The 57671-nt window shown below is 34.2% G+C and carries 52 protein-coding genes and 1 pseudogene (1 of these 53 running past the window's edge); 30 read left to right on the top strand and 23 right to left on the bottom strand.

All coding sequences use genetic code 11. The annotated features are described in order from the left end of the window. The 3 genes in view from GOQ16_RS09885 to GOQ16_RS09875 are tightly spaced (at most 50 nt apart) and all read right to left on the bottom strand, a layout consistent with a single transcriptional unit that may run on beyond the window. Window positions 1–716 carry the 5' portion of a RagB/SusD family nutrient uptake outer membrane protein gene (locus tag GOQ16_RS09885; RefSeq protein ID WP_160069120.1) on the bottom strand. 655 nt of this gene lie to the left of the window's left edge, so 716 of the gene's 1371 nt are visible here — the first part of the coding sequence; it begins with the start codon at window positions 714–716; the stop codon falls past the left edge of the window. Window positions 717–726: 10 nt separating this feature from the next. Next, window positions 727–3879, bottom strand: a complete 3153-nt coding sequence (locus GOQ16_RS09880) for a SusC/RagA family TonB-linked outer membrane protein (protein WP_160069119.1) — start codon at window positions 3877–3879, stop codon at window positions 727–729. Window positions 3880–3929: 50 nt separating this feature from the next. Next, a complete protein-coding gene (locus tag GOQ16_RS09875; protein WP_160069118.1) occupies window positions 3930–4802 on the bottom strand; it encodes a TlpA family protein disulfide reductase in 873 nt (290 codons plus the stop codon). A gap of 604 nt (window positions 4803–5406) precedes the next feature. On the opposite strand from GOQ16_RS09875, the gene GOQ16_RS09870 reads away from it, so the two are divergent. Beyond that, the gene (locus GOQ16_RS09870; protein WP_160069117.1) at window positions 5407–5934 is read left to right on the top strand and encodes a helix-turn-helix domain-containing protein; all 528 of its coding nucleotides are present in this window, start codon (window positions 5407–5409) and stop codon (window positions 5932–5934) included. Between the two features lie 284 nt (window positions 5935–6218). On the opposite strand, the gene GOQ16_RS09865 is transcribed toward GOQ16_RS09870, so the two are convergent. The 3 genes from GOQ16_RS09865 to GOQ16_RS09855 are packed head-to-tail and all read right to left on the bottom strand — an operon-like array spanning window position 6219 to window position 7981. Beyond that, window positions 6219–7022, bottom strand: a complete 804-nt coding sequence (locus GOQ16_RS09865; RefSeq protein ID WP_160069116.1) for an ImmA/IrrE family metallo-endopeptidase — start codon at window positions 7020–7022, stop codon at window positions 6219–6221. Continuing rightward, on the bottom strand, window positions 6985–7335 hold the full coding sequence (locus GOQ16_RS09860; protein WP_160069115.1) for a hypothetical protein: 351 nt from the start codon (window positions 7333–7335) through the stop codon (window positions 6985–6987). Before GOQ16_RS09860 ends, GOQ16_RS09865 begins: the two co-directional genes overlap by 38 nt. After that, on the bottom strand, window positions 7319–7981 hold the full coding sequence (locus tag GOQ16_RS09855; protein WP_160069114.1) for an RNA polymerase sigma factor: 663 nt from the start codon (window positions 7979–7981) through the stop codon (window positions 7319–7321). Before GOQ16_RS09855 ends, GOQ16_RS09860 begins: the two co-directional genes overlap by 17 nt. Window positions 7982–8103: 122 nt before the next feature. On the opposite strand from GOQ16_RS09855, the gene GOQ16_RS09850 reads away from it, so the two are divergent. The 10 genes and pseudogenes from GOQ16_RS09850 (at window position 8104) to GOQ16_RS09815 (ending at window position 18058) form a co-directional block, all read left to right on the top strand. Next, window positions 8104–9132 carry a CBASS cGAMP-activated phospholipase gene (locus tag GOQ16_RS09850; protein WP_160069113.1) on the top strand — a complete coding sequence of 343 codons (1029 nt, stop codon included), beginning with the start codon at window positions 8104–8106 and terminating at the stop codon, window positions 9130–9132. 1 nt (window position 9133) lies between these two features. Next, complete coding sequence (locus GOQ16_RS09845) at window positions 9134–10075, top strand: CBASS cGAMP synthase (protein ID WP_160069112.1); 942 nt, start codon at window positions 9134–9136, stop codon at window positions 10073–10075. Further along, on the top strand, window positions 10068–10706 hold the full coding sequence (locus GOQ16_RS09840; RefSeq protein ID WP_160069111.1) for an SEC-C metal-binding domain-containing protein: 639 nt from the start codon (window positions 10068–10070) through the stop codon (window positions 10704–10706). Before GOQ16_RS09845 ends, GOQ16_RS09840 begins: the two co-directional genes overlap by 8 nt. A 548-nt stretch (window positions 10707–11254) precedes the next feature. After that, window positions 11255–11518, top strand: a complete 264-nt coding sequence (locus tag GOQ16_RS18415) for a hypothetical protein (RefSeq protein WP_240141001.1) — start codon at window positions 11255–11257, stop codon at window positions 11516–11518. After that, window positions 11478–12701, top strand: a complete 1224-nt coding sequence (locus GOQ16_RS09835; RefSeq protein WP_240141000.1) for a DUF3945 domain-containing protein — start codon at window positions 11478–11480, stop codon at window positions 12699–12701. The genes GOQ16_RS18415 and GOQ16_RS09835 overlap by 41 nt, the downstream gene beginning before the upstream one ends. Before the next feature lie 2 nt (window positions 12702–12703). Beyond that, complete coding sequence (locus GOQ16_RS09830; RefSeq protein WP_160069110.1) at window positions 12704–14797, top strand: type IA DNA topoisomerase; 2094 nt, start codon at window positions 12704–12706, stop codon at window positions 14795–14797. Next, window positions 14787–15047: pseudogene (locus tag GOQ16_RS17900) on the top strand (ORF6N domain-containing protein). Before GOQ16_RS09830 ends, GOQ16_RS17900 begins: the two are co-directional and overlap by 11 nt. Window positions 15048–15080: 33 nt before the next feature. Further along, the gene (locus tag GOQ16_RS18015; protein WP_262886250.1) at window positions 15081–15209 is read left to right on the top strand and encodes a hypothetical protein; all 129 of its coding nucleotides are present in this window, start codon (window positions 15081–15083) and stop codon (window positions 15207–15209) included. A gap of 428 nt (window positions 15210–15637) precedes the next feature. Next, window positions 15638–16903: a DNA cytosine methyltransferase gene (locus tag GOQ16_RS09820; protein WP_160069109.1), complete on the top strand. Its 1266-nt coding sequence runs from the start codon at window positions 15638–15640 to the stop codon at window positions 16901–16903. A 3-nt stretch (window positions 16904–16906) separates the two neighbouring features. After that, on the top strand, window positions 16907–18058 hold the full coding sequence (locus GOQ16_RS09815) for an HpaII family restriction endonuclease (protein ID WP_204987459.1): 1152 nt from the start codon (window positions 16907–16909) through the stop codon (window positions 18056–18058). A gap of 616 nt (window positions 18059–18674) precedes the next feature. On the opposite strand, the gene mobC is transcribed toward GOQ16_RS09815, so the two are convergent. Further along, on the bottom strand, window positions 18675–20678 hold the full coding sequence (gene mobC / locus GOQ16_RS09810) for a conjugal transfer protein MobC (protein ID WP_160069108.1): 2004 nt from the start codon (window positions 20676–20678) through the stop codon (window positions 18675–18677). A gap of 175 nt (window positions 20679–20853) precedes the next feature. On the opposite strand from mobC, the gene GOQ16_RS09805 reads away from it, so the two are divergent. Next, complete coding sequence (locus GOQ16_RS09805; RefSeq protein WP_160069107.1) at window positions 20854–21138, top strand: hypothetical protein; 285 nt, start codon at window positions 20854–20856, stop codon at window positions 21136–21138. Between the two features lie 43 nt (window positions 21139–21181). Here GOQ16_RS09805 and mobB read toward each other — a convergent pair whose 3' ends face one another. Genes mobB through GOQ16_RS09790 form a run of 3 tightly spaced genes read right to left on the bottom strand, consistent with a single transcriptional unit; the run spans window position 21182 to window position 23155 of the window. Then, on the bottom strand, window positions 21182–22465 hold the full coding sequence (gene mobB, locus GOQ16_RS09800; RefSeq protein WP_160069106.1) for a conjugal transfer protein MobB: 1284 nt from the start codon (window positions 22463–22465) through the stop codon (window positions 21182–21184). Then, on the bottom strand, window positions 22462–22905 hold the full coding sequence (mobA, locus tag GOQ16_RS09795) for a conjugal transfer protein MobA (protein ID WP_160069105.1): 444 nt from the start codon (window positions 22903–22905) through the stop codon (window positions 22462–22464). Before mobA ends, mobB begins: the two co-directional genes overlap by 4 nt. Beyond that, window positions 22898–23155: a hypothetical protein gene (locus GOQ16_RS09790; RefSeq protein WP_160069104.1), complete on the bottom strand. Its 258-nt coding sequence runs from the start codon at window positions 23153–23155 to the stop codon at window positions 22898–22900. The genes mobA and GOQ16_RS09790 overlap by 8 nt, the downstream gene beginning before the upstream one ends. Window positions 23156–23602: 447 nt before the next feature. On the opposite strand from GOQ16_RS09790, the gene GOQ16_RS09785 reads away from it, so the two are divergent. The 4 genes from GOQ16_RS09785 to GOQ16_RS09770 are packed head-to-tail and all read left to right on the top strand — an operon-like array spanning window position 23603 to window position 25724. Next, window positions 23603–24370: a ParA family protein gene (locus tag GOQ16_RS09785; protein WP_160069103.1), complete on the top strand. Its 768-nt coding sequence runs from the start codon at window positions 23603–23605 to the stop codon at window positions 24368–24370. A gap of 12 nt (window positions 24371–24382) precedes the next feature. Next, window positions 24383–24793 (top strand): DUF3408 domain-containing protein, encoded by a 411-nt coding sequence (locus GOQ16_RS09780; RefSeq protein ID WP_160069102.1) that lies wholly within the window; start codon window positions 24383–24385, stop codon window positions 24791–24793. Further along, window positions 24793–25077, top strand: a complete 285-nt coding sequence (locus GOQ16_RS09775) for a DUF3408 domain-containing protein (RefSeq protein WP_240140999.1) — start codon at window positions 24793–24795, stop codon at window positions 25075–25077. Before GOQ16_RS09780 ends, GOQ16_RS09775 begins: the two co-directional genes overlap by 1 nt. A gap of 11 nt (window positions 25078–25088) precedes the next feature. After that, complete coding sequence (locus GOQ16_RS09770; protein ID WP_160069101.1) at window positions 25089–25724, top strand: conjugal transfer protein TraD; 636 nt, start codon at window positions 25089–25091, stop codon at window positions 25722–25724. An 18-nt stretch (window positions 25725–25742) separates the two neighbouring features. On the opposite strand, the gene GOQ16_RS09765 is transcribed toward GOQ16_RS09770, so the two are convergent. Further along, window positions 25743–28901 (bottom strand): SIR2 family protein, encoded by a 3159-nt coding sequence (locus tag GOQ16_RS09765; protein ID WP_160069100.1) that lies wholly within the window; start codon window positions 28899–28901, stop codon window positions 25743–25745. Window positions 28902–29177: 276 nt separating this feature from the next. On the opposite strand from GOQ16_RS09765, the gene GOQ16_RS09760 reads away from it, so the two are divergent. From GOQ16_RS09760 to GOQ16_RS09695, 14 genes are all read left to right on the top strand, one after another. Continuing rightward, on the top strand, window positions 29178–29483 hold the full coding sequence (locus GOQ16_RS09760) for a DUF4134 domain-containing protein (RefSeq protein WP_160069099.1): 306 nt from the start codon (window positions 29178–29180) through the stop codon (window positions 29481–29483). A gap of 11 nt (window positions 29484–29494) precedes the next feature. Next, window positions 29495–29827 (top strand): DUF4133 domain-containing protein, encoded by a 333-nt coding sequence (locus tag GOQ16_RS09755; RefSeq protein WP_160069098.1) that lies wholly within the window; start codon window positions 29495–29497, stop codon window positions 29825–29827. Continuing rightward, window positions 29824–32328 (top strand): TraG family conjugative transposon ATPase, encoded by a 2505-nt coding sequence (locus GOQ16_RS09750; protein WP_160069097.1) that lies wholly within the window; start codon window positions 29824–29826, stop codon window positions 32326–32328. Before GOQ16_RS09755 ends, GOQ16_RS09750 begins: the two co-directional genes overlap by 4 nt. A 47-nt stretch (window positions 32329–32375) precedes the next feature. Beyond that, the gene (locus GOQ16_RS09745) at window positions 32376–33008 is read left to right on the top strand and encodes a DUF4141 domain-containing protein (protein ID WP_160069096.1); all 633 of its coding nucleotides are present in this window, start codon (window positions 32376–32378) and stop codon (window positions 33006–33008) included. Window positions 33009–33010: 2 nt separating this feature from the next. Further along, a complete protein-coding gene (gene traJ / locus GOQ16_RS09740) occupies window positions 33011–34006 on the top strand; it encodes a conjugative transposon protein TraJ (protein WP_160069095.1) in 996 nt (331 codons plus the stop codon). A gap of 21 nt (window positions 34007–34027) precedes the next feature. After that, window positions 34028–34651: a conjugative transposon protein TraK gene (gene traK / locus GOQ16_RS09735; RefSeq protein WP_160069094.1), complete on the top strand. Its 624-nt coding sequence runs from the start codon at window positions 34028–34030 to the stop codon at window positions 34649–34651. 131 nt (window positions 34652–34782) lie between these two features. Then, window positions 34783–35097 carry a hypothetical protein gene (locus GOQ16_RS09730; RefSeq protein ID WP_240140998.1) on the top strand — a complete coding sequence of 105 codons (315 nt, stop codon included), beginning with the start codon at window positions 34783–34785 and terminating at the stop codon, window positions 35095–35097. A 17-nt stretch (window positions 35098–35114) separates the two neighbouring features. Next, window positions 35115–35378 carry a nitrogen regulatory IIA protein gene (locus GOQ16_RS09725; RefSeq protein WP_240140997.1) on the top strand — a complete coding sequence of 88 codons (264 nt, stop codon included), beginning with the start codon at window positions 35115–35117 and terminating at the stop codon, window positions 35376–35378. Further along, window positions 35378–36718 (top strand): conjugative transposon protein TraM, encoded by a 1341-nt coding sequence (gene traM, locus GOQ16_RS09720; protein WP_240140996.1) that lies wholly within the window; start codon window positions 35378–35380, stop codon window positions 36716–36718. Before GOQ16_RS09725 ends, traM begins: the two co-directional genes overlap by 1 nt. 26 nt (window positions 36719–36744) lie before the next feature. After that, the gene (gene traN, locus GOQ16_RS09715) at window positions 36745–37638 is read left to right on the top strand and encodes a conjugative transposon protein TraN (protein ID WP_160069093.1); all 894 of its coding nucleotides are present in this window, start codon (window positions 36745–36747) and stop codon (window positions 37636–37638) included. Window positions 37639–37659: 21 nt separating this feature from the next. After that, complete coding sequence (locus tag GOQ16_RS09710) at window positions 37660–38220, top strand: conjugal transfer protein TraO (protein ID WP_160069092.1); 561 nt, start codon at window positions 37660–37662, stop codon at window positions 38218–38220. A gap of 12 nt (window positions 38221–38232) precedes the next feature. Further along, on the top strand, window positions 38233–38667 hold the full coding sequence (locus GOQ16_RS09705; RefSeq protein ID WP_160069091.1) for a DUF3872 domain-containing protein: 435 nt from the start codon (window positions 38233–38235) through the stop codon (window positions 38665–38667). Window positions 38668–38715: 48 nt separating this feature from the next. After that, entirely contained in the window at window positions 38716–39045 is a 330-nt protein-coding gene (locus GOQ16_RS09700) for a molybdenum ABC transporter permease (protein WP_438865729.1), read from the top strand. Between the two features lie 377 nt (window positions 39046–39422). Continuing rightward, window positions 39423–39827, top strand: a complete 405-nt coding sequence (locus GOQ16_RS09695) for a response regulator (RefSeq protein ID WP_160069090.1) — start codon at window positions 39423–39425, stop codon at window positions 39825–39827. A gap of 4 nt (window positions 39828–39831) precedes the next feature. On the opposite strand, the gene GOQ16_RS09690 is transcribed toward GOQ16_RS09695, so the two are convergent. The 12 genes from GOQ16_RS09690 to GOQ16_RS18410 all read right to left on the bottom strand — a co-directional run. Beyond that, window positions 39832–42093 (bottom strand): NOC3 family protein, encoded by a 2262-nt coding sequence (locus tag GOQ16_RS09690; protein WP_160069089.1) that lies wholly within the window; start codon window positions 42091–42093, stop codon window positions 39832–39834. Next, window positions 42093–43271: a hypothetical protein gene (locus GOQ16_RS09685; protein ID WP_160069088.1), complete on the bottom strand. Its 1179-nt coding sequence runs from the start codon at window positions 43269–43271 to the stop codon at window positions 42093–42095. Before GOQ16_RS09685 ends, GOQ16_RS09690 begins: the two co-directional genes overlap by 1 nt. Window positions 43272–43305: 34 nt before the next feature. After that, window positions 43306–46302 carry a type I restriction endonuclease subunit R gene (locus tag GOQ16_RS09680; protein WP_160069087.1) on the bottom strand — a complete coding sequence of 999 codons (2997 nt, stop codon included), beginning with the start codon at window positions 46300–46302 and terminating at the stop codon, window positions 43306–43308. After that, window positions 46302–46655 carry a hypothetical protein gene (locus tag GOQ16_RS09675; RefSeq protein ID WP_160069086.1) on the bottom strand — a complete coding sequence of 118 codons (354 nt, stop codon included), beginning with the start codon at window positions 46653–46655 and terminating at the stop codon, window positions 46302–46304. Before GOQ16_RS09675 ends, GOQ16_RS09680 begins: the two co-directional genes overlap by 1 nt. A gap of 2 nt (window positions 46656–46657) precedes the next feature. Next, window positions 46658–48067 carry a restriction endonuclease subunit S gene (locus GOQ16_RS09670; protein WP_160069085.1) on the bottom strand — a complete coding sequence of 470 codons (1410 nt, stop codon included), beginning with the start codon at window positions 48065–48067 and terminating at the stop codon, window positions 46658–46660. Further along, a complete protein-coding gene (locus GOQ16_RS09665; protein WP_160069084.1) occupies window positions 48064–49872 on the bottom strand; it encodes a type I restriction-modification system subunit M in 1809 nt (602 codons plus the stop codon). The genes GOQ16_RS09670 and GOQ16_RS09665 overlap by 4 nt, the downstream gene beginning before the upstream one ends. Before the next feature lie 409 nt (window positions 49873–50281). Further along, a complete protein-coding gene (locus tag GOQ16_RS09660; RefSeq protein WP_160069083.1) occupies window positions 50282–52102 on the bottom strand; it encodes a UvrD-helicase domain-containing protein in 1821 nt (606 codons plus the stop codon). Beyond that, window positions 52102–54030, bottom strand: a complete 1929-nt coding sequence (locus GOQ16_RS09655; protein ID WP_160069082.1) for an ATP-dependent nuclease — start codon at window positions 54028–54030, stop codon at window positions 52102–52104. Before GOQ16_RS09655 ends, GOQ16_RS09660 begins: the two co-directional genes overlap by 1 nt. A 542-nt stretch (window positions 54031–54572) precedes the next feature. After that, window positions 54573–55049, bottom strand: a complete 477-nt coding sequence (locus GOQ16_RS09650) for a DUF1281 family ferredoxin-like fold protein (protein ID WP_160069081.1) — start codon at window positions 55047–55049, stop codon at window positions 54573–54575. Window positions 55050–55102: 53 nt separating this feature from the next. Next, window positions 55103–56176: a DUF932 domain-containing protein gene (locus GOQ16_RS09645; RefSeq protein ID WP_160069080.1), complete on the bottom strand. Its 1074-nt coding sequence runs from the start codon at window positions 56174–56176 to the stop codon at window positions 55103–55105. Window positions 56177–56220: 44 nt separating this feature from the next. Beyond that, window positions 56221–56613 (bottom strand): single-stranded DNA-binding protein, encoded by a 393-nt coding sequence (locus tag GOQ16_RS09640; protein WP_160069079.1) that lies wholly within the window; start codon window positions 56611–56613, stop codon window positions 56221–56223. Between the two features lie 725 nt (window positions 56614–57338). Next, on the bottom strand, window positions 57339–57671 hold a 333-nt coding region (locus tag GOQ16_RS18410; RefSeq protein WP_160069078.1), incomplete at its 5' end, for a transposase.

The raw sequence follows: 57671 nt of genomic DNA, 5'->3' as shown, positions 1-57671 counted from the left end.
GCGTTTTTAGCTGCTTCATTTGCCTCATAATAATTCTGCATTAATAAATACAATCTTGACAATGCTCCATAGGCCGCTGCTTTCGATGGCCTTGTCGTCACTTCCACCTGATCAGGTAATAAATCAACTGATTTTGTTAAATCATCTACTATTTGATTATATGTTTCCTCTAAAGTTGATCTTCTTATATACACATTGAAATCAGAGGTCAGACGAAGGGGTAAACCTAAATCATTTTTACTCCCTATGGCATCATAAGGTTTACAATAAATTTGTGCTAAAGAAAGAAACGCATAAGATCGAACAAATAAAGCTTCGCCTTGTAATATTTTCTTTAACTTCTCATCGCCAGTAATTCCACGTTGCAATGATTCTAGGACCACATTACAAAGCATTATAGTTTTGTAGGGACTACTCCAACTTGCAATTTCACTTCTATTTTCATTTTGCTGCCAAGTGTAAATAAGTTGTTCACCTTCAGGCCGAGATCTCAAAACGTCTGGTTTGACAAAGATATCGTCATTCCCCATCTCCAATAATGCTGGGGCATATCGGTTAATCTGATCTTCATTGTCAAGTAAGGCTCTTAAGTCTTTGACTGTTTCCGGTACAGCAAAGCTACTATTGGATTTTTTATCTAGAAAATCTTCGCATCCCACTAAAATGCTCGTTAGGCTACAAAAGAATATTCCAAAATAATATTTAAAATTTTTCATTGTAAAATTTTTAGAATTTAACATCAATACCAATACTATATCTACGTGATGGAGGTATGTTTAGATAATCGGGATCAAACTTATCATCTGTAGACTTCCATAATAAAGCGACATTATTTGATGTTGCTAATATTGAAACTGGATACTTTTTACCCTTATAATCCCACTTGTAGGTATAGCTTAGCGATACATCTTGAAGGCGAATTAAATCTCCTTTTCTAATATTCGCTTCTGAAAATGCATAAAATTGATCTCTTATATTATTGGCAGGATATAACATGGATGGCACTGTAGTAGTTAATTCATCACCAGGATTTTGCCAGCGCAATGCATAATCTCCATGGGTATACCAACCATTAAATAGATTCGTATAATTGATGGTTTGTTTTTGATAATAGTGTCCAAACTTATAATTTATAAGGAATGATAAATTAATGTTTTTCCATGCTATTTGTTGCCTAAGAGATCCATGATAAGGAGGTATTCCTGTTCCGTAATAAACAGCATTATGCAATGAATCATTGATCATCTTTTGATATTCTTGCGATATCTGCCCCTGAAAAGTTCCTTGAGGACTTCCTGTTAATGGATCTAGACCTGCGAAATTTAAGGCTAAAACTGGGTATAATTGTTTATCTGGTAAAGGCCTTAACAATTTACCTGCGCTAGTCATATAACTTCCAGCGTTGGAAATATTTCCATAATACTTTTTAACTACATCTTTAACTGCTGAAAGAAATAGAGTTGATGATAGATTTACCGCTCCTAAACGATGTCTTGTCCCCAATTTGATATCAAATCCATTACCCGCTAAAACACCTATGTTTTGTCTAATACTACTTAGGCCTACTGTTGGGTCTATATTTTCAGTTGATAATAAATCTGTGGATTTTTTATTAAAATATTCTATTGACCCGTTAATTGTTCGATTTAGAATTTCGAAAGATAGCCCCAAGTTAATCATGCGCACATCTTCCCATTTCAGCGAAGGATTAGGTAAAGCAGTTACCATTGCTCTAGGAAAAGTGGTAAGACTAGTGCTTGAACCAGAAGAATAACTGATAAGCGGTAGACTTGTTGCTACTCCACCGGAATTACCGCTATGCCCATACGTACTACGAATATTTATAGCATTTATCCAATTAACCTTTTCCATAAAAGATTCTTTATGCATTGCCCATAATAAACCTGCAGACCAGAGTGGATTCCATTTATCATTGGTATTCACACCAAACAGATTAGAAGCGTCTCTTCGAGCTGAAAACGTGGTGGTGTATCGATTTTTATACGTATAGGACCAATTTGTAAAAAAAGAAACCAGACGTCGTGTAGTTTCATTTATTCCATCAACATTAGGTATACGCGAGTTACCACTTAAACCATCATAAATAGGGTAAAAATTTAGGAAATCCACTTGTTGATTCGTCATTAATAAAGGATCATATCCATAAGCTGTATAACCAGATTGATTCGTAATTACTGAAGATACTTCACCTCCAGCAATAGCAAAAAATATGTGCTGTTTATCTTGTGAACTTTTATCAAATTGGATATTACTACGAAACTTATGACTTTGCATTTTAGAATTACTCAATTGATTTATCCCCCCTAAAGGAATAATATACTTTGGAATACCATTGTTAAACTGTGTATATCTATTGATTAAATTTCTAGTATAAAATGATTCTTCTGTGCGTAGAAATTGACTGTCACCCGTATAAGTTTGATAATTATACAAGCTATTAATCTGCAAGAAATTAGCTATTTTGTAGTTTAACCCCGTTTGAAATTCAACTTGCCTTCTATTAGAATTATTTATATTCTCACCCAATTCATTCAATGGTATAAACCGCCAATCTAATAAATCAGTATTTTCAAGAAGCCCTTCTATATACCTACTATTTAATTGATAAGGTAGGACTTGATTAATACCATTTTCATCTTTCAATCTTGCGTAAGGATATATAATACTCTTTCCACCACCAGGTGAGAAATTATGATCTAAAGGTAGTAGATCTTGTTGTCCATTGACATGTTGCAATGTTAACCTGGTTGATAAGGAAATATGGGATGATAACTTTAATTCATTTTGTGCATTAATTGAAATGGTATGGTCCTTATCCCCTATTTTTTCTCCATGCGTACCATTATAAGAAAGTGATAATCTAAATGCAGAACCTTCATTTCCTTTACTCATAGATAGGTTATATTGTTGGAGATACCCTTGTTTATAGATATATTTTTGAACATCATCCAAAAAGTTTATCTCGCGGAAATGGCTAATATTTGATTCTAATTGATCACTGGAAATATGACCATTTCGATGATCAAAGAGCATATCTACCACGGGAGAGAATAGAGTTAATCTAGTATTGATGTTATTATAGCTTGCATTGTAGAACCCTTTATCAAATAACATCCGTTCCACATCAATAAATTCACCTGAAGACATTCGAGAGATATGATTAATTCGAGGCTTATCAGCTATGGATAAATTAGATGTTAATCCAATATTAAGTGAACTAAGCTGTGGCTTTTTAAGATTAATAACTATAACGCCATTACCAGCACGGGCTCCCCAGATAGAAGCCGCCGCTGCATCTTTTAAAAAAGTAACGGAAGCTACATCATTGGGATTAATATCTTCTATATTTCCTTCATAAGGAAAATTATCTACTACTATAAGAGGCCCCATCAGAATTTCTGACATTGTATTTATACCCCGTATATTAATTTTTGTATCTCCTGATCTTTTATCAAACTGTAGACCCGATACTTGACCTTCTAGCTTATCTAAAATACTAGAAGACACTCTTTTATTTAAATCCTCAACGTTTAAATGCTCAAAACTTCCTGTAGCTCTTTCCTTTGGTAATACTGTATATCCGGTATGTAATACTTCTACTTCTTCAATGGTATTACTTAATGAATCCAGCTGAATAAATAAAAAGTCATCATTAAGAAATACATCCACTATTTTTCTCTCATAGGATAGATGACTTAAATATATTTTTCTTACTTCATTGTTTATTGATAAAGAAAATTCTCCTTTATCATTAGAATAGGAAGTATTTTCACCGTTAGTTCCAGAAGAAATTTTCACCTGCGCTATCGGAGTTTTCGTACTATTTGATATTATGCCTTTAATTAAAATTTGCCCCATAACATTTGTTACAGATAGGAGTATAATGCAGGTAATTACTAATGTTGTTTTCATGGTCGATCAATAAAAGGTGCTTTATAATTATGATCTAATAAATTTCTATAGGTACTTAATTGATAATACCCTATGTTATTAATCCATACATAATGTGGGTAAATATGGGATTGGAAAAGAGTGTGTAGATAAGTATCCTCTATTATAGTTGAGAGAATTTCGATGCCATGCCTTTTGAATATTCCTTTACTCTCCAATAACTTTAACTTTTCATAAGTATCTTTCGTTTTTTTACTATTTACCATGATCACTATAAGATCATTTTTGAATTCCTCTGCAAAGGATTTTATGTCCTTTTGGTGTAGTAAACATCTTGAGCACCCTGAAAACCAAAAGTCCAAAACAACCATTTTCCCTTTATGCTCTTCTAAGGTTTTTCGAATTGTATCTCCATTTACATAAAAAAGATGTTCTTTGGTCCAAAATTCATTGGGTACTTTTGAACCAACACGTAACGATGTAACTGATTTTGGATTATCCTTTTCTTGAGGGTTTGTTTGTCCCATACAAACTGAACTCAAAAGAATAAGAATTAAAATATGGAAAGAATAGGTGACTGTATTTAATTTAAACCTTGTAATTATATAATTAATATTTTTTAATACATAATTTAGAGAAATATCAATATAACTTACTATATTCACATCATACTTCTCTGTTTCAGCATATTTCAGCTTGACCTGATACTCAAAAATCTGCGAAGCTAAATAAGCAGCATATGATTCAACATCATCTAGTCTATATTTTTCATCTTCCTTATCAAAATCATCCTTTTCAGAATAATTTAAATTACTTGTAAGATTAAACACAGTCGGATTAAAATTCTTGGGAATAGACAGTACTCTCCCCTCCTTGTAAAAATTCTTCATTTTTTAGGTGGTAATAAATAGTTAAGAGAGCTTAATTAAAATAATACGCACATATATTGCGATATACATCAAGCTTTCAAAAATTCATAAATTAAATGCGAAAAACGAACTAAACGTGTCTATCCTTTGGAAATCCCATTGGTATTACTATGATATCAACAACACGAATTCGCAATTGCAACCATGAAATGGTAGCAATCAGCTTCCCCAAATCTACTCGGGAGCAGAAATAATGTTTTTGTAAAGTTGCTTTTTCATAACTCGTTTATATTGGTTAACGAGTCTTGGGAAAGTAATCTTGGTAAATGTGGGACTACACGCCGTGGTTGCGAAAAAGTTTCTGAAGCCTAACGTAACACGGACTAACAGTAGGCCCACATCTACCCTATTCAGCAAATATAATAAAAGCTTCCTAAGTATAGATATGGGTATTTAAACTACTGTCTTGCGTTACGGCTTCAGAAATGCAACCGCAAGACTCTTTATTTTAAACACCTGAGGTCAAATTTATATCTGACTATCAATAACCAAATATAAAAATATTAATTAATAAAAAGAAATTAATTGCGGAAAATTAATTGATTTTAGACATTCTTTTGTAGTTATGAAAGCTTATAATGCTAAAATAACTACCGCAAACATTAAGAATTACTTTAAAAATAGTGGATTAACAATAGAAGTATTTGCTAATGTGTTAGATGTATCCAAAAGATGGTTAGAATACATTTTCTCAGAGAATGATAAGTATGAATTTACCCCAAAAACCATTCAAAAGGCTTGCGAATTTTTTTCTACCGATTTTAGAAAGTTTACTACTGAAATACAGCCAGTACCAGACGATTTAAGAGTAATCCTTAAAAAAAAACACTTAAGAAATATTGAATACACTAAAATATTATCAGATGCTCCTTCTATTCCTTTCATTATAGATAAAATTTTGATAATAGATGAAGAGTTTACTAGTAGTCAAGGTATAGAATTAAAATATATAAAAGAAATAATATGGAAATATTATCCTGAATTAAAGCTTACTAATCTATCAAGTGATCTACAGAAGTCTGATTTTATTGAACATTGGCCACACCCTACTAAAAAAAATACAAAATTGTATATGAAGAGATTAAAGACCTAGCTTCCACCAGGTCTAACAAATTATTTAGTACCACGTTTTGGTGGTTTCAGCCAAATGGTATTCTCTGGCGTGGATTTATTATCACAACGACGCTGATCCGACTTTATTATAAGAGCTTAAAGTAAAACTATACATTTTACCATTAGCCATCAAACCTCGTTTGGAGAGTATTATCTAATTTAGTATATAATCAAAATCATCCAATTAAGGTAAATGCTAATATTGTAGCTGATCTAAAACTGAAGTCCAGCTTTATCATTATTAAGCCTGTTTACCTTAGGGAACTATTTAAACCATACCAATGTAATCAAATACCCGTTAATCTCTGAATAATAATATTGCTCAAATAGAGTATCGTTGTAAAATTCATTAATGAACCATATATCGGAATCAACTTCTTCAATTTCAGAAATATAATGCCCATAACTATGATTTGCAAATGAAATTGATCTAGATTCTTGAGGGAGAGTGGAATTAACTTTAAATTTGAAACCTACCTTTTGAAAATCGCTACTTTTTGAAAACCATCTTATAACACGATCTTTTGAAATGATAACCATAAACTCTCTAGAACCAATCTCAATAAATCTAAGAATAGATGCCATAATACTCACTTGAAATAAATTGGAAAGAGTTTCAATTAGAGTAAAAGAAAATTGCTTTCGAGCGCAGGCTTGCTTAAATAATGCTTCAGGCATTAACAGGCAACTAGCAAAATAATCTGCCTCCAATTCTATTAAGTCTTTATTTAATAGCCCATTTTTAGATTGATGGGAAGTAATCATGCCATACTTCATGGCAATTCGATGCTCATCAATAAGGTAATGTCCCAATTCATGGGCAAGTGTAAAGCGCCCTCTTTTGGAGCTAATAGTATTTCCTTTATCTATATTTATATGAATATGAAATATCGAGTCAATATAAACTAACATACCATCAAAAGTATTTTCATAATGATCATAGTATAAAGAAAGCTCTTCATATTTGGCAATTTTTATTAAATTAACTCTATGACCTTCAGTAAAATCTTCTGACACATAATTTGCTAAGTTATTTATCCGTTTCTTCCGGTGAAGACTGATTTCCATTATCTTGGTTTTTTTTCATTTTATTAAAGATATGATCAGGTAAATCTTCAAGACCTTTTCTTGCTACCATTTTAAATGCATCCATCACATCTTGCTCATTTTCTTGTTTGAAAATATTCGACAGTGGAAACTTTCGGACCTCATTATTTATGATTCGATCTAAAGAAACTGTTGAATCTTTAATCTCAATATTGAAAAAAAGTTTATCAAAGCGATTCAACTCAATCTCATTACGAGGAAAAAGATAGCCGGTAGAGCATAACCATTCGGTAATATGCTCTGGATTTTCAAAGAGATTATTTTTTTGTTCCATAAATTTCAATTATTTTACCGACGGTTTCTAATGCTTCCTTTTTATAAACTCTGATTGATGTTTGTGATAAGTCAAGCTCTTCTCTAAGTTTTTTAAGCAACTGACGTGGTAATTTTTTACCATCTCTTTCGTAACTACGATAGGTTAAGTAAATAATTTTGTGTTTTGTACTCAATCGTTGCAACGCTTTGTCTATCAATTCTGTTGTAGCTTTTAAATCTTTTAGCTTTTCTTTTGGTATTTCCATTTTTTCTAAATCTGGAAATTCTAAAACCAGCTCTTCTTCTCCAAGATAAGGATCCTTCTCACCTTCCAATCTTTGACGATCCACTAATAACCGTTGTGCAATCCTATAAATATAAAACAATACGCACTGATTAAGATTTACGCTTTTACATTGTTGAGCATTAAATAGATGTGCTTTTTTCCAAAATTTATCTAATGCCTGTTCTGATAAAATATCACCATCTTCCTTGCTGTATCCCCATTTAATCGCAATAACTCTGCATTTTTTGGTTAAATCTGCTTCAAATCTTATAAAAAATACCTTGAATGCACATTCAGCTGCTTCATAAAAATGTTTACGACCTTGAATATATTCTATTAAATCTGCTGTACTTGAATCTTCTAATTCCTTCCAATCCATAAGGATATCTATTTAGGTATACGCAAAACCGTTAGTAACGCTTTTCGTAGTTAATAATGACCAGCAGTTAAGACAAAATAGTTTGTTAATGCTAGTTAAAAATAACAAAATATTTTTATAATATGGAGAAATCAACACAAAAACAAAAATTTAAAATCCTATCAATTGATGGTGGAGGGATAAGAGGTCTTATCCCTGCCAAACTCCTTGCGGAGTTAGAGGCTGAACTTCAAAAAGAAGAGCCTGAAAAGAAACTTTACGAGCACTTCGACTTAATCTGTGGTACTTCTACTGGAGCTATATTGGCAATTGGTATTTCACTGGGTATACCTGCAAAATTTTTGGCCAAATTTTATGAAGAAAATGCTGAGCTCATTTTTCCTCGCTTTGTGTTCAAATTCATTCCTCAAAAAAGTCGGGCATTATTAAATGCCATTTATAGCAATAAAAAATTGCTTAAGAAACTTCGTGAAGTGTTTGCTGAGGCCAACGGTGGTGAAGATCCTTTAATAAATGATTTAAAAACCAAAGTCTGCGTCCCAGCCTTCAATGGCAATGATGGTGTAATAAATGTTTTTAAAACAAAACATCATCTTGAATACAGACGAGATTATAAAGTTCCTGCATACCATGTGGCCATGTCTAGTGCTTCTGCCCCTGTTTATTTTCCACCCCACTCCTTTTCGTTCAAAAATGAGCATGGTGAAGGTACAAACATCAATATGATCGACGGGGGTATTTTTGCTAATAACCCGGCATTAATTGGTGTTTTTGAGGCAACTGATAAACTTGATATACCTATTGGTGATATATCAGTTTTATCATTGGGAACGGGGCAAGGAAAACAAATTATTAAACGCTCATGGCGACCTAAAAATGTATTTGACTGGTTGTTTCCAAATCCTAAGTTAGTTGATCTGGTACTCGATACACAGGCACAGATTACAGAACAATATCTCTTATTTCTCCAAAGGGCCTTAGGGAAAATGGGTAATACTTTTGCGCATTTACGCATCCAGCATGACATGAAGGGAGATAACATTGAACTTAATTCTTCAAAAAAGAAACATATCGATCGAATGAAGTCTATTGGCGAGGAACTAGCGAAAAATCGAATAACAGAAATTTTAAACTTTATAAAACAACAATAATATGGCAAACTGTAATAGTTTATTTTTGGATTATCATAGTGATATATCCATAGGATCAGTAAAGAACAATAAAATGAAGAATTCAAAAGAAGGTCTTCGCAAACAAATCAGAAAATGGTTTAAAGATAACCATCCTGATTATGTACCACAATTTTACATTCAGGGTTCATATAAAATGAAAAATGGAATAAGAACTGAACAAGACATCTGTGATTTGGATGATGGCATTTATTTCTTCCGAGTACCAGATGTAACGGCATCAACAATCAAAGATTGGGTTAGACAAGCTGTTGATGGATATACGGACACAGCAGCAGAGAATAGAAAAAAATGTGTACGCACTATTTTTGTAAATGATTATGAAGTCGACCATCCTGTGTATTACAAAATTGAGGGTCAAGAATATAGAATAGCTGTAAAGGGAAATGGATGGGAAGATAGTGACCCAAAAGCTTTGGTAGATTGGTTTGTATCAAAAAAAGATAAAGATGGCCGTTTGATTAGAGATATTAAGTATTTAAAAGGATGGGCCGATGATCGTCCGTTCAAAATGCCTAGTGGATTAGCTTTAACAATTTTAGCAACGAATGCAAAGGAAAAAATTGTATTAAATGAATGTGATGATATTACGCTCAGAGACATTCTTAAAGAAATTAAAAAGGCATTAACCAGTAAATTTACTTGTATTGTGCCTGCAACACCAAATGATAACTTGCTCGAAGGTTATGTAAATAAGGATAAATTTTTAGAAGCCTTAAATAATTTCATTACTGATGCAGATGAAGCAATTCGTTCGAATAACCAAAGAACAGCAAGTAAACTTTGGCGCAAACATCTAGGAAATCGATTTCCTTTGGGGGAAGATAAAGAAGAGAACTTAGTAAGAAATGTAGCAGCTGCAGCAATAGGTGCTAGTACATCTATCCCATATGGCCATGAATAATTCATATCTCAAATTTGCAGAAGAAGCAACCCATACTATAAGTAATTTTCCCGACCTTAAATTATTAAGTCGGGAAGATTCTCTTCCATATTTAGAAGGAAAGATCGACCTCCTGGATGAAAACGGTATACCATATGACTCGTATTCTGTAAAAATCTTATGTACCATAGATTATCCAAATAGTTTTCCTGTAGTCAATGAAACAAATGGAAGACTTCCACACAATATAGATTGGCATGTGTATCCGGATGGTCACTTTTGTATATGCACTCCTGCGGAGGAATACATCCAATGCAGTAAAGGCATTACCTTATTGGGTTTTATTCAAAATCACTTGGTTCCCTATTTACATAATCAAGTTTTTAGGGAATTAGAAGGTTATTACTTAAATGAGCGATCTCATGGGAAAAAAGGTGTCTTAGAATCTTTATATACTATGCTTGGTACAACTAACGCTGATAAAGTATTAAAAATTTTGGTATTCATCTATAAAAATGAAATTCCACACCGTACTTCCAAATGTTTTTGCGCAAGTGGAAAAAAATACAGACACTGTCATCGTGAGTCCTTTATCTATTTTAAAGCAATTGGACAATCTCGTTTAAAATCTATTATTAAATCTATTATTTAAGATGGGAAATTAATCCAACTTTTAGCAATAATTACCCCGCCACTCAACTGGCTATCGAAACGATTAAATCAAAACCTTTCAAAAAGAATATCTGATTAAAAAAATGAAATATAATTTACCAAGATTTCTACCCTGAACTAAATAGTACATTGACTGATATATGATGTATCTACAGTTATATCAATTAACTTTCTAGGGATAATAAAATTCTTGTAATCCTCAATATCTAAGTTCTTAGGATTAAATATTCCCAAAATGGATGTTTAGACAAGATTTCTAATATATCTTTTACAGCATTCATCATTAAAAAAAATACATTATATTTTATGACAAAAAAGAATAGTTTATAATATATTATTGTCCCAGAGAACTATATAAATCAAAAACAGAACGGATTTCATCTCCTAAAACTCAGAACCACCTTCCGTTTATCTCTTTCCTAAATCAAGTAGCCAACCAAAGCCATCTTCTGCCAAGTAATACAGCTACAATATAACTCTTAAAGATATCTCTTATTTTCCATAATTCTAATTTAAACATTAATAGTTATGGAAGAATTAAACAAAGCAAAAACAGAATCCCCAGAACAGCTTTTGGATATTTTATTGGTGTTGGATAAAGAGAAAATGAAAATACAAGCTGTTAAGAGCATGGATCAAAAAGGAAGTATGAAAATCGTAGATCCTACGAAAAAGAACCAAAATCAATTTTTACGTGTGGACAGACACGGTGATTTCTTTTTTCAATTTTTTCTCCAATTTCTTCAGCCAATTGAAGAACCCAACGAATTTTTCCTTTTTCAAAGTTCCTGAACCTATTGCCCTTGACAAAGCAAAGGAATTGCAGAAACAGGTTGATAACCCAACTCCTGAAGGCGAAAAAACGATGAAAGAACACGAAGTAAAAACCAACACATCAGAGAATAATAAACAAGAAAATAAAAATGATATGGCAACAACACAAACAACCGAAACGGCAAACGAATACCGTTACAAACCAGAGCAGATTGATTGGGACACCATGAAAAATCTTGGATTAAGTAAGGAATTCCTTGAAAAAAGAAACTTGCTAGATCCTTTACTAAGAGGTTATAAAACCAACGAATTGATACCCATAGGCGTTAATCTTGGGAGCTCTATCATTCGCACAGATGCCCGCTTGTCTTTACAGCAAAACGAAGAAGGAAATGTAGTCGTGGCAATTCACGGTATTAAAAAAGAACCAAATCTGCACTTTGAATTTTTCGGACATAAATTTACAGATGAGGACAAGAAAAACTTACTCGAAACTGGCAATATGGGACGAGTAGTTAATCTGACCAATTCTAAAACAGGAGAACAAATGCCCTCGATTATCAGTATTGACAGGTTGACCAATGATGTAATTGCTTTGCGGACAGATTTTATTAAGATACCAGATGAGATTAAAGGTGTTAAACTGAACGAAGAGCAAAAACGGACCTTAATGGAAGGCAAACTACTCCAATTAGATGGTATGATTTCAGCAAAAGGAACGGAGTTTTCAGCAACTGTACAGTACAATGCTGATAAGCGCTATACCGAATTCTTGTTTGATCGCAGTAACAACAACAAACAAAATGTTCAACAAAACAATACTCAAAGTCAATCACAGGAAGTACCAAAAACATTTCGTGGTAAGGAACTGACAGACGAGCAATACAAAGATTTCAAAGCAGGACAAACCATTTATATGGCAGGACTTGTCGACAAAAAAGGACAGACGTATAACGGCTACATCACGTTCAACAAAGACACCGGAAAAACAGGTTTTGAGTTTCCAAATCATTACAAGGAAAGAATAAAACCTACCGAAGCCCACAAAACCCAAACTGCTGTTAATTCTCAGGGAAAAACCAACGAGGCCACCAAGAAGATCAAAGAACCTTTAAAATCGGGACAACAAAGACCTAAGAATGAAAAGCAACAGCAAGAACAAAAAGCACCTGCTAAATCAAAAGGTAGAAAAGTAAGTTAATTATGAAGACAATAATCGCAGAGAAACCAAGCGTAGCAAGGGAAATAGCAAGCCTGTTAGGTGCATCCGACAAGAAGGATGGCTACCTGACGGGCAACGGCTATTTTGTTACCTGGGCATTCGGTCATTTAATAGGATTGGGAATGCCCGAAGATTACGGAATTTCAGGTTTTGATAAAGCATCGTTACCTATATTACCAAATCCTTTCGTACTTACTGTTCGTAAGGTCAAAAAAGATAAAAGTTATTCCACGGATACTGGAGCATTAAAGCAACTCAAAATTATCAAGGAATTATTTGATAAAAGCGATAGTATTATAGTCGCTACCGACGCTGGTCGTGAAGGCGAATTGATATTTAGGTACATCTATGAATACCTGAAGTGTAGCAAACCCTTTGAACGTCTTTGGATCAGTTCGCTAACTGAAAAAGCCATTAAACAGGGTTTTGATAACCTTAAAAATGGAAAAGAGTTTGACGGATTGTATCATTCGGCACAAGGAAGAAGCCGTGCCGATTGGCTTGTAGGTATTAACGCCACACAAGCTTTGAGCATCGCCGCTGGTCATAGTGTTTATTCTTTAGGCAGAGTTCAAACGCCAACACTGGCTTTAATTTGTAAACGATATATCGAAAACAAGAATTTTTCCATCAAAAAGTATTGGCAAATTCAGTTAGTATACCAAAAGGAAGACATTGAATTCAAAAGCATATCAAAAAACAAATGGGAAGAACAGAAACTCGCTAATGATATCCTCAAATCTGTTCAGCGTATTGGTGCAGCTACAATTACATCGATAACAACTAAAAGTATAGCAGAGCAACCACCGCTACTGTTCGACCTTACTGGATTGCAAAAGGAAGCCAATAAAAGGCTTAATCTTTCTGCTGAAGAAACCCTAAACATTGCTCAAAGTTTATACGAAAAGAAGTTTATTACGTACCCACGTACGGGAAGTAAGTATATTCCGGAAGACGTGTGGGTGGATATTCCAAATCTTGTTAGAGCGTTGCAAGACAGAGAAACGTGTAAACAAGCTGTATCAAAAATGAAATGGAGACACTTCAGTAAGCGTATAGTAAATGATCTACGTGTTACTGACCATCATGGATTATTGATTACAGATAAAATCCCTTCGGCACTGAACGCAAAGGAAAATGCGGTTTATGATTTAATTGCCTTTCGAATGCTCGAAGCGATTGCACAAGCTTGTATCAAAGAAATAACGGACGTATCATTGGAAGTGTCGCATTATGATTTTATGTTGAAAGGTTGTAAAGTAATTGAAGCAGGTTGGCGTGGTATTAAAGGTAATTTCTCGGATGATGAGACGGAACCTATACAGGATCTACCCGAACTGAAAGAAGGCAATGAACTGAAAATAAAGGAAGCTGTCGTGTTGGAAAAGAAAACAAAACCTCCCGTACTTTATACCGAAGCAGGATTACTATCTGCAATGGAGTCCGCAGGTAAGGAAATCGAAAATGTAGAAGAACAGAAAGCTTTGCAACATATTGGCATAGGTACACCTGCAACAAGAGCTTCTATTATTGAAACACTGTTTACTCGAAATTATATCCAACGAGATAAGAAATCACTCATCCCTACTGAAAAGGGGTTGCAAGTGTATGAGTTGGTTAAAGACCAGAAAATTGCAGATGTGGCAATGACTGCCGAATGGGAATTGGCTTTGCAGAAAATCGAAAATAACGAAGCTGATGTCGATTCGTTTCAAAAGGAAATGGAAACGTATGCTTCAGTGATTACAAATGAACTGCTACAAAGTTCCATTACTCAAAAAAATCTACCTAAACTTATTTGTCCGAAATGCAAAAGCCAACAACTGATTATCCGTGATAAAATAGTCAAATGTCCTGAAGAGGTTTGTGGTTGGTTACAATTCCGTAATGTTTGCGGAGTTCAAATCGGTATTTCCGACATTGAAACCCTTATCAATAAAGGTAAAACATCATTGATTAAAGGAATGAAAAGCAAATCCAGAAAGAAATTTGATGCTTACATCGTGTTAGATACCGATTTCAAAACATCCTTTGAATTTGATAAAAACAAAAGCTACAAACGCAATGGAAAATAAGCCGACAATTGTTCCGAAAGAAATTAAAAGCTTGATTTATACCATACGTGAGAAACAAGTGATGCTGGATAGTGATCTTGCAAAAATTTACCAAGTGGAAACCAAAGTTTTCAATTAAGCCGTAAAACGAAATGTAGATCGTTTTCCTGATATTTTTCGCTTTCAATTGACACAGGACGAATTTGACATAATCAACTTGAGGTCACAAATTGTGACCTCAAGTTTGAATTACGGTGGTAGACGTTATTAACCATTTGTATTTACTGAACAAGGAATTGCCATATTGAGTACGGTACTTCGTTCTGATGTGGCAATAAAAGTCAGTATCGAAATCATGAATGCTTTTGTAGAAATGCGTAGAATAGTTACCAGTCATGCTTCGTTATTTCAGCGTTTTGATTACGTAGAATAAAAACAATTACAAACCGACCAAAAATTTGAGGAACTTTTCAAAGTCCTTGAAAGTGGTAAACTATATAGAGAAAAAGGTATTTTCTACAATGTACAAATTTTCGAGGCTTATACCTTCGTTGTCGAGATTATCCGTAGTGCCAAAAGCTCTATTATCTTGCTGACAATTACGTAGATGATACGGTACTAACTTTGTTGAGGAAACTCTATAAAAAATACTTGAGACAATTGAAAATGTACAATCCAATAACACTATTGTGGTGGCTTGGGTGACTAATAAAATTATTTAGATACGCCAATACAAAAGATAATATAAAACCAAGTATCATAATAGAAATCCTCTCAACCAATGATTTTACAAATTCCGAATTTAAAATATATCTAATAGATTTAGTAAATTAGCACCTAAATATTGAATGAAAAATTATAATGAAACTAAAAGATAAAATATCGCTTGAAAAAGTATTTGAAAAAGAATACAAAATCAAACCTGTTGAATTGGAAAACAACAAAGAAGCGATAATTACACACTTCTTACATAACAGTAAAAATGGTGTTTCACAATTTTTCAAAAAAGATGCAGTAAAGTATACACGAGAAATACTAGAGTTTAAATATCCTGAAGAGGAAATTACAAATATTTTAGCAGAAGAAGCATTACAAAACGGTATTTTTGATATTAATGAGGTTCCATTCCCTCCTATCAAAAATCCTAAATTCAAGTTTATTGATTTATTTGCAGGAATTGGCGGCTTCCGTTTAGCAATGCAAAATTTGGGAGGAAAATGTGTTTTCACTAGTGAATGGGACAAAGAAGCAAAAAGAACTTATAAAGCAAATTTTGGTGAAAGACCTTTTGGTGATATCACAAAAGAAGCGACGAAATCATTTATTCCAAATGGTTTTGATTTGCTTTGTGCGGGGTTTCCTTGTCAAGCTTTTTCAATAGCGGGAAAACGTGGGGGCTTTGAAGACACAAGAGGAACTTTGTTCTTTGAAGTAGCTGAAATCATAAAACGAAAACAACCGAGAGCAGTTTTTCTTGAAAATGTAAAAGGTTTACGCAACCATAACGGAGGAAAAACATTAGCTACCATTTTAAATGTGCTGCGAAACGACTTAGGCTACTTCGTACCCGAGCCTCAAATCATCAATGCAAAAGATTTTGGTGTACCACAAAATAGAGAAAGAATTTATATTGTAGGATTTCATCCAAGCACAGGAGTTAATGAGTTTTCGTATCCAAAACCTTTAGACAAGAAAGTAGCATTTGCAGACATCAAGGAAAAAGAAGTTCCAGCAACAAAATATTTTTTGTCTACTCAATACCTTAAAACTTTAGTCAATCACAAAGCTCGACACGAAGAAAAAGGAAATGGATTTGGATATGCAATAATTCCTGACGATGGAATAAGTAATGCAATTGTTGTTGGTGGAATGGGTAGAGAAAGGAATTTAGTTTTAGACCACAGAATTACTGATTTCACGCCTACAACGCACATAAAAGGAACTGTAAATCGTGAGGGTATAAGAAAAATGACACCACGAGAATGGGCTAGATTACAAGGATTTCCCGATCATTATTTAATTCCTGTTGCAGATGCTTCCGCTTACAAACAATTTGGCAACTCTGTAGCAGTTCCTGCTATTCAAGCTACCGCAATGGAAATATTGAAAACTATAAACCTAATATAGGATATGTTGAAAGGTAATAAAGGAGAATGGAGTGAGATATATGTTTTTTTAAAGTTGCTTGCCGAAGGTAAACTTTATGCCGCAGATGAGAATCTCGATCCCATTGCTACAATCTACTATCCACTTATTAAAATTTTCAGAAAAGAGGGAACTCAAGAAAGAGAGTATATTTATAATGGAGAAATTAAAATTGTAGAAGGTACAAGGGGAGATCTTTTATTTGCAGTCCCAACCATTCAGTTTGTCCACTATTCCCAGATTTTATTGGATCTTTTAAAATCGACTGACGGTAGATCAATGGTATTCCCTATTATTGAGGAATTTTTATCACTTATAGATGTAAAGCAAGTCAAGATAAATAACACTGACAAGTCCGACATCCAGTTAATGGTGCACGATCTGAACACGGGTATGTCACCCAAACTTGGTTTTAGTATCAAATCGATGATCGGAAAAGATTCAACCCTCTTCAACCCTGGGGCTGGTACAAACTTTATTTATAAAATAAAAGGTGCTACATCTGAAAATTTTGATCTTGTTGATTTTAATTCAAGTACATTATTTGTACCTAAAGGCTCAAAAGTAAAATCGAAAATAGCGCAAAGGATAATATCTTTAGAAAATCAAGGTTACGAAGTAGAGTTTGACCATATACAGTCAGACAACCTCACTTTGAATCTGCAATTGATTGATGGACAGCTTCCAGAATTACTAGGTCAGATGGTATATCTTAAGTATAAAAATGGAATCTCTAATACAAGACATTTGATAGAAATGTTGAAGGAAATAAATCCTTTACAATATGACCAAAGTAAAGGACATCCGTTTTACGAAGTAAAAATCAAAAATTTCCTTACAGAATCAGCACTTGGCATGACGCCAGAAACTATCTGGACGGGAGTATATGATGCTACTGGAGGAATCATCATAGTTAAAAGAACTGGTGAAATTGTATGTTATCATATTTATAATCGCAAAGAATTTCAAGAATATTTAGTGCACAATACGCGACTTGAACAAGCTTCTACTAGCGAAGATGATACTAATCCTGGGAATGTCAAAGCTGGAAAAACAAAACCTTACAAATTCGGATGGGTATATAAAGAGAATGAGGATTATTTTATCAAATTAAATCTACAAGTTCGATTCAAATAATTATCCCCTTAAAATTGACACTATTGCATTTTTATTCTTTTTGGCTTATTAAGAAGATCGTATAAACAACAGGATTCTTCATACAACCACCACTCGCAAACTTATTATGGCAGACATGAACAATTTTATGACCAACAATTCAGAGATTATATTGAAAATTCACGAATCAAAGGTTTGCAATAAGTAATTCTTAAAAGTGTATAATTTACCCCTCATAATCTCAAAAAACAACAAAAAAAATCGACTATAGTAAAAAATACGGCATACCCGAAGCGAGGCTTGAATCTATATTGGCAATGTCCAAAAAGTCCGATCAAAGTCTTTCAAATGAACATGAGGATATATATCCGAAGATGTTCACCAGTTGTAGAAAAGTTCATAAATAAAGCTTTCTGGAAAACCAAATCCTTGGAATAAGGAAGACTTAAAAATATCACCTTGAATATATAAAAGTAAGTAAAATCTCAAAAAACGATAGTCTTACAATAGTATACTTAGATCATGATCCTATAATTATAATGACGATAGAAATTAACTATAATAAACAAAAACAAATTCACAGATGTAAAGTAAAAATTCTAAAAACTCTAAAGTAAACAATCGTTAAACATCAAACTTAACTCTCTCTTTGCACCAAATAGTGTAAATCAGGATCATTCTTAATACGTTCTGTTTCGGCTTCGACTATCTGAATAACATCTAATTTTATCTGTTTGTAATTCGCATCGATATCTTGTTTCATATTATCAGCTCCGTTTTCATCAGCAAAAGATAATATCTGCGGTATATTTTGGTAGGCTTTGGTTTCGGCGGCTACCTTTTCATTGTCTACCACAATTTCAGCGTGAAAGATCTTTTGTTCGATGCGTTCATCAAAATTATCGGAGATCGCTCCAACAAACATACCCTGTGTAAGTGTAGAGATTTTGGAAGCTGGTATCAAGCTGTCTAATTGGGTAGAAATTGACGTAGATTTATCATTTCGGTTGATCGTCATACTCTGTCTTTTTTGTAACACTTTTCCAAAACGTTCAGATAGGTTTTTGGCAGTTTCACCCACAACTTGACCCGAGAAAATATTACCAACAGTATTCTGAATTACTTTAGCTTCTTTATCTCCGTAATCACGTATTAATTGAGAGTAATCCTGAAAACCCAAACAAACCGCAACCTTATTACTTCGAGCTGTGGCAATCAAATTGTCTAATCCTCTGAAATAAATGGTAGGTAACTCATCAATAATAACCGAACTTTTTAATTGTCCTTTCTTATTGATGAGTTTTACAATTCGGGAATTGTACAAGCCTAACGCTGCCGAATAAATATTTTGACGGTCGGGATTGTTACCTACACAAAGTATCTTTGGTTCTTGTGGATTATTGATATCTAATGTGAAATCGTCACCTGTCATTACCCAGTACAGTTGTGGGCTAATCATCCTTGATAGTGGAATTTTTGCCGATGCAATTTGTCCTTGTAATTGATCTTGGGCACCACCTTGCAATGCATCCATAAATGGCGATAAATAGTTTTCTAAATCGGGATATGTCGTCAAAATGGTAAATATGTCTGCATATTTCTTGTTTAGCAATTCAATAGCATGTGGGAATGTGCAATACTTGCCGTTCTCATAAATTTTAAGGTACCAAATAATGGCAGCTAAAAGGATAATTGGAGATTCCACAAAGAAATCTCCCTGCTTCTGTATCCAACTACGATTCAGGTTTAACATGATAGTATAAGCCGCTTCGTAAGCATCAGATATATCTGTCATAAAATCAGGATTGAGTGGATTGCAACGATGGCTTCTGCGTGGATCATCGAAATTTATCACGTAAAATTTAGGCGGAATTTTATATTTATCCGAATGCTTCAGTAAATGATTGTAAGCTATAGTCGAAAGGTCATCGAATTTAAAGTCATAAATGTACATACTAAATCCCTTCTCGATATGCTGCTTGATATAATTGTTTACAACCGCATAAGATTTTCCGGAACCAGGAGTTCCTAATACGATGGTTGCCCGAAATGGATTAACAACATTGATCCATCCTTCATTCCATTTGTCTTTATAATAAAACTTCGTGGGTAGATTGACAGAATACTCGTTTTGCATCAGTTTAGTTTCCTGTTGAAAACTCTCGTTTTCATTATTGAAAACATCGTTCATTAGATTAGTACGAAGTAATCGGCTCATCCATACACCTGCCATTAGTAAAGCGATATAACCTAACGAGATTGTAAGGATATATAGAAAAGTGCCCACCGTAGAAGATAGTTTTAATAATGCTGTATTCAGAAAGAACAATACAAAGCCAATTCCTAAAGCTACATAAATCTTAGCCCATGTTATCTTTTCATTCTTTACGCCCTTTGTACCTAAACAGCTTAATGCCAACAATATTAAAGCAAATACTTTGGTATAAAGTGTATGAGCAAACAGACCAACTGTCCTATCAAAATTCCCTAATATTTTATTGATGATTTCTAATGTCCAACCTCTTTCTAAAAAGAAACCGTAACAAAACCAATAAAGATGCATTAGTACCAAAAGGATACTCACTGTACGCATAAAATCCATTATCTTGGCTAATCCTCTTAAATCTTCTTCTCCCTGCATTGTTTTAATTTTAATGTTCGGACGTGAATTTAAAGGCTCTGAATAGAGGGTAAAATAATATGGTAGCGTTTGGCATTCAGGGGCTATATTTGGCAAAAAAAATCTTTTTTACGGAAAACCGTACAATACGCATTGGTATAATTCTTATTTTTAAAGAAACTTAAATAAATATTTTATGGAAGAATTCGACGAAAGTGATTTAGTCAATAATGACTATGAAAACACAACAACAAAAGGTGATGATCCTAATTATACAGCAATTCGTGATCGTGAGAGAGTAAATAAAAAAGAGCTTTACGAAGTTGTTTACTTTTGTAATGCGTTTATGGAAAAACATAACTTAAAAAACAAAGCTAGTTTTCAAAAAGTTGAAAAAATAATTCGACTTCCTGAAGCAAGTGGAGTTGTGATGCGAGATAAACTAAACCAATTTGTTGTTGATATGTGGAACAAAATTTAAAAATTCAAACCATTAAAATGTAAATAGCAGTTACTCGTGGCTGCTATTTATTATAACCTTTTTTCTTTCTTTTCTTCATTCTATTTGCAAAATCTTGTTCCTCGTAATCTTCACTTTGTGATTGTAGAATTAAACCTCCCAATGCTTCAATCAGACCATTTTGGTGTTTTTCAATATTTAGAAAATCGAAAAAATGATGTGGCTTTTCATCAGGTAAATGAAGGGCACTATCAGTGTTTTTTTCTGATTGTAAAACATCAGTTGTTTCAATATTTGGTTTAATATCATTGTTCCAATAATCATTAAAAACATTGGCGGAAAGTTCCTTGCCCAAACGTGAACCGTTCCAAACCGCTTTTGAATTATGGTCGATAAAAGTGATGCCATAGATACGATTTTCATCATTTCTTCGGATTACAACATTTATACCTTGCTCGCCTAACTGTTTCTTAAAACTCAATTCGTTACTAGTGCTTTCAAGAGCTTTGCTAACAGCAACTTTTAGTGTTTGCCTACTTGGATCCTCTTTCAAATTTTTTTTATTTTTTTCAAAATGCATTTCCAAAGCAGATAATCCTCCTGTCTTTCCGAAAAGTGAAGCCTTGAATGGATGGCCGGCTCTTTCGCCTTTTTCATTCAAGGGAATGTATAATATTCCTTTTTGTATCTTCCCTTGCAATTCGACTTCTACTTTTTCGGTGGTAATGTGAAACAACGAAAGCAAAGCATTGTATTCGCCTAAAGTTTGGTATTTATAATAATTTGGTAAATGACAAATAACGGATGCAATTTGACTTTTAATATCACCTGCTCTATAATCCACTGGACGGAAAATCTTATCTTTCTGCTTACGTTCCTTGTCTGTTGCTGGTATCAAATTATGTTTTCTTTCCAACTCTCTGCATAAGTTCATTGATCGCATTTTCTCAAATTTGTCCGAAATTTTTTTACCATTCTCATCCACACAAACCGATACGATATGAATGTGACTACGGTCTATATCGGTATGTTTAAAGACTATAAAAGGCTGTTCACTATAACCCATTTCCTGCATATATTCCTGTGCCATTTCCCGAAATTTATCATCACTCACTTGATCTTTCGGATCTGGATTAAGCGAAATATGCAACGTATGTTTTTCTGTATTTCGGTTTGCAATCAAATAAGGTTCAAAAGCTTGAGTTAATTGAGCAACAGAATATACTCCGTTTGGTGTTTCGATTATCTTATTTGTGAACAGAATTTGTCCGTTTTCCTTCTCTACTTTCAGATTATTATAAGCCAATGCACCGTACAGATTTTCACCTCTTCTGATTTTTGATATCATTTTAAATGACTGGTTTTCAAGTATTTTACTTCAAATTCTTCCGTTAATTGAACGACTTTCTTACACAGCATTGCCATTTCAGCTGTCTGTTTTTCCAATTTATTAAGGAATGCCGCTGCTTTTTTCTCTGAAAAATGACGGTATAACAGCTTTACAATTTGATTGTAATTCACTCCTATGGCTCGAAATTGACTATGAAAGGAAGTCAATCGCATATAATAATCGACCGTTCCTTTATCAATTCTAACCGATTTCATCTCCTTTCCGAACACTTGAGATATGATAAACTTGGCTTTATTGGGCATTCCTGATGCTTCAAAAAGCGTCAAAAGTTTAGCATTTTCCTCATCTGTCAAACGGAAAACATGGCGGTTGGTACAGGGGTTAAGTTTTGGCTTGCGACCGCCCTTATTCTGTTTATTGTTATTACTCTCATTCATCACTAATCCATTTATAATTTACACGAAAAGCCGACTTCGGAGGATTTTTCTTGCTCCCTGCAAGGGCAAGTTGTTTTGAGGCACTAAACTCGATTTCGAGTGCCTCAAAACACAACTTGCCGTGTTCTGGTGAACACAATAATCCCGATAAATCGGGATTTAAAGTAACAGGGAAAAACGGCTCGATAGCCGTTACTGTTACCTCCGTTTTGTCAAAAACATTAAGCATATATCTGTTAATAAAATTCATTACACAAAGTAAAGCTCTCTTTTTTAAACGATTGCACTATACCATAGTGCCAAACACTGCTTTTGAACACCAAACACTTCCACGTATCAATTGGCAGGTCATTCATTCGCTTTATTTGCCTTATAGTTTTAAGACAGGTAGTAAAAAATGTATTGTAAAAAGAAAGAAGGTCGGTTTTGTATATAGGTAGTTTGGAGTAAAAGCATAAGGTTTTAAAAGCATAAAACTATAAAAGTGTAAAAGCATAAAAGCGGTAAAGCATTTTGCCTTTTGTGAAGTTTAGCATTTGCCCAAAAATACATCTGACAAGGCTGTAAGAAAAGCAAAAAAACATATGGGTTTATTCCTGACAAACAATGCTAGAATAAGGAAACACAGAAATATTCAATTGCAGGAATATCAGGACCTGCAAAAAAAGTAAAGTGTATAACAATAAATTTTTAAATAATGGAAACAAAGAAAAAAACTTTAAAAATCAGCTTTTCCACGCAAAAGGGCGGTGTAGGAAAATCGACAATGACTACGTTACTGGCAAGTATACTTCATTACCGATTAGGTTTTAATGTGTTGGTATTGGATTGCGACTTTCCACAGCATAGCTTGACCAATATGCGTGAGCGGGATAAGAAGACCTTGATGCAAAATGACTATCATAAAAAGGCGGCAATGAAGCAATTTCAAGCCATTAACAAAAAAGCGTATCCGATTATGAAAAGCAAAGCCGAATATGCTTTGGAAAAAGCATCGGAATATGTAACCCAATCGGCTATTGTACCAGATGTTATTTTCTTTGATCTGCCGGGAACCGCCAATACCAAAGGAGTATTAACCACTTTGAAAACGATGGATTTTATTTTTTCCCCCATAACCGCCGACCGCTTGGTGGTGGAAAGTACATTGGGCTTTACCAAAGCGTTTCTTGGACTCCCGAAAACCATTGAGGGTAATGATGAGCAAGAATTGTGGCTATTCTGGAACCAAGTAGACGGTAGGGAAAAGACAGGCTTATATGAAGCATATCAAAGTGTCATCCGACAACTTAACCTGCCCATAATGCAAACAAGGATAATGGATAGTAAGCGTTTCCGAAAAGAAACAGACGATACCGAAAATTATGTATTCAGATCAAGTTTACTACCAGCAGAAAAACAACTGTTGAGAGCCACGAAAATGGATCTGTTTATTGAGGAATTTTTAAAAATTACTCATCTATAAAAGCGATAAACTATGAGTACAGATAAAAATAACAACAATTTTAAAAAGCCTAATGTTGATGAGGATTATTTAATGAATATCATCAGTGGCGATAAGCCTGTTGTCCATCCCCAAAATAATCGACAGATGGATCAACCAAAAGAAATCAAGACCAAGCCCAAAGAAAAAAACCGAAGCAACTCATCAAAAAAAGCGGACTACGAGGAAACGTTTTTGGTCAATCGGTTTCCGTCCGGTCGTAGCGGCAAAGTCGTTTACATTCGTCCAGAATACCACGAAAGGTTGCTCCGCATTGTGCAATTGACTAGGGAGGAAAAAACAACCCTCTATTCCTACATTGACAATATCCTTGAACACCACTTCAGAGAGTTTGGCGATGATATTACAGATTATTTTAACGAACGTTTTAAACCTATTATATAATGAAAAAAGCAAGTAAAAAAAGGAAAAAGGTTGTAACCGAGAATAACACGACAACAACCTACGAACAGGAGTTCCCTCAAGCAACTAAAATGAAGAAAAGGGGCGATAAAAGTATTTATGTCCGTCAGGAATATCACGAACGCTTATCCCGTATTGTACAGGTTATTGGTAAAGATGAGATACCCTTGTATACCTATCTTGACAATATTCTGGAACATCATTTTGAACTGTTTGAGAAAGCAATTACCGATGATTTCAACGAAAAGTTTAAACCCATTTTTTAAAGCACTTGATTATGGAAATAATAATTGTGATATGCCTGCTTATAATTATTTATCTGCTTTTACAGGATAAAATAATCAGTAAGAAACAACCTCAACAGCATAGCGTACCGAAAAAAGTAAATCCGAGTCTGCCTGATATTATGGGGCAGCCAAAACCTGTAAGAAGCCTTTCATTGCCAAAGACGTCCAACGAAAGCCAATTAGAAGATCAAGAGATAAATCCAGCTAATTTAGACATAGAATACGACGAAAATGAAATCGTCAATATTCAAATTCCGCAGGAAGAGCTGGACAAAGCCTTCAGTAATATGCCTGATTTTGAGGAAGAGGAAGAAGAATGGAACAGGTATGGAATCTCTGGTAGCGATGACAGTCTTGCTCAAGGAATTACCTTTGATGAACTTAGCACTGTAGGGGCATTACTCCAAAAAAATAATTTGGAACAATCCCAAAAGGAAAAAGCAGTTGCCCTGGTTCAAAAATTGCATGGGACGGAGTTGTTCAGCTTATTGGAAAATTCCATTGAAGGTGCCTCTCAAAAAATTGCCGAGCTTTTGGATAGCACACTTTCATCTGAGGCTGAAGCTGGTTCTTCCACCTTGCGGAAAAATAATTTAGAGGATTTTGATATTGGGAAGTTTGTGTGAGCAAACTCCCCAATAGTTTTATATAAAAAGTCTGTAATCATAAGACTTTCCTTCAAACCGAGAAAGTAACTTTCCTATTCGAGCAATCTGATTAGAAGAGTCGATAGTTGATGGAAGCTTGGAGTATAAATCCAAAGAATTCCAATTCATCTTAGTTAATCCTAATATTTCTGTAGCAATTGTTTGTATATTAGATTCTCCATAATGTTTAGTAATCCTAATTGGAGCAGGTATGCTTCTTCCTCCGAGATAAAATTTATAATTAGGTTGTCTAACAGATGGAACTATACCATGCGTCCATAAAAGGGCACTGTATTTATTTGTAACAATACAAGTTCCTCTAGATATAGGGAATTTATCAACTTGTAAATTATTTTGATATACACTCATTGCAATAAAACGTGCATCTATTTCATAATTAATTTCTATAAGGTCTATTTTCTTTATACCTGCTTTATTGAGGCTTGCTTTAATCCCGTTTATTTCTTCTTCTGTAAATCGTGTTCTTTTATGAATAACAACTCTTTCTGGCAATTTGTCCAAGGATTGGTAGAATAACTCTCTAATTGATACACCGAATTGAAAAGCATCTTTAAAAGATAAATATGGATTGTTCCGATTGTCTAAAAAATAATTATCAATTTTTGAAAGTCTATATTTTAGACCTTGACCCTTTGAATCATATATATGACTACAGCCAATTACAATTTCAGATTTTCCTTTACTATGTGATGTACTATAACCAATTCCAGCATAAGCAGTATTATTTTCTTGACTATTTAGTATCCAAGGTGTTCTTAAAGATTTTACATAAAAAGATAATGATAACCACCAATAAATCTGACATTTTAATTTATCCTCTAAAGTATCTTCTCTAATAAGTTGTGTAGCAACTCCTCTTGAGGCGGAAAATGCTTTAATATAATCATGAAGATCAAAACTCTCTCCTTCATTAACAAAACTTTCAAAAAGTTGCCATTCGTAAGGAATAAAGATTACTATTGTACTTTGGACTTGTGTATTAGCAATTTGTTCAATTTTGGAAGTAATTAGCCTAGCTAATCGTATAGCATTTCCATGACTTTCTAATTCGTTATTTGCCTTGAAATCAATATCTAACCACCTCTCATTATTTTCAAAACTAGGGATATTAATAGGTAGATTAAAAGCGTTTACAAACCCAGGGTAATCAATCAAATAGTCTGGATTAATATTTTCAGTGGAATGTTTTATTTGAATTTTTGAAAGAAAATCATAAAACTTTTGAGAGTATTTAATCCCACAAATAACCGATAAATTTACTTCGTTAGAGTAAACAACTCCATTTAGGTTAACATCAAAAGGTCTATTATTAACTAAACCTCTCATGGGGTGATAATCTTTAAACTCAATATCTGTTGCTACATTTTTAAATATGAGTTGAGGTTCTAAGAATTGAACCCCATGAAATTGGGTTTGTTTTTTGTTAAAATTACTTGGATGATATCCTCTGAAATTAGGATCTAAAACATTAATTTCTCCATAAGCAGTATTTGCAGATATTTGAAATTCAAACCCTGTTCCCGAATTTTCTGGCACTTCAAATCTTAATTTTTGAGTCGGAAATAAAATATCATTCCAAAAATTTAATATTGCATCATATTTATTATTAAAAAGTTTCTCAAGTTTCGATTTACTTAGTTGTTGCTTTTGCTGTTTTGAAATTTCATTTTCAGAAGTCAAATATATTGTTGGAACAAACGATAAATACCCAAAATATTTGTTCTTATCAAAATATAAAGATAATAATAAGGCTTTGTGAATATTGATGTCTCCATATCTATCATCAATGTTTTTTAGCCAAATTTTATCTTTGAAATTTGTACCTATTTCATATTTTGATGCAAAATGTTTAAGAATTGCACTCAACATTAAGGATTTAAAAGCAGATACATTTTCTATATCAAACTTTGAAATTGGCTCTCGTTTAATTTCCGATTTTAGATTAGCTCTGAAAACCCTATCTATATCAGTCAATGTTCCAATTGCGTATACTTTTCCTTTAAAAGGGACTGCGCAAATAGGTGTATTGTTCGTCAAATCTTTCAAAAATTTCCAAGGTCTTTCTTCATTATAGTCTACTTCAAATTGAAAAATTTCTTTAGGAAAGGAAACTGGATGCAGATTGCTTTTTATGTATTTATCAGCTCTTGTAAAATTTAAACTAAATTCAGTTTTAAAATAATCTTCATCATTAGAAGCTTCTAAAGCTTCCTGAATTTGCTTTTCTAATATAGTATTCCCTTCAAATGCTGATTTCGACAAGTGTATTAACGTTTTATCAAAACCATCAGTGGAAATGTAGTAACCTTCTCGCCCAGATTCTCTAATTTTAGCAATTAGTTCGGAGACTTCTTCATTAATTTGATCACCAAACCCACACCAATATAATCTACCGGAACCTTTTGTAGTAAAAGCAGATAGAATAGCATCCATTAATGATTTATCTCTCCCACTATAGCCAATAACAACTAAGTTTTTGTCTGTATGATAAGTAGAGAATTTCTCCGTGAAAGTCTCATTCTGATTATCCAATTCCTTCTCTGTATTTTTTAACGTCGAAAATTTGTAATCTCCATGTAAAGCTATCGTTAATAACTCTTTACTACTTTGATTCCTATAAATTCTGTCAGAATTGTCTAGTGTTATTTCTATTGGGGTTAATCTATTTTGATGAGCTGAACGAACAATTAATCCATCAAAATTTGTCGTCCATACAGATTTTACAATATTATGTTCTGCAAGTAAACAAAGTAATTTATATCCTATATACGGTTCTTTACTCTCGATTAAACTAAAGAAATATTTCCTTCTATCATGAGGAATTGGATATGCTTTTTCAGCATAAAAAGAGTATTCTTCAGGAGAATCTAACATTGGATATTCTCCTTGATCATCTAACCAGTTTTGAATACTTTTTCTAACAGATTCATTTTTGTAGTTCTTATAAAATTCAGCAGAGTTTATGTTCTTTGAAAGATAAATATCTTTTTTCCATTCCCATATGCAGTCATATGCAGATTGAATACCAGAACTAATTGAACTTCCAGCCCCCAATAAGAATGAATGGGGGACATCTATATTTCTTTTAAAAGATCTTAAAAAAGCATCGTATTCAAGTTGTATATTTTCTATCATAATTCTATTAATCCAAGACTTTTTTAGAGTTGGTAAGATTGTTAAAAATTAGTAAAATTAAATTTCAGTTAATACTAAGACAGTTATTATATATATAGGTATTTGGACCGATTAGCTAAAAGCATAAATATACTACATTTCTTCTTTTAACAAGCCACTATCCGCCAAACAATTCCACTCACTACCACTTTGTTATATCACTTTCGTTTCTGTTACACCTTTGTTCCGAAGCCCGTAATAAACGGGAATACAATAACAATTTAATGTGTTTCAATTATGAAAAAACAAAGAAAAAAAGTTTTGCTAGCATCCGTAGCAATGCTACCAGCAATGGGAACTTTTGCACAGGGAAATGGTACAGCGGGAATCACCGAGGCAACCCAAATGGTAACCTCCTATTTCGATCCTGCAACTCAGTTAATTTACGCCATTGGTGCAGTGGTAGGATTAATCGGTGGTGTTAAGGTGTACAATAAGTTTAGTAGTGGTGATCCCGACACATCCAAAACGGCAGCAAGCTGGTTCGGTGCGTGTATCTTTTTGATTGTGGCGGCTACAATTCTGCGCTCATTCTTCCTTTAATCCTTTGCCTTATGAACAGTTACAACATTAACAAAGGTATTGGAAGAACCGTAGAATTTAAAGGATTGAAAGCACAATACCTGTTCATTTTTGCTGGCGGATTGCTCGGTACACTCATTTTCGTGATGATCTTGTATATGGCAGGTGTAAACTCTTACATCTGTTTGCTGCTTGGAGCAGGTGGTGCCTCGCTGATTATTTGGCAAACCTTTTCGCTGAATAAGAAATACGGTGAGCACGGATTAATGAAAGTGGGTGCAAGAAAAAGGCATCCTCGTTTCATCATTTGTCGCAAACCAATACAACGCTATTTGAAATTCACTCCTAAACAGAATGCCTTATGAGAAATGTAGCAAAGACCACCACTTTGGAAAACAAGTTTCCACTCTTGGCAGTGGAGAACAACTGTATTCTTTCCAAAGATGCAGATATTACCGCCTGTTTTAAAGTCCGTTTACCAGAATTATTTACGGTAGCTTTAGCTGAATATGAAGCCATTCATTCCGCTTGGCATAAGGCGATCAAGACGTTGCCTGATTTTACAGTCGTTCATAAGCAAGATTGGTACATCAAAGAAAACTACGCACCCGATTTGGCACAAGAAGATCAAAGTTTTCTATCCAAAAGTTATCAAAGACATTTCAACGAACGACCGTTTTTAAATCACTATTGCTATTTGTTTTTGACCAAAACAACCAAAGAAAGAATGCGTATGCAAAGCAACTTTAGTTCACTTTGCAAAGGCACGCTGATTCCAAAAGAAATTAGAAACAGAGAAACCATTCAGCATTTTCTGGAAGCAGTCGCTCAATTTGAGCGTATCGTTAATGATAGTGGATTTATCACTTTAGGGCGTTTGAACGAAGAGGACATTATTGGAACGGACGAAAAACAAGGATTGCTAGAACAATATCTAACGCTTTCAAAAGAAGCAGGAACTGCGATGCAGGATATTGCACTCGGAACCGAAGAAGTGCGTATTGGCAATAAACGATTGTCCTTACACACCTTGTCAGATACCGATAATTTGCCTGGAACAGTATCAGCAGATACTCGTTTTGAAAAGCTATCGACCGATCGCAGTGATTGCCGTCTATCTTTTGCTGCTCCTGTAGGATTGTTGTTGAGTTGTAACCATATCTACAATCAATATTTGTTTTTGGATAACAGCGAAGACAATCTTCAAAAATTTGAAAAATCTGCAAGGAATATGCACTCGCTAGCAAGGTATAGCCGTGCCAACCAGATCAACAAAGAATGGATCGAAAAGTACCTAAACGAAGCACACTCTTTTGGTCTTTCTTCTATCAGAGCCCATTTTAACATCATGGCTTGGTCGGAAGATCCTATGGAATTAAAACAATTGAAAAACGATTGCGGTAGTGCTTTGGCATTAATGGAATGCAAACCTCGTCACAATACGACAGATGTAGCCACTTTGTACTGGGCAGGAATACCAGGCAATGCAGGGGATTTTCCGAGTGAGGAAAGTTTCTATACATTCATTGAACCAGCCTTGTGTTTCTTTACCGAAGAAACAAATTACCACAATTCTCCCTCTCCGTTCGGCATCAAGATGGCTGATCGTTTAACTGGAAAACCCATCCATTTGGATATATCGGATTTACCAATGAAGCGTGGTATTATCACAAACCGTAACAAGTTTATTTTGGGTCCATCTGGTTCGGGAAAATCGTTTTTTACTAATCACATGGTAAGACAATATTACGAACAAGGTGCGCACGTACTACTTGTTGATACGGGTAATTCCTATCAGGGATTATGTGAACTCATCAAAGGAAAAACTAAAGGAGAAGACGGTGTTTATTTCACATATACCGAAGACAACCCCATTGCATTTAATCCTTTTTACACCGATGATGGTGTGTTCGATATTGAGAAACGTGAAAGTATCAAAACCTTGATACTAACCTTATGGAAGCGCGATGATGATCCACCAACTCGATCCGAAGAAGTAGCCCTTTCCAATGCAGTAAGCGGTTATATAGAACAGATTAAAACGAGCGATGTGTATCCATCTTTCAACGGATTTTATGAGTATGTGAAAGGTGCTTATCGCAAGATACTGGAAGAAAAGCAGGTCAGAGAAAAAGACTTTGATATTGCCAATTTTCTCAATGTCCTTGAACCTTATTACAAAGGAGGCGAATATGATTACTTGCTGAACTCCGACAAGCAATTAGACCTACTTTCCAAACGATTTATCGTGTTTGAAATTGATGCCATAAAAGATCACAAGATTTTATTCCCCATTGTGACTATCATCATTATGGAAGTCTTCATCAACAAAATGCGTCGACTGAAAGGTATCCGAAAACTCATTTTAATTGAAGAAGCTTGGAAAGCCATCGCCAAAGAAGGAATGGCAGAATATATAAAGTACCTCTTCAAAACCGTAAGGAAGTTTTTCGGAGAAGCCATAGTCGTAACTCAAGAGGTTGATGACATCATTCAATCGCCCATCGTCAAGGAAAGTATCATCAATAACTCCGATTGTAAAATCCTATTAGACCAGCGCAAGTACATGAACAAGTTCGATGATATACAGGCGATGCTAGGGCTAACCGACAAAGAAAAAGGACAAGTACTTTCCATCAATATGAACAATGACACAAGCCGACTTTACAAAGAAGTTTGGATTGGATTAGGTGGAACAGACTCAGCAGTATACGCTACCGAAGTGAGTATGGAGGAGTATTTAGCTTATACCACCGAAGAAACCGAAAAGATGGAAGTCATGCAGCTCGCATCTGAACTAGACGGCAATGTCGAACTCGCTATTAAGCATCTCGCGATGCAAAGACGAGACAAATCAAAACAGTAATCATTAACAATGAGCTTGTAAAAGCTCAACTTAAAAAATCAGAAATAATGAAAAAAGTAATTTATCTGCTGTGCACAGCATTGATGCTAATCGCAGCACCTTCAGCAAAAGCCCAATTTGTAGTTACCGATCCTGCAAATCTGGCATCGGGTATTCTCAACTCCGCAAACGAAATCATACAAACTTCTGCGACGGTGAGCAACGTGGTAAAAAACTTCAACGAAGTAAAGAAAATGTATGACCAAGGAAAGGAATATTACGATAAACTAAAAGCGATCAACAATCTTGTAAAAGATGCCCGAAAAGTTCAACAAACGGTATTGTTAGTAGGCGATGTTTCGGAAATGTATGTGCAGAATTTTGGCAAAATGATGAATGATCAAAATTTCTCGCCACAGGAATTGGTCGCTATTGGTAACGGTTATTCTGCATTACTCAATGAAAGTAGTGAACTGTTGAAAGAATTGAAACAGATTGTAACCTCTTCAAGCTTGTCACTGAACGACAAAGAACGCATGGATATTATTGACCGCGTGTACAACGAGATTAAAGAATACCACAGTTTGGTACGCTACTACACCAATAAGAACATTTCCGTAAGCTACCTAAGAGCTAAAAAGAAAAATGATGCCAAAAGAGTACTTGATCTGTACGGGACTGCTAACCAAAAATACTGGTAAAGATGGAATGGGATAATCTTCACGAACTCCTACGATCGCTTTATGACGACATGATGCCACTTGCTGGTGACATGGCGGCGGTAGCTAAAGGTTTGGCTGGATTAGGTGCATTGTTCTATGTGGCATTAAAAGTTTGGCAAGCTTTAGCTCGTGCCGAACCAATTGATGTCTTTCCACTGCTACGTCCGTTTGCTTTAGGATTGTGTATCATGTTTTTTCCGACCATCGTTTTGGGAACTATAAATGCCGTGCTAAGTCCGATTGTTACTGGAACTCACGGCATACTCGAACATCAAGTACTTGACCTGAACAAATTACAAGAGCAAAAAGACCGATTGGAGTATGAGGCAATGGTCAGAAATCCAGAAACTGCTTATATGGTATCAGATGAAGAGTTTGATAAAAAACTGGACGAACTAGGCTGGTCTCCGTCTGACATCGGAACAATGGCAGGAATGTATATGGATAGAACGGCTTATCAAGTCGAGAAAGCACTAAAAGATTGGTTTCGCAATTTATTGGAAATACTTTTTCAAGCTGCTGCTTTGGTGATTGACACCATACGAACCTTCTTTTTGATCGTTCTTTCCATACTCGGGCCAATCGCTTTTGCTATATCGGTATGGGATGGTTTTCAGTCAACGCTCACACAGTGGATTACAAGATATGTCAGTGTTTATCTCTGGTTACCAGTATCCGATTTATTTAGTTCGATGCTTGCCAGGATACAATCGCTGATACTCGAACGAGATATAGCCATGCTAGCCGATCCAACTTATATACCTGATACCAGCAATACCGTGTATATCATCTTTATGATTATCGGTATTGTAGGTTATTTCACAATACCAACGGTAACAGGCTGGATTATTCAAGCTGGTGGAGCTGGAAACTTTACTCGAAATGTAAATCAATCTGCAATGAAAGCCGGAAATATTGCTGGAGCCGGAGCTGGTTCAGCCGTGGGAAACATCGGTGGCAAATTGATGGGAAAATAAAAACAATCAAACATTAAGAAAATGGAATTTAAAACATTAAGAAATATTGAAAATAGTTTTCGCCAAATCAGGCTGTACGCCCTAGTATTTGCCGTACTCTGTATAAGTATTGTAGGATATGCCGTTTGGCAGTCCTACAGCTTTGCGGAGCAGCAACGCCAAAAAGTTTATGTCTTGGATAATGGCAAATCGTTGATGTTGGCTTTATCACAAGACGCAAGTATCAACAGACCTGTGGAAGCGAGAGAACACGTACGAAGATTTCACGAACTCTTTTTTACCCTCGCTCCTGACAAAAATGCTATTGAAAGTAACATGAAAAGAGCCTTCAATCTTGCCGATAAAAGCGCTTTTGATTATTACAAAGACTTATCAGAAAAAGGCTATTACAGTCGCATTATTTCGGGTAACGTACAACAGCGCATAGAGGTTGACAGTGTCGTTTGCAATTTCGACACCTATCCTTATTCGGTACGAACCTATGCCAAACAATTCATTATCCGTTCGAGCAATGTGACCAAACGTAATCTGATTACCTCGTGCAACCTCTTAAACTCTGTTCGCTCGGATAACAATCCCCAAGGATTTAATATCGAAAAATTTGCAGTCGTAGAAAACAGGGATATCGAAGTCATTGAACGTTAAAAACGAATACTATGAAACAGTTACTTGATTTAGACAAATTTGCATAAACGCTGACCGACAAAGGGTATGACGGTTATTTTCTCACACAAGCTGCTTATCCCGACAAAATCAAGGACAGCATCAGTAAGTTTTTGGAGGCTTGCAAGAATGGTACGAACAAACTATTGTATCCTGATTTATTACCTATACAAACTTTTCTAGAATGGAATGGAGAGGACAAGCCTAAAGTAAGTTGCAATATGTGGTTATCACACGAAAACGGAAAATTTGATGTGCGCAAACTGGAAATTGAACGGAAAGACCAATATGGACATTCAATGAAAAAATTGGAATTAAAAGTTCTTTCCACAGAGACTTTACCAACCAGAAAAGAAGCCATCGCCTTAGTATCCGATAAACCTACACAGGAATTACCCTCTCGAAACAGGCAATTTAAAATGCGATAATCAAAAATTTGAAAAGCATGAAAAAATTAAGAGCACATATAGAGCAGTATTTTGACAGGCTGGATAATCGATTTCGAGTTCTACCGCTAAAGAAACAAAGGCAATTCACCTTATACTTTTTTATAGGGTACCTCTTGCTAACCGCAGCTGTCATTTGGAACGTATGGTATGATGTAGCTACTTCCAATGAGATCGTTAACATCAAGCATATCGAAAATCCGGTGCATAAAAAGAAGGAAACTTCTACACGATTGCAGGACACCTTATCAACATTTAAATAATGAGATTTATGAAAGAAAATGAAAACAAAAAATCGGTCGTTCGGGTAACCGAGGGAATCCCGAAAAAGACCGTTGATGTGTTACAAAACAGCACACAAGATACGCAAGAAAAGCTGAAAAAGCCGCTGATATTCGGTTTAATGGCAGTCGTTTTCGCAGGTTGTATGTACCTCATCTTTAAACCATCCGAAGACAAAAAAGCACTAGAAAATATCGGATTAAATGATGTCGTTCCACAAGCTACCGATGCAGCAATGCCCGATGACAAGGGTAAAGCTTATGAGCAAGAAATGTTTCAGAATAAAGAACAAGAAAAACGCAATGCACTTACCTCTTTGTCTGACTATTGGAATACTGAAGATAAGGATGAATTTACCGATGAATCCTACGCTGACGAAGAAAGGTACGGTTACGGTTACAGAAGCTCAGGAAGAAACAACAATGCTGGATTGAACAGTTACCGAAATATGCAAAACACATTGGGTTCATTCTATGAGGAAGATAATTCGGAAGCTATCGAACTCCGCAAGCAAGTGGATGATTTAAAAGAACAATTGGCAGAAAAAGATGTACCCAAAGTTGCAACCGTAGACGATCAATTGGCTTTAATGGAAAAGTCCTATCAAATGGCAGCAAAGTATCTTCCTTCAGGTACAAATACAGAAAACACAAAGGTTGTTCCTATTGAAAATTTCACTGTAAAAGCTTCGAACCAAAAAGAGCATTTTGTGTCTTTTGCGTCCGTAAGAAAGAATACCGTATCAGCCTTATATCGTGAACCTACCGATAGTGCTTTTTTGGAAAATTGGAGTGAAAGCAGAAACCGTGGTTTTTATACTGCAGGCTCTGTGGAACAAGTTGTACAACCTAAAAACAGTATAAAAGCTTGTGTACATGATGCGCAAACGGTTATCGGTGAAACTGGTGTGAGATTGCGTTTATTGGAAGCTGCTCAAACACCTGAGCGTACGATTCCGAAAGGAACTATTGTTACTGCGAATGCTAAATTTCAAAGCAGACGTTTACAGCTAAAAATTACGTCTGTAGAATTAGATGGAAATATCATCCCCGTAGATATTACGATTTACGATCTGGACGGGCAACAAGGTTTGTATGTTCCGTATTCGCCCGAAATGAATGCTCTAACTGAAATGGCAGGAAACATGAGCCAAACAGGCGGAACCAGTCTGATGCTTACACAAAATGCCGGACAGCAGATTGCCGCAGATTTAAGTCGTGGCGTCGTACAAGGTATTTCGGGTTATTTATCTAAAAAAGTAAGAACACCCAAAGTAAGCCTAAAGGCAGGGCATCAAGTATTCTTGGTCTCTAAAAAATAATGTGGAATTATAAAAAAATTAAAAAGATGAAAAATCATTTAAAAACCTTTTGGTTAATCGCCCTGATATTCGGCTTTTCCGTACAATCTTATGCTCAAGAAAGCACCAAAGAACCTCTTACACTAGGTAAGATAGAACCTTACCGCATGGAAGTTACCTACGACAAAACTTCTCATCTAATTTTTCCAACGGCTATACGTTATGTGGATTTGGGAAGTGACTACCTCATAGCAGGAAAAGCAGAAGATGCGGAAAATGTGCTGCGAATAAAAGCATCAATAAGAGATTTTGAAACTGAAACCAACTTTTCGGTGATTACCAATGACGGACGTTTTTACAGCTTCAACGTGTTTTACAGCCCTTATCCTGACGTATTGAGTTATGATCTTTTGACGATGCAAAAATCGGTAGACAAAGCCAATGGAAACGATGTTCTTTTTGAAGAATTAGGCAACAATTCGCCATCACTAGCCGGTCTGCTTTTAGAAACCATCTACAACAAGGACAAACGTATAGTTAAGCATATTGGAGCTAAAAGTTTCGGTATTCAGTTTATCCTAAAAGGAATTTATATCCACAATGGCAAATACTATTTCCACACCGGATTGAAAAACAAAACGAATGTGCCTTTTCAGATTGATTTTATCAATTTCAAAGTTGTCGATAAGAAAGTAGCTAGCCGAACAGTGGTACAGGAACGCACGATGATACCGCTTCGAACGTATAAGCCTCTTACAGAAATTTCAGGACAATCTACCCAGCAGAATGTGTTTTTATTAGATCAATTCACGATTGCCGATGACAAGGTACTGCTGATTGAAATATTTGAGAGAAATGGCGGAAGACACCAAACCCTTCAGGTGGAAAATTCAGATTTAATCAAAGCTCACTTGATTAACGATATGCACCTGAAATTTTAATAATCCTAAAAGTAAAGTACAATGAAAAAATATATCTATACCGTGATGCTCCTCTTTTTGGCCATCACGGTAACACAGGCACAACGAATGGTACCAAAGCAGAAAGGACTGGAAGTTAGTACAGGAATATTGTCCAATGATAAAATCGGAAATGATTACTACATCAATATTGGAATGACTATCAATGGAAAAAACGGCAATTATCAGCTGTGGGCATTGGAATACACCCATCAATTCCAAAATTATAAAAACCTAAAAATACCACAGGAAACGTATACCGCTGAAGGTGGTTACAGCTTTTTTATATTAGGCGATACCCGAAAAAATATCACGCTGAATTTCGCATTAACAGGAGTGATTGGTTATGAAACCATCAATCGTGGAGAAACATTATTGTATGATGGTTCAAAGATACTGACAGAGGATAATTTCATATACGGAGCTGGTGGACGACTGAGCTTTGAAACCTATCTATCAGACAGATTTGTGGTGATTCTACAAGGACGCACAAAAGTTTTGTGGGGTACAGATCTCGAACAGTTCCGACCATCGGGAGGCGTTGGATTACGATTTAACTTTTAAAAATAGAAAAACATGACAGCAATATTCAACAAATTAAAAACAGGATTGCTACTGCTAATCCTTTCAGCATCCTTTACACTGGTATCTTGTAGCAAAGATGACGGGCTCGAAATACAAAACGATTTTCCTTTCGAAATTAATGTAATGCCGATACCTAAAGAGGTTGCCAATGGACAAACCATAGAAATACGCATTACCGTTCAGCGTACAGGCAATTACCATAATACGCAATACTATTTACGCTACTTCCAATTTGATGGAAAGGGAATATTGCAGTATTACAATGATGACCCTTATCTACCAAATGACCTCTACTCTTTGCCCACCGAACAATTTCGCTTGTATTACACTTCAAATTCAACAATATCGCAAGCCTTTGATATTTGGATTTCGGATAGCTTTGGGAATGAAAAACAATTGAATTTCCAGTTTAACAGCGTTAATTAAGAGGGATAGAAATCCTGCCCAAAAAGCAGGATTTCTTCTTTTTGTGAAATGGTCAAAGCAAAATTTTTCGTATTTTTAAAAGGTAGTTTTAAAGCTTTTATTATGATTGCGTCATTGGTTATCGGAATTCTATTTTTGATTGGAGGATTGGCACTTCGTTACTGGATTAATAGAAGAAAGTTTTACAGACGTAGTCCAACAGGAGCCGAAGGCTTTTCATCTTATGAAAGTTCTGTCTTCATTAAGCTAATCGAAAGGGTCGGAAAATGGATAGCTTACGCCATGATAATTTTCGGATTACTAGCCTTGTGGGCTTATTCAAATGAAAAAAAAGAGAAGGAAAAAGCAAGCATCGAACAACCTGTTCAAGGTAAATAGTTTTTATAAATACCTTTTTATAGTAAATCGGATAACATAAAATTATCCGATTTTATGTTTTATAAGGGTATCGAACATATCAATAGTACTGCTCACATATAAGCAAATTTTATGAAGATTGTGTTTTCGTATCGGAAGCACTTTACTATCTTTGTAGTAACATATAGAAAAATCTTAAAGTGTTTTTACTTTAAGTCCCACATTGAAAACTGGTAATTTTTAAGACTACGGGACAATAAGGAAGAACGCTCATGCCATAGGCGTGGGCGCTCGCTTATTCGTAGTCGGGTATACCAGTGCCTCAATGTCGGTGTAAGTGTAGTTGCCTGCGCTCTATTTTTGTGCAGAGCTACATCACATCTAAAAAGATATTGTATATGGAAACTGGTATTGCACAACAAAAAATCAACCTCGCATTTATCAATGATAAAAGTCCTATTCTGGATTGCATTTGTAATGACCTCATTGCTTCGGGATTTGAAGTGCTGTTCCGATCAGAAAACATTGCTGAAGGATTTTCACAATTGTCTTCATTAAATGAACTACCAAATGTTTGTATTTTTGACCTCGACTTTTACGACAAAAATATATTGGCGCAACTTCAGGAATTCAGAACAAAATACCCCAAAATTAAACTTATTGCCCATAGTGATATTGACAATGAGAAAGTCGGCAAGAGGCTTTTAGATACTGGCTTTTCGAGCTATTTACTAATTGGTAGTGATGGGGGATTATTCAAAAAAGCCATTGACAGGGCTGCCAATGGCAATTTCTTAATTTAATCTTCTATAAACTCTTCTTGTAGACTTTTAGAATTATCTTACTCAAGCTCTTAATGTGTTCATTTTCAATTTCATTAAGCTCATCAATCAAAAGACGATAATGCTCTTTAAATAACCGCAACTTTCCAATCGCCACAGCGTGTAGAAATTCTAACAATGCTTCTCCTTGATATTCATCACTATGTTTTGCAAAAGTCTTTAAAAGCATCAACATGTCCTCAGAATTCTTTCGACTAAATGAATAATTTAGTTCCTCAGGCTTGGCTGCTCTAAGAATTGCTGCTTGAATGATTCCATCGTTGAAACGATTAAAAATAAATGGATCGAGTAAATTTTTGACAAAATTAGTCTGGTAAAGCCCGTCAACTCTGTTGTTTCTCATATTGTTTAAAACACAAGAAATTGTAAAATAAACATCCGATTGAGTTACATTTTTAAAATAATCATTATCATTAAAGAATGCGGAATTTTTTCGTATTTCTAATTCATTCCCTAATATATCAGGATAAAAAATTTTTTGTGCGCCACCTTTCAATGATTTACTTGAAAAACTAGTTATAGTTTTTATTCTTTCAATTACAAAACTAGACGCTTCATCCATGTCTTCCTGAATTCCTTTTAAATGATCTAACTCTATCTCCCATGGAGTTGCTATATTCGAATTATCACAATTAATAGTTTCTATCTCGACAAATGAACTGTTTTCGGCACCGTATAAACCAAATTTAATATTACTTTTAAGCTCTTTATGCTTGTCAGAATCGCTAATCCTATTGATTCCTACAAAATAGATTAGTCTGATATTATTGTAATTTCTAAAATATCTACTTAAATAAAGTAAGTTTTTACCATTTGTTATACAAGAAGCTACAATCAAAATGGAACCAGATTCGTCTTCAGAAATCTTTTTATCCGCTAATTCTGATTGATTAATCACTTCAATTGAATTATTAGAGAAGGGAGTTGTCTTATCTAAAATGTACTTTGCTAATAACTCTGATCCCTTATCGTTTAAATGGATTATATATTTTAACGAGGCTGGTACATACTGATTAACAAAAGCATCTATCTTATCTTTATGGCTTCCAAATTGCTTATTTTCAATATTTTTAATAATATTCTCGTAGTCAATATATAAGTTGTATTTCTTCCTATTGATAGTATCTTCGCTAAAAGAAACTTTTAAGGAAGTATCAGTAATCTCGTTAAATTTAAATACCTCTACAAAATCTTTTAGGGACTTTGTTATATATTTACTCGCAATAATATTCCTTGTATTTACGATAGGTTCATCCAAACTGAAGGAATCACCAACAATCTTAATTGCTGTGGATTGATCTTCACAAAACATGCATTTTTCACCTACTTTGAACTGTTTATAAACATTTAACCCATATCCGAGTTTTTCTTTACGTTCTAAATTACAAAGCACTCTTTCAAGAGAAAGGTTTGAAGGTTTTTCTATTGGAAGATAGTATAGAACACAAATGTCCTTTGAATCTATTTCTGGATGGTTTTCCTTTAAATAATGTACCAATCCCCCTGAAGTAGAGGCTGAAATTAAAAAAATAGAATCATTATCAAATACAGTCTCTTTACTATAAATGCCATCGTAAGATTTAAAAGATTGAATATTTATATCATTTAATTCTTCAAAACGTTTCAAATATTGGTTAATTGAGTACCCTATAACATTGATTGATAATGTATCACAATAAATACTCTTAATTGTCTGGTTTTTAAATTGATGCAAAATATTCAAGCCAATGAAATCAATCTCACTTTTTTGAACTAATATATTCGCTGTCCTTAAAAATTTCGATGAATGTTTTCCAGAAGGGAATACATAATGATGAGAAATCCCGCTACTTTCGACTAATCCTCCATTTAAAACAAAAATATTCGACAATCCTTGATTGACAATTTCCTTAATATTTTTTTTTAGAAAACTTGTATTACTAGAGAAAGTAAATTCATTCCGGTTGTAAGCCCCGTAAAAAAGACTTTCACTTAGTGAATTTTCTTCCACTCTAGGTATACTTCTGAAAATATCATCAAGTTTTTCCTTAACTTCTTTTTGAGCTGAAATATTGGTTGAACAGTGAAGAAAAACAAGTGCACTGGTTTGATGAAAATGTCTAAAATGCTCCGTTAGCTCTTTTTTCAAAGCCCCAAAGTCAAACTCAATATTTGGATTAAAGATTATTGTAGCATTCTTATATTTTTTATCTTCAATCGTTGAGTTATAAATGTAAAACTTCCCCATTACTGATTGCTTTTAAAAGGATATAAAATACTGATATAAGAACCTTGTGATTTGGCAACATTATCCGTGTGAAAGCTATTGTTATTCCAGTCTTCAAGCTTTAAATCATCTAGTTTATCTATATCAATTGGTTTGTAGTTATCTTTTATAAGATCCCTAAACACGGAATATTTATCGGTAAGTATTTTTACAAACCCCTTTTTGTTAAGTATATTTAAAATTCGATCAAGTCCCATACCTTTTTTAGACCTTAAGTTTGAATTTGAAGAGGTTTGATTCTTAATAAGACACTTCTTAATAATTTCAAGATCTGTACAATTTTCTTTTTGATAAAACTTATCAATAAAACCTACACCAGAATCAAATACTAAAATTTCTAAATAGTAAACCTGTTTAAGATTATTTAAACAGTTCTGTTCAATAAATGGATGTTTGAAAAAAGATTGAATAGCAGTACCCTCATATTCATTTAGAATAGTATCAATCTTATTTTTATGAAACCTAAAATAAACACCACGAATACTTTCAGAAATTTCAATCATTTTCTCATCTGTTCTGCCCCATTCATAGGTGTTTTTAGTCAATTCGTAAACTATCGCACCAATGTCATCAAGAATACTTTCAAACTCCCTTTGATTATTTTTGTTAAATGTCAAAATATACTCATCAAAAATCTTCTTAATATTTTCTTTAATCTGATTTTCATCGTCGTTAAACCCATTTTGATTTTCAAACAACTTTATTAAGCCCTTACTTTGTGGTAAATGATCTGTGTTTGTGAAGATGTATTTAGTGCCTTTCAATCTTGACAACGAATTCATTTTTACAAAGTATTCATTTTGCTTCTCCCTAAGAACTCCCTTGATATTAATACTATTTTTGTCAGTGAACGTAACTTTATTCCATAATAACGATATAATTGGATACGCATACTCATGATCATAGAAGCTATCGATACTCGAAGCTTCATCGTCTAGAATGACAGCTTTGATGTTAGATTTTGTGTTTAATGTTATAATAAATTTTAATAAATCCCCTAGTAAACCATACGTGTATTTATCTATCGAACTCGGTAATTTTAATGTTATATCATCCAACTCCTGATTATTTATATATTTCCTACATAAATTCTCGATTTTGCCAGGAGTGATATTTTTAGGTATTGATATTTCAGTCATTGATTTCCAATTATATGATACTTAACTACACATTCTACTTGTGTGCATTAATTCCTCTATTGATCAGTTCTTTCACTACACCGAACATCATAGCAGAAAAATCCTCTTTAAAATCCTTGTTATCGGAATAAAGCTTATAAAGATCAAAGTTGGTGGTTATATGCTTTAACAATTCTTCTCCTACAACTTTATCGCTGGTAATTCGTGCATTTTGGTCATCTGAATGCTGAATTGAGCTTATTAGCTCTTTGTTCTTAGCTACATCACTAGCAATGTTTTCTGCCATTTGACGTACTTTGTCCGCATCTTCAAATTGTGTTCCATAACGATCATTGAACGTTTGTAATATATTTGAAAGTCGATCAATATCAGCTTCAGAACTACCACCTCTCATATCAGTAGGAATTGGTTTTAAATCCTCACCTTGTTCCATTGCAATATTTGTCGTTGCTTCCAATTGCAAACGATAGCTATCCATATCTATATTGTCTAATATCCCTTGTGCCAAATCAGTAGACGTTTCACCTCCTAATTTATTTTGTAGATGGTTTAGAAAAATATAAAGTCTTTCTAAATATGGATTTTCAAAAGGGACAATCTGAGAAAGAAAAATATATAAACGAACATAGGTTTTAACCTTTGCTCTAAAATCGGTTTGCTGTTCTTCTTCTAAATCGTTTCTAAATATTGTACTAGAACTATCAAGCATTGCATGTAACTGATCTACAGAAACATTTTCTAATATTTTATTCGAAAATTCAATTACCTGTTCTCTCGTATAAACTTGAAAATTATCCAAAGCATCTTGCAGATCGAATAATTTATTCGGATCAGTTGCCTCACCTAAAATGGTACTTTCAAAATAAGGTTTAAATGCTTTTTCAATATCTTCCGCTGTATTTGCAAAGTCTAAAACAAATGTTTCTTTCTTTAAGGGATGACTTCTGTTTAGCCTTGAAAGTGTTTGCACGGCATTGACACCCCCCAATTTTTTATCTACATACATTGTATGCAAAAGCGGTTGATCAAAACCTGTTTGAAATTTATTAGCGACCAATAAAAAACGGTAGTCATTTTTCTCAAATTCAGAAGGAATACTTGCACTTGAGAATCCATTTAAGCTGGCTTCAGTTTCTCCCTCTATTTCTCCTGAAAATGCGACAATCGCTTTGTAAGGGCTATTTATTTTAGTCAAATAATCATCAAATGCTCGTTTATACTTTACTGCGTTAGCTCTGCTGCTGGTTACCAGCATCGCTTTTGCAAAACCACCCATTCGCTTTTTCTTTACAACATTCTCTATAAAATGGCTAATGATTAGAATAGCTTTTTTCTTAATGGCATGATCGTGACTTTCTACATAAGCTTTTAATTTCTTTTGAGCATTTAGTTTGTCATATTCAGGGTCGTCTTCAATCTTTTTGAGTAACGCATAATAGCTTTGGTAGGTCGTATAATTCTGTAATACATCCATAATAAAACCTTCTTCAATAGCTTGTTTCATTGAGTACAAATGAAATGCTCTAAACTTGGTTTTATCGCCTTCTGTAAATGGAACACCAAACAACTCTAAGGTTTTGTTTTTAGGTGTTGCTGTAAAAGCAAAATAACTGGCATTTGGCAATAACTTTCTTGACTTAATCAAATCTGTTATTAAATCTTCACCTGTTACAGTATCATAATCATCGGTTTTTATTTCATCGTCTTCATTTGGCTTTGCCAAAGCCTCGTTTAGTTTTCTTGCCATTTGTCCACTCAAACTGCTGTGAGCTTCGTCAATAATAATAGCAAAGTTAGCACCAGGCAAGTCACCAATTTCTTCAACAATATGAGGGAATTTTTGGATAGTGGTAATGATGATCTTTTTCCCTTCTTCCAACGCTTCTTTTAGTTGCTTACTCCCTTCAGTAATAGCTTCAACCACTCCGTTTACTTGTTGAAACTGCTTAATGTTGTTTCGAATTTGGGCATCCAAAACCCTTCTATCGGTAACTACAACTACCGTATCAAAAATATTATCAGTTCCTGTTTTATCATGTAAACCAACCAATTGATGTGCCAACCAAGAAATCGAATTTGATTTACCAGATCCTGCCGAATGTTGAATTAAATATTTTTGGCCTGAACCATTTATTTGCGCATCGGCTAATAAATTACGCACTGCAAGTAATTGATGATAGCGTGGAAAAATCATTTTCTTCTCTTTTCGAGTCTTGATTTTTCCTTTTTCGTCCAAATATTCCTTTTCTTCTGTTATCAATTGACAGAAGTTCTGAACAATATCTGTAAGATTAGCTTTTGTTAAAATTTCTTTCCATAGATAATCGGTTTTGATGCCATTATTTGGCGGATTTCCTGCGCCGTTATTATATCCTTTATTGAAAGGTAAAAAGTAAGATTTCTCTTTTTTAAGTTGTGTACACATCCATACTTCTTCCGTATCTACCGCAAAGTTTACCATTAATCTACCCAAACGGAATAGTTCCTCATTTGGGTCTCGATCATTTTTGTATTGCTTTATCGCATGTTGTACATTTTGTTTGGTAAGTTCATTTTTCAATTCAAATGATATCACCGGAATACCATTGATAAAAATCATCAGATCTAATGACTTTTTATCCTTTGGTGAAAAGTAAACCTGGCGCATAACAGAAAACTGGTTAGATTCATATAAAGCGTTGGCAGAAGCATTATAGCCAGAAACTGGTTTGTCGTAAAACAAACGAAGTTTAGTATCTGTAAAACCGTCTATAATGCCTTTGCGAAGCACTTCTATAATACCTTTAGCTTGTATTTGGTCATTTAAGCGTTTAATTATCTTCTGCTTATATAGGTCTTTATGATACATTTTAAGTTTGGCAATAGCTTTAGGTTGAGTCGCTTCTAAAAATTGAAAAAGTAACTCATTATCTAAACAAGAGACATTATCATATGCTTTGTTTTCACGTAACACATACTTATTCTGTTCAACCAAATATTGAGAGATGTGAGCTTCCAAGCCTTTTTCGGTGGTATCTGTTTGTTTACTCATTATTCAAATTTCTTATTTAGGCGCTCAAGTTCATCCGTAACCTCAGTTAGTAATAATATTCTTTGTTGTCTTGGCATATCCGGATGTATCCAAAATCTTGATTTATCACTTAGTTGCCGTGCCAGCTCTCTATCTATTAATCGAGTTTTAGAGGCTGCGTCGTTCCATAAATCCGATAATTGCTGGTTAGCAACATACTCACCATTTTCATTTCTCAAGTAATTATAGGTATAACTCCAAGCTTTAGATATTGATGTAATCGCATCATTTACTCTTACTTTGTGCTTATCGCTGTATTGTAAAAGTTTATCAACTATTGCGCTTAAAATATTTATATCTGCTAAAAAACTCATAACTAATATTCTACTATTTCATATTTCTCTCCACCCTCAGCCACCATACTTAATTCTTCTTCCAATTCCTCATACGTTTCTTCTTCTGAATGTTTAGGAATTACGTATGCTCGCACATCGATTTTACCCGTTACCGCCTCGGATATTAATGCTGTTTTGTATTCTTCTACTAAGGCAATTTCCTTCTCTATTTTGGAAATAGTAGTGTTAATGGTAACTGTCTCATTAAATATAAATTCGACTATTTGGCTTTGTTCATTACTTGGAGGTAAGGGAACTTTTGCATTTTTCAAATCGTATACACCCAATCCAACCCTTGTGACTCCATTAGACCGTATTTCAAACTGGATATTGATTTCTTTGCACTGCAATACTCTAAAGAGGAATTCTCCATAAAGTTTCTCATTTGGTCGAAGAACACTTAAATGATAGCCACATACGACTTTAGTTAAAGGTTCTTTTACATAAGCTGGAACGGCGATGTCATTTGCAGTTTCAGAATCCTTGGTAATAACTACATCTCCCTGTAATAAGGTGAATTTTTCTATTTGCTCATCTGTCGCTGTTGCCAACATTAAATCCATAGAATCAGTTATGTAATCATTTTTATAAACATCTGTGTAATTACATAGCCTTACTTGTTTTTCATCTTCCTTTGAATGCTTATCAATATTGCTAGGGAAACAATTTGCTACAAACTTTAACTTTCTTACTTCCCAATGTATTGGAATATGCCCCAGCCATTCTATACCACTGGGTTTAGTTTTTACATTTGGATCCAAACCTTTAGTTACCGCATTATTAATAATAGCTGCCTTTTGCTCGTTTAATAATTTTATTAGCTGCTTTTTATTTCGGATAAAGCGGTTTATTTTTGCCAGTTTGTAATCTAAAAAACGAGCAATAGCAGTTTGTTCCTGTTTTGGAGGGACAGGGAATAGAAAGTTTTTAAAGTTGTCTGATGGCATTCTCCATCTACCTAATTGAGCCGCACCTTGGCCTTCTGCGAAGAAAATTTTCTGCTTATAACACATCTGCAGAAGTCTAAGCATATAATTTTTATCTGATTGATTATCTATTTGAGAAAAAACACGGTAGTCAGGACTAATAACCCCATCGTATTTCGAAATATCAACATATCCAGTAAGTAAGTCCATATGGTTCATTCCAAATTCACCTGTATAGATTCTTTGGTATTTAGAGTAATCCATAGCAAGCTGTCCTTTTCCAGAGGTAATATCTTTCACTTTTATACCATGCTGAGTGATTGACAAAACATTGTACCCCAGTTCTCCTACAATTCGTTTTTGAATTCTAAAAATATGTTTAAGACGCTTGGTTTCCCAGTGTTTGGGGATTCTACCTGCCCAAGAGATACTACTGTCTCTGTAATAACTGTATTTAATTCTCATTCTACAATCTCTTTTAGTAATCCGTCAGTTTCACTTTCTAACTGTAAAATATCTGAAGCAATTTCATCCAATGATCTTAGCTGTTCATACTGATAAAAATATTTACTAAAGGGTATTTCATACCCCACCTTCATTTTAGTTTTGTCATACCAAGCGTCAGGTGCAAAAGGTAATACCTCCTTTTTAAAATATTCGGGAATGCTATCTTTCATGGGAACATTTTCAATATCTTTTAAACTACTGTCACTTCGAGGTTTACCTTTACTATCGATTATTTTTTTTCCATTCTCATCTTTTTCAGGTTGATGAACCGTTATTTGGTAGAATCCAAAATCTTGATTGTCGAAAATTCTGCTGTATTCGTTTTCCTCAAACGCAAAATACATTTCCTGAATGGTCTGAATATGCTCAGGTTTAAACTGTACTCGTTTATCTCCTAAATTTTTTCGCATTTTTTGATAAAATTCATCCGAAGAAGCGCTTATCAACTGTACTTTACCTTTTCGATGAGCTTCTTTTACATTTGTCAATAACCATATATAGGTCGTGATACCTGTATTGTAAAACATGTCATTTGGTAACTGAATAATGCATTCCAATAAATCATTTTCCAGTATGTATTGACGAATACCGCTTTCGCTACTTCCTGCATCTCCTGTAAACAATGCTGAACCATTATGAACGGAAGCAATACGGCTACCACCGTCTTTCGGGTCTTTCATTTTAGAAAGCATATGCAGCATAAACATCAACTGACCATCATTACTTCTTGAAGTCAAACATGTTTCTTCCAATTCGCCTTTGAAGTTTTTGATAGGCAGATTGAAGCGTTTATCAACGATGCTTATTTTCTTTGCTGTTCCTACGTTTAAATTTTCTATATCTTGTTTCCAAGTAGTTCCATACGGAGGATTAGTCAGCATGAAATTAAATTTCAAATCGGGATCAAATCCGTATTCGCTCAGTGTAGAACCAAACTTTATTTTGTCAGGGTCTTCATTTTTTAGCAACATATCCGATTTACAGGTTGCATACATTTCTCCTGTATTTTCTTGACCATATAAGTGGAAAGTTGCTTTTGATTTTATTTCTCCTTCGGGATTGGTTGCAAATAATTTTGACTGTGTCAACATCGCTCCCGAACCTGCGCAAGGATCATACACCAAAAAAGTGCCTTGTTGAATTTTGTCTTTTACAGGAAGATACACCAAATGCGTCATCAGTTCTATGATTTCCCTAGGTGTAAAGTGACGACCTGCCGCAGCATTTGTTTTCTCGTTGAATCTGCGAATTAAATCCTCAAACATATAACCCATTGCCATAGGTGATATTTTATCTGGACTTAATTCTACTTTTGGATTACAGAATTTTTCAAGTAATGAGAACGTAATGCCTGTACTTTCAAATGTTTCTAATTGATTTCTGAATTTGAATTTGCTGATAATGTCTTGTACATTTTCAGAAAAACCATTCAGATAATCTAAAAAATTAGCATCTATATTTTTAGGATCTGCCAACAGTTTTTTCATCGTAAACTGAGAGGTATTATAAAATGCCAAGCCCGTACCATGTTGTTCACTTGTAAGCAATCCTGATAAATTATCTATTTTATCTCTAAATGCTTCGTGTGTCTTCAGTACTTTATCTTTGGTTACTTCCAATGCTAAATCCAAACGTCTCAAAACCGTCATCGGAAGTATTACATCTTGGTACTGGTTTTCAAGAAACTTATTAATCAATACATCGTCTGCAACTGTCCAAATAAAGTTGATGATCGGTTGAAGGGTTTGTGTATTTAAACTCATATCTTAATTCTTCTATTTGCTGTGTCTATTCGATTTTTGAAATTGCAAAAACAATCAAACTTTTACAGAAAGATTTGATAATTATAATGCTCATTCCAAGTTTTTAGTACTATTTGGGTATTAATAAAAATATAATTAGTTCTTTCAAGATGGATCTGTCCCGAAATCAATACTAAGGAATATTATTATAATTCACATAAACCATTCTAAAATAACAAATTTAACCAATTAAACGATTTATTGGTGATTCAAACCAACAAATAACATACTAATTGATACAGCTTCTCTTTGGTTGATGTGGGAAGAGAAAAAGGTTTCGATTCAACATCAAATATTGGGGTACCGAATATCCCTTGAAAATAATACATAATGAAGCTATTCGAATTGTTTTTGAATTTAGGCCATTTTTTTATCCTAATTCATCTTGTGTTATTATTTTAATTTTATCTCCAAACTTCTCAATGATCTCATCATCTGTAATTGTATCCGGAAATGCCATTGCTAATAAATATTTTGGTCTAGATAAGGCTACATACATTAATCTTTTCGTTTCATTAGGGAAAATATTCTCATTATTTGATATGTTTTCAAATATGATATTATCCTTATGCTTTTTCTCATTAAAGAAAACAAGAATTGAGTCCAAGGTTTGACCTTTTACCTGATGTATTGTAGTAATGGGAATATTGAAAGCAGAAAAAGATTTTTTAAAATGCTGGCTTACCGTTTCCAATAATGTAGATTTTTCTAAATACTTTGATTTTCTACTTCGCAAATTAAAGTCAACATCATAATTAAGGTTCAATCTATTTTTTAGAAAAGATTGGGTTTCTGCTGTCCAGTCTTGAATGGTTAGGCTGAAATCGGGCAATTCATCTAGTAAGGCAATCATTACAGAATTGAAGAGTGGATCAATACTCTTCTCTTTTTCAATTTCCTTCAGTAAATGATAATCTGTTGTATCTGCATAAATGAGATGGATACTGATTGCTCGTATTTCTTTTATCGCATTTTTAATATCACCGCTGATGTAGAGGTTTTTAGCATAAATAATATCTTTTGGTAATTCTGTTCCCCAAGGTCTTTGTTCTAGTTTTTTTCCTAGCAACGCGTCTTTTAATGAATTTCCTCTAACTACAATACTGCTATTAAGATGCTTTTTGTCTGCACAATAATCGTCATAATGTTTAATTATTAATTGGTGGTTATTGCTTGAATATTTGTACACTATAACAGAATTATTTTGCTCCTCACAGTCAACACTATTAATTACTGAGTCGTCTGAACGTCTAACTTTTGAAAAAACATCAATGATACTTTGAGGTGAACGTCTATTATCTGTCAAGTCAAACGATTGCCACGTCTGATCGCTTTCATATTTTCTTAAAAATTCATCAGGTTTTGCATCTCTCCATTCATACAGACTTTGATAAGGATCCCCAATTAATTCAATATTTTTTAGCCCCTGTTTTACCAATTCCTCAAATATGGCGTGCTGTATTAAAGAATTGTCCTGTGCCTCATCAATTATAATAAAAGGGAATCTTAAACTAAGCCACTGGCAAATTTTTGGATTATTTCTTAATAAATGTAGTGCAATATATGCTGAGTCTCCGGTTGATATGAGCCCTTTTGTAAATTGCTTATTTTTAATTAGCTGGCAATACTTGTTAAAATTCTCTCTATCTACCTTATCAGTAGACGGCTGATTGCCATTTATTGAAAAAGTACCATCAGGCTCGATTCTTATTTCGCTTGGAGGATATAGATGAAAAATACTGCGATTGTTTTTTGCTTTATATTCTGTGTTATTCAAAGGTCGTAATAAACCATCTAGTGTCTTTCCATTTTTCACATAGGTCGTTTTCCACATATCATCTAAGATACTTGTATGGTCAAGTATCTTAGGTCTATTAAAATCACGATTAAGTAAATTGTAAAAAGGAAGTGTAATAAATTTATTTATAAAACTATCAATAGTTGATACGTGATTAGGAAACTGAAGTGATTTACCACTTAGCTTTCTATAAGCTTCATTAATTTCGTCTTTCGCAGAATTCGTGAACGATAAACAAGCCACACCCGAATGACCTCCAATTTCTTTTGAAGTTTCTAAATTTAAAATCTTCTTCGCAATAGTTGTTGTTTTTCCACTACCTGGACAGGCGTTCAGAATAACTTTTCCCCTAGCTTCTAGATAAGCTAATCTCTCCTCATTTTCAAAATACATTATAATCCGTTTTTTAAATGGGTTAAGGCATTTAATATATATTTTGGAACTATAAATGATGCTTTTGCATCTTCCAAATTATCAAGCAAATGAATTGAAAAGTCTTGTGCAAATTCAGCTTTAGCGGGTAAAGTTTTCCATAGGAGAATGGCAACTTTTCTTCTTTGCTCATCTGTCATTAAATCTGTAGCAAATGTCGCCATATAAGCAACAATTTTACTGATTTTAGCACCATCTACGGCGTCTAAATATTTTACTAAAAAGTTGCTTTTAAAATTTCTCCTATCATCACTTATGTTAAATGATGCAATTTCATATTCTAATGTTTTGAATGACTCAAAGATTTGAATGTTATCCGCATTATTTTTTACAGAATTCAAGTTTTTTATTCTCGTTACTGCATGTCCTTTTTGAATAGAATCATCTAACAGATCGAGAATAGTGGTATCATTTATCAAATTATCAAAACTATATTCAGATTTTTTTGAATCTGTAAATCTATCATCATCTGTGATAATAGAGATAGGTTTGTTAATTCTCTCTAATAGATTTGTATTATTAAAGAGATAAAGAAAAGGATAGAAAGATGTTCCTTTTACATTAACAATTTCAGTTCTATAATCCTCCAATTTATAATCTTCCAAAAGAGTAAACGCTGAAATCAAAAGTTCTTCTGAGATCCCTTCAATAAACAAAATTGATTTTGCAAATAGGAGTTGAGATTTCGTTACATCGATATATCTCTGAAGCTTCTTCATCCTATTTTCAAAATCAGCATTTAATAATGCTTTATTATTAGTTGTATCTTCAACTATTTTTTCAACCTCCCTATTTTGAAATTGTTTATCAAGTTTTGTCGCTTTGCCACAATCTAAAAGAATAAGATTTTTTAGAGGAACTTTTGAAGTTAAAGTCGGTGAATGAGTCGTTATAAATAACTGACTATTTTCGGTTGCATTTGCATTATTGAGAAAGTTATAGAGGCTTAATTGTAATTGAGGATGGAGATGAGATTCGGGTTCTTCAATTAATAGGGAGAAATGAGGAAGACCATTATCTTTAATTTGCTCTTTTATGTCACCAAGAACAACTGCTATGTATATCAGATTGTTTAAACCCAAACTATTTTGCCATAGATGAAATCCTTCATCCGTTAAGGTTACTCTATCATGTGGAAGATAGGGTTTAATAGCATTAACAATATATTCTGTTTTTGCTTCTTCAATTCTAACACCAATTTTATTATCAATGACCTTTTTAAAAATACTTTCGAGATTTGTATTTACTCCATCTCTGGTATTTTTCACTTCGTCGCGACTCAACAATTGAGAATTAGCATCTTTAATAATTTGTTCAATTTCAGACTCAGACTTTTCTCTCTTTACAAATCGTCTTATAACTTTTCCAAGAATATTATTTCGAGTACTCAGTAAATCTTTAGTACTATCTCTCAATGCTCCTAAATAGTAGTGTTGGAAAAGCTCAAATGTTTTATAATCGGCTTTTTGTCCATCAATATTCCCTGTATTGTATGAGAAGTTTGGATATTTTCCATCTTTCTCTTCGTATGAAATCGAGACTTTAGCATAATCTTCTTCGATCCTATTAGGATCGATTACCATATATTCATAGAAAGCTCCTTTTTGTGCTGTAGATAGCCCCTTGAAAATATATGTTATAGTAATGAGTGAAGACTTTTGAATAGCCTTGATTCCTTCGTTCTCAACTGTCTTTTGGTGAAAGTCGTCCGATGAAACAGAAATCTCTCTAATAGGCTCTCCAATATTATATAACAGACGTATAGCGTCAATCATTGCCGATTTTCCGCATCCATTCTCTCCAATAATTATATTTAATTTGGGATCAAACTCTGTTTCAACTACCTCAATTCCTTTATAGTTTTCAACTTTTAAATATGCTAAATACATTTACGATAATTTGGTTAGAAATAAAAAATAAAGTGTTGAAGTTTAGTGTCTATATAAATTAAGTCACCCTAACTTATATAATTCTTATAGAAATAATCAACACTTTAAGCCTTTTGCTAATTTAAACAAAAAAGGTATCGAATAATAGATTGCTTTAAAATATCATCATCAACCAAGCGACGTTCTTTTGCTTCTCTTTGGTCGCTGTGTGAAAAGAAAAGATGTAAATTCAAAATCAAATATTGGGATACCGAATATCCCACGAAAATATTTCGCAACCTATTTTGATAAAATGACGAAGTAAACAATTTATCAAAGTGGTTGCACCATATTTAGTAAAAAAACGTTTTTGACCATCGGAAGAAATTGTTTTTTAACTTCCCAAATCCTATTCAAAAATACGGATTCACAAATCCGTCAAAATATTTCGCAAGCTGTTTGCTTTATGCGGAGGATTTTGCAAAGTGGTTGCTCCGATTAAAAACGAAAAGACGGTTCCGACCAAAGGAAGGATTCGTCTTTTCGCCGCCAGTCCTAATACTTTAGGGCTGGCAAATTTTTCTTTCCAATAACGTTTCTAATATTTCACAATCACTGTCATAGATTTCACCCTCAAAAGAGTAGGTATCTGTTTCTTCATCAAACTGATATTGTTCAAAATCTTCATCATCCAAATAAATATCCGTGAGTAGCTTGTCCGAAAATGTTACTCTACCATAAACAAGATTACTTATTTCCTCATAATCCTGTACAAAATTCACCTGGTAGTAGGCTGCTATCTTTTGAACAATTTCAATATTGGGTGACCATTTTGTTTCGTATTGAAAAATACCTGTGTCGCCTTCATTCGAATAGATATTAAAAAAGTAACCACCATTTTCATCGGTGACAAAATCAGGTAATTGACCTTGATTTGTTTGTTCTTCTTTGCTTTTCATGGTTTGGAAAAGCTGTTCTATCTGTTTGATAGCTTCCTCATTTCCCTCGAAAACTATCGTGTTACTGCACCAATTTGCCATACTATTTGATTTTAGTAGGCTACCACCGATTAAAGTGGTAGCCTGTTGATTTATTAAATTAAGTTTAAAATATCCGCACCATCTGTAGCAAAAGAGGTACATAAATCGAATGCTTTCTGTGACTTGAGTTGAGCCGTTCCACCCAATACAATACTTTGCAGTTTGGCTTCATCATTTTTGTAATTTCTTACATTTTGATAGTAGCCTGTTACGGCATTGTACGCACCAAATAAAGTTCCTTTTGTCGTATCCATTTGCTGGGTATCACTTATCATTGCATAAGCAAAAGCATCTTCAACAACATTTTTAAAAACTGTTGACATTTCGTCTTCCGCACCTTTTTGGAGTAAATCCAATGTTTCTTTATTTGGACAAAGTGCCAATTGGATTAACTTTTTAACCTCTTGGTCTGTTACTTTTACTTTTGTCCAACCATTGAAGATACTTTCTAGCTGTGTGCTTAATGTATTAGCCAATCCCATAATTTTATGAGCATTCTCAATACGTTGTTTTGCTCCAGATGTGTGTTTGATCCGCACAACATTCGTCATATTACGTAAAGAAGCATTTAAGGTATTTTGGCAAACAATACGAATAGGTGTAAATGCTGCTGTAATACTTCCGCTACCATCGTGCGAGGTTGTGAGGAAAATATACTTTTCGGTTACGTCATCGCCATTGCCCACACGAATATAATCGGGCAATTTGGCTGTAATAAATATACGCTCTCCATTCCCTAACGCTCCTGCTGTTTCGTACAGAATGCCATCGCCACCACCTACAATAGCATCAAAGAAATTAAAGGCCTCTCTATTTTGTACGATGTGGTAATCTTTACCGACCACACCCAATACGGCATTGTTATCGGTGCGAATATTCGCAAAGTAGTTAGGTACTTCCAGTTCGTTACTGCCTATTTCGATACCTTGTGCAGTCTCGATAATACCCGAACCTTTGGTGAATAGTGGACTTTTTACGACTTCGTAATCTAAACCTGCGTGTTTGATAGCTTCTGCACTTGTTGGGTATTGCTCTACAATTTGCCCCAAACCGTGCCATGCTTTTTGTTGTACTGTAAAGAAGCTGTATTTTCCTGTTCTCTCGTTGAAATTTATATTATGTGCCATGATGTTTAAAATTTATAGTTTGAAAAATGATTTGATACTCGTTCTTAAAATGGGAGATCGTCTTCCGTTTCTTCTGCTGTGACTTTCTTGCTTTTGGATGATTTAGGAGCTTGCACATCTTCCGTTTTCTTGCTAGCTCCGTGCAGTTTAATTTGTGAAGTATAGAAATTTAATCCTGCTCTCGGTTCTCCGTCATTTCCTGTCCACGCTCTTGTGCTTACTCTACCTGTGAGTTCTACCAAAGTGCCCTTTGTTAGTAATGTTGCTACCTTGGAAGAAATCCAATAAGCACAATCGAAATAGGTAGTTTGTTCCACTCGTTCGCCTTGCTTGTTTCGGTAGCTTTCATTTGTAGCTACTGAAAAGTTTACAACTTGTTTGTCTTGTGACGTTGTGCGTACTTCCGCATCCTTCGTCAATCGTCCGATAATGTTCATAATCGTTCCTGTTTTAAAATTTTACATTCTGTTACGTTCGCTTTTCTTATCACCTGCTTGCTTTTGTTGTCGCTCGCCTCGCTTCGCATAAATTTTTCCAAAAGAAAAACCGGAAAAAAGAAAGCAGGCCTTCAAGGCGGTCAAGTGGAAAGGCCAAAAGGAAACGGAATAATTGGAGGGTACCTTTAGGGAGGAAACCGTTTATGCCGTAGTCTTTTGGCTGGATATGAGCGTGGGCTGACCGCCGTACTTTGGCTGCCTTTTTACCGGTTTGTTATGGAAATATTCTGTTCTAATTTTTGTGGAACAATGCTAGGCTGTGAAAGCCGAAAAGAGAAGTTTGAAAAATGGAACTGATAGGGCAATGAGCGGAGGTACATTCTTTCAAATTTCTATTCCAGAAATAGCCAAAAGCTCTTTTACAGCAGAGGGAAATGCGGTGGAAATGTAAATGTGCTTTGGGTATAAAAAATAAAGGCACAAAAAAAGCAGGAACGTTAAATCCTGCTTAGCTCAGCAATTTCCATTTACAATTGATTTAATTTATCCATTAATTACAATCATATATGCTGATATTTTATATATTTTAAAGTTAATAAATTCGTAAATTTGAATTAAAAAATCATTACTGTCCTAAATAAATTTTAAGGCGCATATTATCTGCTATCTTTTATGAATTAAGAAAGCTTTTGTTAAAAAATCAAATTATATCCTACCTATGGTTTTTAGAAAAGTTTATATTGTCCTATTTTGTCAGGCGGTTTACCTGAAAAGAATGGATCATTAGCCCATTTCCAGAGATCAATTTTCACAAATATATTTAAGCGAATAAAGTTCACCAGATTGGATAAGTTCCATTCATATTTAGCTTTCTTCTGTATGTATTTGAAGAGTAGTATTCCTATTAATGCAGTCCAAATTTGGATGTAGACAGCGTTTTCTGAGGTTCCAACAAAACTGGTTACTTTCAGACGCTGTTTTAGATGTTTGAAGAAAGTTTCAATCTCCCATCTTTCCTTATATAAGGCCGCTACTGTTGATGCTTTCCAGGTGAAATT

It is taken from the genome of Sphingobacterium bovisgrunnientis, assembly GCF_009829085.1.
GTDB classification, from domain to species: domain Bacteria; phylum Bacteroidota; class Bacteroidia; order Sphingobacteriales; family Sphingobacteriaceae; genus Sphingobacterium; species Sphingobacterium bovisgrunnientis.
Note: the sequence above shows the minus strand (reverse complement) of the source record. Positions and strands in the feature narration are given on the sequence as shown.

What these genes read in the sequence shown, in the direction of transcription:
- GOQ16_RS09875 (WP_160069118.1), bottom strand. Translation starts at nt 4,802, where the DNA reads ATGAAGAATTTTTACAAGGAGGGGAGAGTACTGTCTATTCCCAAGAAT.
- GOQ16_RS09870 (WP_160069117.1), top strand. Translation starts at nt 5,407, where the DNA reads ATGAAAGCTTATAATGCTAAAATAACTACCGCAAACATTAAGAATTAC.
- GOQ16_RS09830 (WP_160069110.1), top strand. Translation starts at nt 12,704, where the DNA reads ATGAAGACAATAATCGCAGAGAAACCAAGCGTAGCAAGGGAAATAGCA.
- GOQ16_RS09665 (WP_160069084.1), bottom strand. Translation starts at nt 49,872, where the DNA reads ATGAGTTTAAATACACAAACCCTTCAACCGATCATCAACTTTATTTGG.
- GOQ16_RS09840 (WP_160069111.1), top strand. Translation starts at nt 10,068, where the DNA reads ATGAATAATTCATATCTCAAATTTGCAGAAGAAGCAACCCATACTATA.
- GOQ16_RS18415 (WP_240141001.1), top strand. Translation starts at nt 11,255, where the DNA reads ATGGAAGAATTAAACAAAGCAAAAACAGAATCCCCAGAACAGCTTTTG.
- GOQ16_RS09695 (WP_160069090.1), top strand. Translation starts at nt 39,423, where the DNA reads ATGGAAACTGGTATTGCACAACAAAAAATCAACCTCGCATTTATCAAT.
- GOQ16_RS09755 (WP_160069098.1), top strand. Translation starts at nt 29,495, where the DNA reads ATGAACAGTTACAACATTAACAAAGGTATTGGAAGAACCGTAGAATTT.
- GOQ16_RS09815 (WP_204987459.1), top strand. Translation starts at nt 16,907, where the DNA reads ATGTTGAAAGGTAATAAAGGAGAATGGAGTGAGATATATGTTTTTTTA.
- traK (WP_160069094.1), top strand. Translation starts at nt 34,028, where the DNA reads ATGGAATTTAAAACATTAAGAAATATTGAAAATAGTTTTCGCCAAATC.
- GOQ16_RS09660 (WP_160069083.1), bottom strand. Translation starts at nt 52,102, where the DNA reads ATGTATTTTGAAAATGAGGAGAGATTAGCTTATCTAGAAGCTAGGGGA.
- GOQ16_RS09670 (WP_160069085.1), bottom strand. Translation starts at nt 48,067, where the DNA reads ATGAGAATTAAATACAGTTATTACAGAGACAGTAGTATCTCTTGGGCA.
- GOQ16_RS09780 (WP_160069102.1), top strand. Translation starts at nt 24,383, where the DNA reads ATGAGTACAGATAAAAATAACAACAATTTTAAAAAGCCTAATGTTGAT.
- GOQ16_RS09770 (WP_160069101.1), top strand. Translation starts at nt 25,089, where the DNA reads ATGGAAATAATAATTGTGATATGCCTGCTTATAATTATTTATCTGCTT.
- GOQ16_RS09880 (WP_160069119.1), bottom strand. Translation starts at nt 3,879, where the DNA reads ATGGGGCAAATTTTAATTAAAGGCATAATATCAAATAGTACGAAAACT.
- GOQ16_RS09690 (WP_160069089.1), bottom strand. Translation starts at nt 42,093, where the DNA reads ATGGGGAAGTTTTACATTTATAACTCAACGATTGAAGATAAAAAATAT.
- mobA (WP_160069105.1), bottom strand. Translation starts at nt 22,905, where the DNA reads ATGAATGAGAGTAATAACAATAAACAGAATAAGGGCGGTCGCAAGCCA.
- GOQ16_RS09850 (WP_160069113.1), top strand. Translation starts at nt 8,104, where the DNA reads ATGGAGAAATCAACACAAAAACAAAAATTTAAAATCCTATCAATTGAT.
- GOQ16_RS09855 (WP_160069114.1), bottom strand. Translation starts at nt 7,981, where the DNA reads ATGGATTGGAAGGAATTAGAAGATTCAAGTACAGCAGATTTAATAGAA.
- GOQ16_RS09645 (WP_160069080.1), bottom strand. Translation starts at nt 56,176, where the DNA reads ATGGCACATAATATAAATTTCAACGAGAGAACAGGAAAATACAGCTTC.
- GOQ16_RS09750 (WP_160069097.1), top strand. Translation starts at nt 29,824, where the DNA reads ATGAGAAATGTAGCAAAGACCACCACTTTGGAAAACAAGTTTCCACTC.
- GOQ16_RS09820 (WP_160069109.1), top strand. Translation starts at nt 15,638, where the DNA reads ATGAAACTAAAAGATAAAATATCGCTTGAAAAAGTATTTGAAAAAGAA.
- GOQ16_RS09790 (WP_160069104.1), bottom strand. Translation starts at nt 23,155, where the DNA reads ATGAATTTTATTAACAGATATATGCTTAATGTTTTTGACAAAACGGAG.
- GOQ16_RS09805 (WP_160069107.1), top strand. Translation starts at nt 20,854, where the DNA reads ATGGAAGAATTCGACGAAAGTGATTTAGTCAATAATGACTATGAAAAC.
- GOQ16_RS09760 (WP_160069099.1), top strand. Translation starts at nt 29,178, where the DNA reads ATGAAAAAACAAAGAAAAAAAGTTTTGCTAGCATCCGTAGCAATGCTA.
- GOQ16_RS09845 (WP_160069112.1), top strand. Translation starts at nt 9,134, where the DNA reads ATGGCAAACTGTAATAGTTTATTTTTGGATTATCATAGTGATATATCC.
- GOQ16_RS09745 (WP_160069096.1), top strand. Translation starts at nt 32,376, where the DNA reads ATGAAAAAAGTAATTTATCTGCTGTGCACAGCATTGATGCTAATCGCA.
- GOQ16_RS09775 (WP_240140999.1), top strand. Translation starts at nt 24,793, where the DNA reads ATGAAAAAAGCAAGTAAAAAAAGGAAAAAGGTTGTAACCGAGAATAAC.
- traJ (WP_160069095.1), top strand. Translation starts at nt 33,011, where the DNA reads ATGGAATGGGATAATCTTCACGAACTCCTACGATCGCTTTATGACGAC.
- mobC (WP_160069108.1), bottom strand. Translation starts at nt 20,678, where the DNA reads ATGCAGGGAGAAGAAGATTTAAGAGGATTAGCCAAGATAATGGATTTT.
- GOQ16_RS09710 (WP_160069092.1), top strand. Translation starts at nt 37,660, where the DNA reads ATGAAAAAATATATCTATACCGTGATGCTCCTCTTTTTGGCCATCACG.
- GOQ16_RS09685 (WP_160069088.1), bottom strand. Translation starts at nt 43,271, where the DNA reads ATGACTGAAATATCAATACCTAAAAATATCACTCCTGGCAAAATCGAG.
- GOQ16_RS09705 (WP_160069091.1), top strand. Translation starts at nt 38,233, where the DNA reads ATGACAGCAATATTCAACAAATTAAAAACAGGATTGCTACTGCTAATC.
- mobB (WP_160069106.1), bottom strand. Translation starts at nt 22,465, where the DNA reads ATGATATCAAAAATCAGAAGAGGTGAAAATCTGTACGGTGCATTGGCT.
- GOQ16_RS09675 (WP_160069086.1), bottom strand. Translation starts at nt 46,655, where the DNA reads ATGAGTTTTTTAGCAGATATAAATATTTTAAGCGCAATAGTTGATAAA.
- GOQ16_RS09765 (WP_160069100.1), bottom strand. Translation starts at nt 28,901, where the DNA reads ATGATAGAAAATATACAACTTGAATACGATGCTTTTTTAAGATCTTTT.
- traN (WP_160069093.1), top strand. Translation starts at nt 36,745, where the DNA reads ATGAAAAATCATTTAAAAACCTTTTGGTTAATCGCCCTGATATTCGGC.
- GOQ16_RS09865 (WP_160069116.1), bottom strand. Translation starts at nt 7,022, where the DNA reads ATGGAAATCAGTCTTCACCGGAAGAAACGGATAAATAACTTAGCAAAT.
- GOQ16_RS09700 (WP_438865729.1), top strand. Translation starts at nt 38,716, where the DNA reads ATGGTCAAAGCAAAATTTTTCGTATTTTTAAAAGGTAGTTTTAAAGCT.
- GOQ16_RS09725 (WP_240140997.1), top strand. Translation starts at nt 35,115, where the DNA reads ATGAAAAAATTAAGAGCACATATAGAGCAGTATTTTGACAGGCTGGAT.
- traM (WP_240140996.1), top strand. Translation starts at nt 35,378, where the DNA reads ATGAGATTTATGAAAGAAAATGAAAACAAAAAATCGGTCGTTCGGGTA.
- GOQ16_RS09785 (WP_160069103.1), top strand. Translation starts at nt 23,603, where the DNA reads ATGGAAACAAAGAAAAAAACTTTAAAAATCAGCTTTTCCACGCAAAAG.
- GOQ16_RS09650 (WP_160069081.1), bottom strand. Translation starts at nt 55,049, where the DNA reads ATGGCAAATTGGTGCAGTAACACGATAGTTTTCGAGGGAAATGAGGAA.
- GOQ16_RS09860 (WP_160069115.1), bottom strand. Translation starts at nt 7,335, where the DNA reads ATGGAACAAAAAAATAATCTCTTTGAAAATCCAGAGCATATTACCGAA.
- GOQ16_RS09655 (WP_160069082.1), bottom strand. Translation starts at nt 54,030, where the DNA reads ATGTATTTAGCATATTTAAAAGTTGAAAACTATAAAGGAATTGAGGTA.
- GOQ16_RS09640 (WP_160069079.1), bottom strand. Translation starts at nt 56,613, where the DNA reads ATGAACATTATCGGACGATTGACGAAGGATGCGGAAGTACGCACAACG.
- GOQ16_RS09680 (WP_160069087.1), bottom strand. Translation starts at nt 46,302, where the DNA reads ATGAGTAAACAAACAGATACCACCGAAAAAGGCTTGGAAGCTCACATC.